This window comes from Polaromonas sp. Polasp52 (assembly GCF_059491565.1).
Map to the genome: position 1 here is coordinate 4,178,623 of NZ_CP168513.1, position 54,168 is coordinate 4,232,790.

The window sequence follows — 54,168 nt, forward strand, 5'->3', positions numbered from 1 at the left end:
CAGAATCGCGGGCCGCTTTCTCATGCCGGCGCCTTCCTTGGTCCGCACGCCGCGCAGGTAGTCCACGATGTCCGAGGTCACCGCATTGCTCATCTGCATATTGGTGTTGGTGCCCTTCAGGCTGTTGGCCGCCGTGGTGATGTTGGCATAGGTGAAGTCCAGGCCTTGCTTGGCCGCGTCGGTCCAGACGACGATGTTGCGCGAAGCCGGCGCGGGCAGCGTGGTGACGCCTGTAGGCTGGCCGTTGCCGTCGGTGGCGATGACCTGCCATGCCACACCGGCGCTGTCGCCGTTGGCGGTCAGGTTGACCATCTGCACATTGCCCCACCAGGTTCCGCTGGTGTAGTAAGGCACAAATTTCTTGGTGCCCGCGGTCAGTGTCACGGCGGACGCCGCCACACCGGCTTGCGAGAACTGCTGGCTCGCGATACTGCCGATGACGTTGCCCAGGTCGGTCGCGAATTGTTGTGCATCGGTCACCGTCAGAAAGTCGCCGCCGCCGTTGTGGGCCGCGTGGCGCATGTCGTCAATCGTTGTGACGGTGTTGAGCACGGGCGTGGCCCAGTTCAGGTTGCCGAGCTTGGCGCTGGCCACTTCGGCATTGGTCATCTGGCCCGGGGCGCCGAAGCTGACCATATAGCTGGTCATGTTCTGCCAGAACGGCGGGGCGGAGGGATCGCCGGTGCCGTTGTCATTCGCGAGGTCGCCGCGCAGGTCGGTGACCCAGTATTTCAGCGCGATGTCGGCCAGCGTGTCGGCGGTGCCGCTGGTACCGTTTGCCTTGTCCGATTTGCCGCGGTTGCGGATGTCGGTCTTGTCGCCTGGCTTGTACTGGTAGGTTTTGGTCGAGTCCAGCGCATGGGTGTATTTGGTTCCCAGTGTGCTGTCGACATCACCTACGCCCCCCGGCGCGGCATCGGTGTAAAAACCGTCGGTGATCAGCATGGAATAGGAGCGGCGGCAGGACAGGTGGCTGGCCGCGGTTTCACCGGCAGGCGGTGACCAGGGTTTGGATCCCCACGGCCCGCTGTTGGCATTGTTCTGGTAGTACTTGCCGACTCTATCAAGCGCGCCGCGCAGCGGCGTGCCGCCACTGGCAACGCGTGCGTCAAGCCAGGCGTAAAAGGCGGGTTTGGCGACGCCAAAATCCGTCATCGTATTGGGCGTACCGTTGATGTCGCCATAGGCCAGCCGAAAGTTGTCCGCCTGGCTCACGAAGGCTGCGGACAGGCCGGTCTTTGCCGAACTGATACGGTCTATGTGGTACTTACGCCAGTTCGCAATGTTCTGGCGTTCTTCGGCAAACGTGCAGGTGGCACCAGCGCAGTCCGTGCGGGTGCCGCCATGCGGCCCAAACGGGTTGGTGCTGCCGCTGCCGGCAGTATTGGAGCCATTGAGCTGGAACTTGCTCGTCGTGACTTTGTAGCTGTCGTAATTTCCGGTATTCGAGAGGGCGGCGGACGTGGTGAAGGTTGTCGGGTCGACGCCTGCTTTGGGCAGGAACATGGTCACGACCGAGGTGTTATCCACTGCGGCGTTCCCTTGAAGAACACCTCCGACATAACCTGGTGCATAGAGTTTTTTGGGGTTGTAAAACAGCAGGTTGTTGACGGGGGAGCTTTGCCGGGGGTCGCCGCTGCCAATGCAATCCACATGAAAGCCCGGGATGCTGGTGGATCCGGGGGACTCGGCGAGCAGCGCGGCGCTGACATGCTTGGCATAAACGCATTCCCAGTCCATGGAGCCCGAGGTATCCAGCACCAGCGCGATATTGGGCCTGACGTTCACGGTTTTGGACAGCAGCGGCTCTTGCGCGACGACCGCGAACGAGCTGTCCGCCGCGATCAGCGCGGCCGCGTAAAACGCGACGTTGCGCATAAAGGAAAATTTCATGGCCAGGCCTTTCATGCTCGCGTCGAGCATCATTTCATGGTTACTACAGATTGGAGCCACACCTCGGTGCCCCTGGGGGCGCTCCCGTCTTTCGCGCCGACTTCAGGGCCGAAGCCTCTGGCCGTCGTGACAAAAACTTTGGTGTCGGCGGGGGTCAGGTACTGCGCCATGCACTCGGGCTGGCGGGTGAAATAAACAGTGGCTCCGGCATCGCCGGCCGAGGTGAACGCGACCGTCTTGAGGTTGGCTGTCGGCGCCAGGGTGTCCCAGTTGGCCATGGTTTCCCAGCCGTATTTGGTGCCGGCGCCCACGGGGGCGGCCTCAGGCGCGAAGCCGGTGGCCGGGTTGGCGGCGTAAAGCTGCACCTGTTGTTCGCAAAAGCGTAGGGCGGTTTCAGCCGTTTGCCGGGCCAGCGCCTGCTGGCGGCTCTGGTTGGCTACCTGTTCGGTCGACGAGGCGCCGCGAATCGAGATGCTGGCCAGAACCGAAAGAATCATCAGCATGATGAGCGCCACAATCAGCACGACGCCCTGCTGCCTATGCAGCTTTGCGGTTTGGCGTGGTTCAGGGATTGACATAACCTACTCCGTGATTGCGCAGCAGCACCGTGGTGCGGTAGGCGCGGCGCATCCTGCCGTCGGTTATGTCGACATCAGTGCCGGCGCAGTTTTGATAGCTTGGCTTGGTGGCCGAGGTGCCCAGGTCTCCCAGCACGGCGTTCTCGCTCCTGACCACCACGCAGACCTGCGCTGCCACCACCTTGTTCCAGCGGTCCAGCATGGGCAGGGCCGTCAGGGCCGCATCCGTGGGATTGATGATGCCGGAGGCGCTCAGGTAGCCGCGCACGTTCTGGCTGTTGGGGACGGCGGGCTCGGCGACCGCGAAATTCACCGTTGCACTTTCAATGTTTTCGGCCAGCACCTGCGATTGCGCCAGGTTCCCGCTTCCGCGGCAGGTCAGCGTGTTGTTGGTGATGGAGATGCGCGACTGCATGGTGTAGTAGCCCCCCGCGCCCGCGGCCGCCACGCCGTTGCCTATGCAGTCCATGGGCAAGCCGCCGGCGGTGTTCTTTCCGGTATTGAGGTCTCCCTCGTAGGCCACGGCCAGGCCGAAGCCACCGCTCCCGGCGCAGGTCAGGGCGCTCATGTTGGCGACGGTGGCATCCGTGAAGCCCGTGTTGCAGGCGTAAAGGTTCCAGCCGCCCAGGCCCAGGTCATTCTTGACGCCGCCGGTGCGCGTGGGGTTGTACCCCGCCTGGCGCAGCTCCTGGGTAAAAACGCTGAGCGCCATCTGCGCGTCTTCGTTCATCTGGCCCTGGGCCTGCGCATTGCGGGTGGCTGTGCTGCCGGAGAGGTACATGACGACCAGCGCACCTATGATCACCATGCCCAATGTCATGGAGATCAGCAGCTCGATCAGGGTAAAGCCCGACTGCTGCCTTCCCGCAAGCCTTGCCGCGGGCATGCGGGGACACTGCCGCGGGCCGCGTTTTGCGGATGAGGTCATAACTGCACCTTCATGTAAAAGCAGCGCGGCAGCGTGGCCAGGGCCTTTGCGGTGGCTGAGCAATTGTCGGATGTCAATTCGGCGGACTGGTCGACACCGCTGACCTTTCGGGTGTTGTCCAGCACGCCGGCTTCTTCCCAGAGGATCCAGATGTTGGCCTGCGTTGCGCTGGCGCCGGGACGGGTGACCTCGACCCCGCCCTGGGGCAGCAGCGCGCGAACCCGGCTCTGGAAAGCCGTGAGGTCCGCGGCAGCCAGCAGCGCGGGGGTGGTGCAATTGGGAAAGGCGCAGGGCGCGAGAGCCGGTGGGTTGCCCGTGGTCATCATCGCCACGTCGTAATTGCCGCTTGAAAGACCGGTAGGGTTGAGCCTGATCACTTCCGCCAGTTCCGTGGCCAGGGCGCTTGCGATGGCGCGGTTGGCCGCGTTCTTTTGCGCCGCGACCGAGTAGGCCTGCATGCCGGCGAGCGCCAGCATGCCGAAGGACATGAGCAGTATGGAGATGAGGACCTCCAGCAGCGACGAGCCTTGCTGCCCGTGCCGTGAAGGAGCGGGTTTTCCGGTGAAGCCTAGCATGCGACATCCCCCGTCTGGACCTTGACCCGGCCCACTGCGTTCATGCACAGGGTGCGGGTGTAATAAGCGTTGGTGGCGTATGAGCCCGAGGCATGTACCAGCCACCGGCCTGACTGGCCGATGGCGCGGCCCGTGGCGTCATAAATGATGCCGTTTCCGGTGCTGACGGCCGTGGGGGTGGAAACGCCCACGGCGAAAAAGTCGCTGATGCCGGCCATGGGCTCCTGGGCGCGCAACACGATGTCGGTCGCGGCGTCGAAGCTGCCGTTGCTGTTGCTGTCAAGGAATACCACCCATCCCTGCATCCAGCCGCCGACGGTTGCACCGGTTCCGGTGGAGCATACGGGGCTCGCCGCAGTCGAGTCCGCGGTCCTGCAAATGGTCACGCTCTTTCCGCGCCGCATGGCCTCGCCGCGGGCGTAGCGCGTATCCGAGATGAATCCGTTGGTGGCCCGGGTGACGGATGAATTGGCGAGCAGGCCCAGGAAAGAAGGCGCCGCAAGCGTTGTCAGAATGCCGATGATGACAATGACAACCAGTACTTCAATCAGGGTGAAGCCGCGCTGGATGCGCCTTACCCGCCAGGGCGGTTGGAGGCGGTAAGTAGCACGGCCGGCGGTCGATAGATTTTCGAACATGCGCAATTGTGAGCATGCACCGGCGCTCCCGCCTCCTGTATTCGACGCCCGGTCAGCTTTGCGTGACGAACGGTCAGCGCCTTCTGCCGCCCGGGCTCCTAGCGCCTGACCTCGTCGACCAGGGTCTTGAACTCGTCGATGTCCTCAAAGCTGCGGTACACGCTGGCGAAACGCACATAGGCCACTTTGTCGAGCTTTTTGAGCTCGCGCATCACCAGCTCGCCGAGCCGGTTGGAGGCGACCTCGCGCACCCCCAGGCTCAGCAGCTTTTCTTCTATGCGTTCTATGGCCGAGTCGATCTGCTCGGTGCTGACCGGGCGCTTGCGCAGCGCCAGGTTCATGGAGCCCAGGATCTTGCTGCGCTTGTACTCGATGCGCCGGCCGTCCTTCTTGACGATGGACGGGAAGGTCACGTCGGGCCGCTCGTAAGTGGTGAAGCGCTTTTCGCACGCGCCGCACTGGCGGCGGCGGCGTATGAAGTCGGCGTCCTCGGCCACCCGGGTTTCGACAACCTGGGTTTCGAGGTGGCCGCAGAAAGGGCATTTCATGGGTGTTGACCTGAATTTAAAGACATCAATCGGTCCTTAGCTAGCCCCTGGAGATCGGCGCGAGATGCTATCAAAATCATAGTTCTCGCGCCTTCCACCGCGATCAGCGATAAACCGGAAAACGGCTCGTCAGGGCGTGAACCTTGGCGCGTACCGCTTCCAGGGTGGCCGCGTCACGCGGGTTGTCGAGCACGTCGGCGATCAGGTTGGCGGTGGCGCGGGCCTCCTCGTCCTTGAAGCCGCGGGTGGTCATGGCCGGGGTGCCGATGCGCACACCGCTGGTGACCATGGGTTTTTCCGGGTCGTTCGGGATGGCGTTCTTGTTGATCGTCATGTGGGCGCTGCCCAGCACGGCTTCGGCTTCCTTGCCGGTAATGCCCTTGGCGCGCAGGTCGACCAGCATCACGTGGCTTTCGGTGCGGCCGCTGACGATGCGCAGGCCGCGCTGCGTCAGGGTGTCGGCGACGATTTGCGCGTTCTTCACGACCTGCTGCTGGTAGGCCTTGAACTCGGGCGTCATGGCTTCCTTGAAGGCCACGGCCTTGGCCGCGATCACATGCATCAGCGGGCCGCCCTGCAGGCCGGGGAAGATGGCGCTGTTGATGGCTTTTTCGTGCTCGGCCTTCATCAGGATGATGCCGCCGCGCGGGCCGCGCAGGCTTTTGTGCGTGGTCGAGGTGACGATGTCCGCATGCGGCACCGGGTTCGGGTAGACGCCCGCGGCCACCAGGCCGGCGTAGTGGGCGATGTCGACCATGAAGATCGCGCCGACGGCCTTGGCCACCTTGGCGAAGCGCTCGAAGTCGATGCGCAGGCTGTAGGCCGAGGCGCCCGCGATGATCAGCTTGGGCTTGGTCTCATGGGCCTTGCGCTCCATCGCGTCGTAATCGATTTCTTCCTTGTCGTTCAGGCCGTAGGAGACGACGTTGAACCACTTGCCGCTCATGTTCAGTGCCATGCCGTGCGTCAGGTGGCCGCCTTCAGCCAGGCTCATGCCCATGATGGTGTCGCCGGGCTTGAGGAAGGCCAGGAACACGGCCTCGTTGGCCGAGGCGCCGCAATGCGCTTGCACGTTGGCGGCTTCGGCGCCGAAGATCGCCTTGATGCGGTCTATGGCGAGCTGCTCGGCCACGTCCACGTGCTCGCAGCCGCCGTAGTAGCGGCGGCCCGGATAGCCTTCGGCGTATTTGTTGGTGAGCTGCGAGCCCTGCGCGGCCATGACGGCGGGCGAGGCGTAGTTTTCGCTGGCGATCAGCTCGATGTGCTGCTCTTGCCGGGCGTTTTCAGCCTGGATGGCGGCGAAGATTTCGGGGTCGGTCTGTTCGACCAGGATGTTGCGGTGGTACATGGCAGTCCTTAAAGACGTGGTCCCTGCTATTCATATGAGAGAGGTACTCTCAATGAAACAAGGGCTGCCCAGGCGAACGGCTGAACGCTGAGGCCCAACGGCTGTCAGCGGTGCGCTTCCCAGTGGTGTCCCACGTCAGCTTCAATGGTTGCGAAAACCTTGAGCCTATCGCCAGTCGCGCACCCGGCTAGTGTAACTGAGGGCGCGTAAAACTCGCGGCGCATCGTCCCATGCCCGTGGCCCGGAAAGCAAAAAGCCGGGCGCTTGACACGGCCGGCTTTGCGGTACGGTAGGCGGACTGTCAGGCCGCGCCCCGGCGGGGATCAGGACTGGCTCAGCAGCGCCACCTTCTCAGGCGTCTTGCCTTCGGAGGCCGGCGCGTCGGACTTGCCGGGCAGGGAGGCCGGAACCGGGCGCGAGCTGCCGCCGGGTTCGGTAAAGAAGGGCGAGGGCTTGCCGCGCTTGGAGGCCGACGCCACCACGGCCAGCAGCCGGGCGTGTTCCCCCATCACCTTGCCGGCGTAGCCGCCGTCGTCTTCCATGTTGGCGGCGCCCACATAGTATTTGAGGCCGCCCTCGATGGAGCCGGCGCGGGCGATGCATTCCTGCAGCACCTTGACGCCGACGCGCAGGTTGGTGACCGGGTCGAAGGCCGCCAGCTTGCCGCCGAAGTTGTCGTATTTGTCGTGGTGCACCTTGGTCATGACCTGCATCAGGCCCTGGGCGCCCACCGGGCTTTGCGCGAACGGGTTGAAGCCGGACTCGATGGCCATGATGGCCAGGATCAGGGTCGGGTCGAGCTTGGCCTTCTGGCCGATGTCGAAGGCCTCGGCCACCAGCACGCTCAAGGGCTCCGGCGCCACGCCGTATTTCTTGCTGAGCCAGTAAGCCACCGCCGCCTGCTGGGCCGGCAGGTCCTTGGGATTGGAGGCCGTGGCGCGCTCGATGGCGGCCGGCTCGGTAAAGCCGATGGCCGCTTCCTGGCGCTGCTGCAGCCAGGTCATGAGCTTGAATTCACCGGCCTGACGCAAGTCGGGCCGGGCAGTCAGTGTGATCACCGCGAATACGACCGCCAGGCCCAGGAGGGCGAAGCTGTTGTGGGTGATCTCGAAAAAGCCCTGGGCGATGTCATCAGCAATGGTTAAAACACTGCTGCGTACACTTTTCAAGTGCGCCTCAAGGCCGAATTGTCCTAGCGCTGTCATAGCACTCCTTTCTACGCTTGCAGGCCCTTTGGGGGCCAAGCAGGCTTTGATTGGGTCGCCATCAAACCAAGGCATGCCTTGTGGGTGTTGACCCCTGTTTGACGTTGCCGGCTTCTTTGGGGAAGGGGGGCAGCGGAGATTCGGGTTGTCCCTAGGTTTCTGTGGGACTGGCGGGATTCTATGGGGTCGTTAAATAACCTGTCAATAATAACAAATCGTTTCTTTATATTGATTAAGCAAATAAAAACCTTGATTCTGGGCAGAACCCGCCTGAATCAAGGTAGTTACGGCCCCTTTTTGAGACCAAGCTCTAAGTTAGATTCGACGTGAAAAATACCGGATCAGCGGATCGCGGGTCCGGCTGTAGGCGGTTTCCGATGCCCGATGTGGGACGATTGGGGCGATTTCGGGATGCTGGCGGGGGTCCGAAGGCTGCGGCAATCACTCCGGTCCCGGTGATTGAAAAGATGGTCTTGCCTGCACGGTGCGGGAGGTTTAACCTGCAGTTGCCTGATTCATTTGGGCATCCAACCGGGTAACCAACCCCGGAAAAACTGGAAGCAATCACTTGCTTTCATCGCACTGGAGACGATTCATCTCTCCTTTGCGAAACCCGACGGCATGAGCATAAACGCCCGCCGTCAACCCCGGTCGGCTCAGCTGCCCGGGGTTTTTCTTTTGGATATTGCCCTTTCGGGGTGACCGTCTTTTTCAAATAAGTCATTGACCGATTGGCGCCAGCGTTAAAAACTCGACGCCTATGGCAATCAATGATCTGAAGAATAAATGGCGCGACATCGAATGGCGAAACACCGCAAAAACCCTGCCGGCACGGGCTGCCGGCGTGGCCCGCTCGCCGCTATGGCGGCGCCGCGCCGCCTGGGCACTGGGCGTGCTGCTGCTGGTCTGGGTGCTGGCCTATGCGGCCGTGCCGTCCATCCTGAAATCGCAACTGGAGAAGGTCGCCTCTGAAAAATTGGGCCGGCAGGTCACTGTGGGCGCGGTCGACTTCAAGCCCTGGTCGCTCGAACTCACGCTGAGCGACCTGGCCATCGCCAAGGCCGGAGTCGCCGGCGCTCCCCAGGCTTCCCCCCAGGAAGTGCCCCAGCTCGCCGTCAAGCGCATATATATAGATGCGGAACTGGAATCCCTGCTGCGGCTGGCGCCGGTGGCCGACGCCGTGCAGATCGACGAACCCGTGGCCTTTCTGGCCCACCAGGGCGAGGGGCGCTATGACATTGACGACATCCTGGAGCGCCTGAAGGCGCCCGCGGACCAGCCAGCCGGCGATCCGCCGCGTTTTGCGGTCTACAACATCGTGGTGAGCGGCGGGCGCATGGATTTTGCCGACCAGTCCGTCGGCAAGACCCATGAGCTGAGGGACCTTAACCTCTCCGTGCCTTTCCTGAGCAACCTCAAGTCCCAGCGCGAGATCAAGACCTCGCCGCACCTGGCCTTCAAGCTCAACGGCAGCAGCTTTGACACTGCCGCCGAAGGCACACCCTTTGCCCAGACCCACAAAACCGACGCCACCTTCACGCTGCGCGGCTTTGACCTGAACCCCTACCTGGCCTACTGGCCGGCAAGCCTGCCCTACAAACTGCAAAGTGCCGTGCTGCATGCCGACGCCAAAGTGGCGTTTGAGCAGACGCCGGCCACGCAGGTGCGAATCTCCGGCACGGTGACGGCGGAAAAAGTGCGCGTGCAGGCGGTGGGCCAGGTGCCTGCTACCCGCCCCGACATGCTTGCGTTTGAGCGGCTGCAGGTGACCATGGCCGACGTGCGACCGCTGGAGCAGTTCGTCAAGCTCGCGTCGGTCGAGTTGAGCGCGCCCGCGCTGTCCGTGGTCCGCGACCGGTCGGGGCGGCTCAACCTGTTGCCACCAGCCGCCGCGCCTGCTACAAAAAGTGAAGCAAGCAAGCCGGATGCCGCCAAGCCCGCCGCTGCGGCCAAGGCGCCGGCGACGACACCCTGGAAAGTGCAGGTGGCGCGTGTGGCGGTGCGTGCAGGCAGCGTGAACTGGCTGGACGAAACCCTGGCTTCGCCCGCCGACATCCGCTTGAGCGGCCTGGCGCTCAATGCCACGGCCATCGCCATGCCTTTTTCGGCCGGCGCCCCGCTGCAATTCGAGGGCTCGGTGGGGCTTGAGCCGCCTGCCACCCCCGCGCCTCCGTCCGTCAAGGCTGGGGCAAAGGGCGGCGCCAAACCCGCCGCGCCGCAAGCCCCTGCCATTCCGGCGCTGCTCACGTTCCAGGGCAGCGCCACCGACCAGGCCGCCCAACTGACGGCCAAGGTGGCCGCCTGGCCGCTGGGCATGGCCGCCAAATACGTGGGCCAGTTCCTGCTGCCGGCGCTGGGCGGCCAGCTCGACGCAGAGCTGGGCGTGAACTGGCAGGCGGCCAGCGGCGACAAGCCGCAAGTGCTGCAGCTCAGCGCGCCGCAGCTCGCGCTGAGCGAAGTGCAACTGGTGCAGGGCAAGGTCTCGCTGGTATCGGTCAAGCGCGTGGACCTGGCGCAGGTGGACATTGACGTGGCCGGCCAGAACTTCAAGGCCGCCAAACTGCTGCTGACCCAGCCCAAGGCCCTGGTGGAGCGGGGCAGCGACAAGCGCTGGATGTACGAGCGCTGGATGGTGAGCTCCGGCGCGGCAAGGCCTGCGCCCCCGCCCACCGATGCCGCCACGCGGGCAGGGGCGCCCACCTGGGCCGTGGCCATCAACGACGTGCAGCTTGAAGGCGGCGCCATGTCGTTTTCCGACAAGTCCGGCGCCAAGCCGGTGGCTTTTGAGGTGACCGCGGCCAAGGCCCAGCTGGGCGGGCTGCTGCTCGACGACAGGCCCGCATCCCGGGCCCAGGCCGCCAAGCCCATGCCGCTGACCGCCTCCCTGCGCCTGGCCTCCGGGCGTTTCGAGCCCGGCAAGCTGGATTTCAACGGCAGCCTGGGCCTGGCACCGCTCCAGGCGCAGGGCCGCTTGCTGGTCGACCGGCTGCCGGTACAGGCCTTTGAGCCTTACGTTGCCGACATCCTCAATATCGAACTGCTGCGCGCCGATGCCAGCTTCAAGGGGCGGGTAGCCTATCGCCAGACGCCGGCAGGGCCCCAGGCCCAGGTGTCGGGCGACGTGTCGCTGGAAGAGCTGCGCGCCAACACGCTGGCCCCCAGCGAAGACCTGCTGGCCTGGAAAGCGCTGAACCTGCGCGGCTTCCATGTGGCGCTGGAGCCGGCCAAGGCAACCCGCGTGGAGGTCAAGGAAACCGTGCTGACCGACTTTTTCGCGCGTGTGATCGTCATGCCCGACGGCCGCATCAACCTGCAGGACCTCGTCAAATCCGGGGAGCCGGCGGGAGCCGCAGAGACCGCCGCCGCAGCCGCTGCGCCGGCCTCCGCGCCCGCGGCCCCGCCCAGAACGGCGGTTGCCGAGGCGAAAGCCGCGCCGGCCGCAACAACCCCGCCGCCCATCGTGAGCTTCGGCCCCATCAGCCTGATCAACGGCAAGGTGCTGTTTTCCGACCGCTTCGTCAAGCCGAACTACTCGGCCGACCTCAGCGACCTGACCGGCAAGCTCAGCGCCTTTTCGTCGGTGGCGCCCGCGCCCGCGGGTGGCGCGGCGGCCGCCCCCAATATGGCCGACCTGGAGCTGCGCGGTCGCGCCGAGGGCACGGCCTCGCTCGAAATCCTGGGCAAGCTCAACCCCCTGGCCAAGCCGCTGGCGCTGGACATCAAGGGCAAGGTGCGCGACCTGGAGCTGCCGCCGCTGTCGCCGTACTCCGTCAAGTACTCGGGCTACGGCATCAACCGCGGCAAGCTCAGCGTCGACGTGAGCTACCTGGTGCAGCCCGACGGCAAGCTCACCGCCACCAACAAGGTGATCCTGAACCAGCTCAGCTTCGGCGAAAAGGTGCCGGGCTCCACCGCCAGCCTGCCGGTCAAGCTCGCCGTCGCGCTGCTGGCCGACCGCAACGGCGTGATCGACATCGACCTGCCCATCAGCGGCTCGCTCAACGACCCGCAGTTCAGCCTGGGCCCCATCATCGTCAAGGTCATCGTCAACGTGATCGTCAAGGCCATCACCGCGCCTTTCAGCCTGCTGGCCAACGCCTTCGGCGGCGGCGGCGAGGAGCTCAGCACCGTGGGCTTCGCGCCCGGCAGCGCCGAGCTGCGCCCCGAAGCCAAGGCCGGGCTGGACAAGGTTGCGAAGGCCCTGCTCGACAGGCCTTCGCTGCAGCTCACTGTGGTGGGCACCAGCAGCGTGGAGGCCGAGCGCGAGGGCTTCAAGCGCGAGCGGCTGGACGCGCTGGTGCGCGCCGAAAAACGCCGCATCACCGTGAAGGAGGGCGGCACCACCTCGGCCGTTGTCAGCATCAGCCCGGCCGAATACCCGGAGCTGCTCAAGGAAGTCTATAAACGCGCCGACATGCCCAAGCCGCGCAACCTGATAGGCCTGGCCAAGGACCTGCCCGTGCCCGAGATGGAAAAACTGCTGCTGGCCGACATCAAGGTCAATGACGACGCCATGCGCGAGCTTGCCGTGCAGCGCGGCGTGGCGGTGAAAGACTACCTCGCCTCGCGCGATCTGCCGCCCGAAAGGCTGTTCCTGGGCGCGGCCAAAGCCGTGCCGCCGGAGGCCAAATGGACACCCCGCGCGGAGCTGAATTTGGCGATGCCCTAAAAAAGGCGAAAATAGCACCAGCGCTTTATTGATAAAGCTTTTATGGGACCAGGGCCAATGCGCGCAACGCGGTTGCGCGGCGCGGCCTCCCATCCATTCCAATACCTGCTGCCGCTGCGCAAGAATCCCCTGACGAGGGAGCCCTTGCGGTCGGCGGCAACTATTTTTTTGACCTTGCGTTCCCATGTTTAAATCTTCAAAACCCGACACTCCCGCCGTGAAAACGCCATCCCCCAAGCAGGCCGAAGCCCATCCGCTGGACGGCCTGACCGGCGGCGCGTTTTCCGCGCCGACCTCCGGCGAGCGCGCCTCGCGTATCCGCAGCTGGCTGGCCACCGAGCCCACGGCCGAGCAGATGGCCGAGGTCTACAAGGACCTGTCCAACCGCGACAAGGGCGCGGCCAAGCCGCTGAAGGAAAAGCTCGACGAGATCAAACGCAGCAAGGGCCAGGAAGCCGTGGCCGCCGAATGGGCCGACAAAGCCCAGGCGCTGCTGGCCGTGCCCAAGCTCAACCTGGCCGACGCCCTGGCCTGGCAGCGCGACGCCGCCAAGGCCGGCGCTCCCCTGTCCAAGGAACCGCTGGCCGGCCTGAAGGCGCAGCTGGCCGAGCGCGTCAAGACGATTGAAGACCTGCAGCACCGCACCCAGGTGCAGCGCGAGGCCGCCGTGCTGATCGCGCAGCGCATCGAGGTGCTGTCCATCAAGCCCTGGCGCGAAGCCGAAGGCGCACTGGACACCCTGAAGGCCGACGTGGCCCACTGGCAGGGCCAGGCCGATGAACTCACGCACGACGCCAACTGGGCCAGCGTGGACGCCAAGTTCCCGCCGCTGCTTGACGCCTCGCGCGCCCAGCTGCTGGCCGTGTGGGAAGCCTTCCAGGGCGCGCTGGCACAGGCCGTCAAGGCCGCCGAAGACACGGCCGCGCCTTTGCCCGCCGTGCCCGTGTGGGCCGATGAACTGCGCGCCGCCCGAGGCCAGGCTCCCGCCGAGGGCGAGCAGCCCGCGCGCGCGCCCAAGGCCAAGATCGATCCGGCCGTGCTCAAGGAGATGCGCGAAAAGTCGTCCGCCGCCGTGCAGGCCGCGCTCGCCAAGCTCGAGCATGAGGTCACCGAAGGCCACGGCAAGTCCACCCCCAAGGTCGCGGCCGAGCTGCGCCAGGCGCTCAAGGAACACATCCGCAACATCGACAGCAAGCTCGAAGCCGCCGCGCATGCCGCGCTCACCGCGGCCGGCGAACTCGAAGGCTGGCAGCGCTGGCGCGCCGACCAGATTCGCGAAGAGCTGGTCGTGAAGGCCGAAGCGCTGGTGGCCAAGCCGCTGGGCGGGCGCAAGCAGCAGGAAGCCCTGCGCGCCATGCGTGAGCAGTGGAAGACCAGCGACCAGGGCGGCACGCCCAACCACGCGCTGTGGAAACGCTTTGACGACGCCTGCAACGAAGCCCACAAGGTCGTCGAGGCCTGGCTCGAGAAGGTCAAGGAGCAAAACGAAACCGTCAAGGCCGAGCGCAAGCTGCTGATCGACGAAGTCCTTGCCTGGGCAGAAGCCAACAAGGGCAATACCGACTGGAAGCACCACATCCGCAGCCTCAACGGTTTTGTCGAAAAATGGCGCGAGGCCGGCCACCTGGGTGAAAAGGCCTTTGCCGAAATTCAGCCCGTGTGGAAGGCCGCCATGGATACGGCCGACGCCGCGCTGACCGCCGCGCGCAGCGAAAGCATCGCCCGCCGCAAGGCCATGATTGAAGAAGCCGGCGTGCTGGGCGCCGAGCCGCAGCTGCGCATAGACGCCGTCAAGTCGCTGCAGCAGCGCTGGCAACATGAGGCGCAGGCCGTGCCCATAGAGCGCAAGCAGGAACAGAAGATGTGGGACGCTTTCCGCAAGCCCATAGACGACGCCTTCCAGCGCAAGACCGCCGAGCGCGAAAAAGCCGCCGCGGCCCTGGGTGAATACGACCGCATGGTGCTGGAAGCCTCCAAGGCCGTGGAAGCCGCCACCGCCAGCGGCGACGCCCAGAAGATCCATGCCGCCGCCAAGGCGCTGGAAGCCATTGTGCGCGGCCAGGTGCCCGTGGCTGCCGCCGCAGCGCCCGCAGCCGCAGCGCCAGCGCCCGAAGCCACCACGCCTTCCGTGGAGGCCACGCTGGCTGCCGTTGGCAGCGAGCCGGCCGCTCAGGCCGCCGAGCCTGCCGCCGACGCTGAAGCCGCCGCCGCCGCGGAATTCGCCGAAGCCGGCGAGCCGGCCAGCGCGCCCGCTGAACCGCCGCCCGCGCCCAAGCCCGCGCCCAAGCCCATCGTGGCAAGGCGCGGCGACGACCGCCCCGGCATGAAGAAAGCCGACCCCGTGGCCGCGGGGCGCGGCGGCAAGTTCGGCGACCGCAAGGACGCGCGTCCCGGCGGCAAGCCGGGCGGCCCGCGCCAGGGCACTGACAACAAATTCGAACCCTACCGCCCCGACCGCGACGCCCGCCCGGGCCGTGACGAGCGCGGCCCGCGCGGCAGCGAGCGCCCGGCCTTTGAAGAGCGCGGCCCGCGCCTGGGCGACGCCGCCTTCCGCGCCCAGCGCGAAGCCTTTGAGGCGGCCAACCAGGCCCTGAAAAAGCTCGCCGTGCAGGCGCACGGCGAGGTGCTCACGCACCTGCTCAGCGCCTGGGAAAAACGCGACCCGGCACAGTTGCCCAGCGCACAGGAGCTCGGCAAGGCCGTGCCGCCCGCGGTGCGCAACCGCTGGGTGCAGGCCGTCGGCACGCCTTCGGGCAAGGACGCCTCCGAAGCGCTGCTGCGCCTGGAAATCGCCGCCGACCTGCCCACACCGGCCGAGCACATCAGCGCGCGCCGCATGCTGCAGCTGCAGCTGCTGACCAAACGCAACGCACCCGCGCCGGCCGAAACCTGGGGCGAAGACACGGCCCAGGTGCTGGCGGCCGACTTTGACGCCGGCAATGCGCGGCGCGTGCAGAACGTGCTCAAGACGCTGCTCAAACGATGAGCGCTGCTGCCGCTGCTGAGGTTTTGCCCCAGGAGCGGCCGCAAACCTTGGGCGAGGAAATCGCCAACAGCGTGAGCCACGGCGTGGCGCTGCTTGCCGCGGTGGCGGCGGCGCCCTTTCTGGTGGTGGGCAGCATGCGGCAGGGCGATGCCATCGATATCGCGGGCGCCTCGGTGTTTGCCGCCAGCATGGTGTTGCTCTACTTCACGTCCATGCTGTATCACGCGCTGCCGGCGGTGCGCGCCGCGCGCGCCAAAAGCGTGTTCCAGGTGCTGGACCACGGCGCGATTTTTCTGCTGATCGCGGGAACCTACACGCCCTTCACGCTAGGCGTGTTGCGCGGACCCTGGGGCTGGACGCTGTTCGGCCTGGTCTGGGCCATGGCGCTGGCCGGCGTGGCGGTCAAAGCCGTCGCGGGCATACGCTACCCGCGCGTGTCCACGGCGCTGTACCTCGCGATGGGATGGATTGCCGTGATCGCCGTCAAGCCCATGCTGGAACTCATTCCAGGCTGGGGCCTGTTCTGGCTTGTGGCCGGCGGGCTTTTCTATACCCTGGGCGTGGGCTTTTTCGCCACCGATTCCAGGCTGCGTTACGGGCACTTCATCTGGCACCTGTTCGTGGCGGCGGGCACCGCCTGCCACTGCGTGGCCGTGCTGTATTACGCGGCCTAGGCCTTACCCGGGCTTGAACGCCTTCCCGCGCCGCTAGGACAGCAGCCGGATCAGCATATCCGGGTGAATGCCCCAGCCTGCCAGGCCGGCCAGGCCCATCATCACGCCAAAACCCGTGGGCACCAGCGCCAGGAAATAGAGCCACCAGAAATGGGTCAGCGCCGTGACGGCCAGCAGTGAAATGGCAATGGCCAGCAGGGCGTCGGCCAGGTCGAACTGGTCGTCGCGGAAATTCGCGGCGTCATAGTCTTTCTGGTCCTGCTCGGCCAGGGTTTTCAGCTCGTCTTTTTTTCTGGCCTGCTCGGCCGCCAGTTGCTCGTACTGCGCAATGGCCTTCTGGTAATTGGCTTGCTCCGACGCTGGCTGTGACGGGGCGGCCAGCCGCAGTTGCAGCAGCGTGCCTTTGGCGACTTCCTCGCGGATGTTGCGCGCCTGGTAGAAGTTCCAGTGGTCCAGCTTGTTGGCCTGCGCCTGCTGCATCGCCTGGACGATGTTGTCGTCCTTGACCTTGCAGATGCCCATGAAGGTGGCCAGCAAGGCAATCGTGATGGCTACAAACTGGTTGAGTTTGCGGAACTGCGCAAAGGATGCGTCGTCGGCGTCGTCGCCCTTGGCAACTTCAAGGGGATCTATATCCATGGGAAGGACCTGTTCGTGAAAAAGGGTTCGGGGGCAAGCGGGCTGCAATGGTACCCCGTGCCATCAGCCTGGCCTGGCGCCGCCGCAAGCTCAGCGGGCCGCTTCGATCAGGTGGGCAATTCCGTCATAGCCCAGCCGCCGCGCATGCTGCAGCGCGTTCAGGCCGTCGTGGTCTATCAATGCCGTGTTCGCGCCTGCCGCGAGCAGTCGCTGGACCACGGCCGTGTGCCCCTGCATGGCGGCCAGCATCAAAGGCGTGCGGCCCGCCGCATCGGCGGCATTGAGGGCCGCGCCTTGCTGGAGCAAACGCCCCACCTGCGGCAGGTCGCCCGCGCGGGCCGCGTTTTGCAACGCGCTTGCCAGTTTGGGTGTGCCGGGTGCTTCCGCGCGCGGGGAGGGCGCAGAAGCGCTGAGTTTTTCCCGTCGCTGCTCTGGTGCTGCGGCCTCGGCTGGCGCAGCGGCGGCGCGTGCCGCCGGCGCTGCCATGGCGGGGGCCGCGGCTGGCGCGGCGACCGGTGCGGCGTCCCGCATGGAAGAGGCCGCCTGCCCGCCCACCACCGCCTCGGCCGGGGGGGCAGGACGTGCGAGTTGCGAGCTTTCTTTGGCGGCGGTAACTTCCGGCGCGGGTGGCGGTGGAGCCGCCGGGGCGGGGGGCGGCGAAGGCGCGGGTGAAGGCGCAGGTGGGGGCGCCGCGCTTGCCTGGGGCGGCGGCGCGGCTTCGGTTTCGGCCTTGCGTGCCACCGAGCCTGTGACGGAGGGCTGGGGTGAGGGTTTTCCGGCGGAGGGTGCCGCGGGGGCTTTCAGGGGCGGCGGCTGGCCCGTCTTGGCGCTGCGGCTATCGGCCTGGGGTGTTTGTTGCGGTGCGGCGGCTGGCGCTGCCTCAGCTGCGGGTGGCGCGCTCGCACTGGGCTGGCCAAACGCCAGGTCTTTTTCTTCGTCGGTGCCGCGGTCGTATTGCAGCACCAGCAAGCCGGTCAAGCCGGCCAGCGCCAGCCCGGCCAGCGCGGAAATTTTCCAGCGCGACTGGTTGGCGGCGGTCGCTGTGGGTGCGCTGTCCGCCGTCGTGGAGGCTTTGTTTGCGGCGATCACCATCTGCGCGTGGGCGCGCACCGCCTCCCGCACATGGGCGCCGGGGCGGCGCGTGTCCTGCGCGCTGGCCTCGCGGTAGCGCTGCGTCAGCTCATCGCCGGGCGGGCTGCGGTCAGGCTCTGTCATGCAAACTCCTGTAGCTGCTGGCGCAGGCTGTTTCGCGCATAGCGCAAACGGCTTTTGGCGGTCTCGAAATTCACGCCGGTGGCGGCGGCGATCTCGTCCACGCTGAGGCCGGCTTCGGCCTGCAGCAAAAAGGCTTCGCGCTGTTCGCGCGGCAGGCGCTCGACCGCGGCGATCAGCGCCGCCGCCTGCTCGCTGGACTCGAGCCGGCGCAGCGGGCCGAAGCCGGAATCGGCCGCCAGCGTGTCGCCGATTCCCGGGCTGTCTTCGTCGCCGCCTGCGTCAAGGCTCACATGGTGGCGCGCGCTGCGAAAGTGGTCAACGAGCCGGTTGTGCGCCATGGTGAACAGCCAGGTCTTGAAGCGCGCCGACACCGTGTAGGTGGGCGCGCTGCGCGCCACGGCAAACCACACGTCCTGCAGCAGGTCGTCGGCCACCGCCTGCACCCGCACGCTGCGAAACACATAGCGCCACACGCCGAGCTCGTGGCGCGCATAGAGCGCATCGAAAGCCGCGATGTCGCCGGCTGCATAGCGCAGCATCAGCGATTCGTCGCTGTCTTCGGCTGCGTTGTCTGGCGTCGGGGCGCTGGGCATGCGCCAGATTATCACGGCGCAGTTGCACGCTTTCAGTATCGGCGCAGAGGAGGGTCGGGGACATAGGACGTGCTGCCCGATTGCGGAAAGGGATCGGGAATGGGGTGGTGCGCCACGGGTTCGCGGATCACGCCACTCGCAACCAGGTTCTCGCGGCTGTCATAACGGATGCGTATCACCTCGTTGGGCTGGGCTTGCAGGCGCGCGAAGCTGGTGTGCGAGACCACCGAGCTTTCGCGCGCGCCGTGGCCCGTGCCCAATTTGGGAGCCGGCAAGGGGGCGGCCTGCGGCTTTCTGAGCAGGCCGTCGGCGGAGGCTGATGCCTCCGCGCCGCCGAGGATGCGATCTGCCAGTGCGGATTTGCCGGCGGCCGCTGATTCCGCGGCGGGTGCTGCAGGGGCTGCGGGGGCGTCGGCCTCACGCTCGCTGCGGCGGGGGCTGGAATACACGGGTGCCTGTGCCACCGGCTCGGGCGGCTGTTCGCGAAACAGCGCCACGCCGATCACGCCGACATTGGCGGGCCGGCCGGTGCGGCCGGCATAAGAGTCCCCCAGCGCGGAAAACTCGAACGCGGCGACCTCGCTGCTGCTTTTGCGCCAGCCCGTCACCTGGTACTGCTGCCAGGGCGAAAACACATAGCCGGTCTGGTCCCAGGCGGCGGTTTCGCCGCTCAGCACATTGACGCCGTCGACGGCGGTTACGGCCAGCAGCCGCTCGCCAAGTTTGTTGCGCACGGCGATCGCGTATTTGGCGCCGTACTGGCCGGCCACCCAGTATTCGCCGCGGTGGTAGTACAGCGGCAGTGTGGCGCCGGTATTGCGGTCCACCACGGTGACGTCGGCCAGGCGGCCTATGGCATGGGCTGGCAGGGCCCAGGCGGACAGGGCCAGCAGGAGGGAGGCGGGGAGGATAAGGGGTTTCATGGGGGCTCCAGAAAGAGGGTGGAGCTCCCTGAAACGGGGCAACTGGGGAAAAGGGGTTAAGCGCGGCGCTCAATACCCCGGTTTCGGAGCTTTGAGGCCCTTGCGGCCCCTCACGCCTATTTGGCGGGAACGAAGAATTTGTCGAACAGCACCGTCAGCGCCGGGAATTCCCGGGTGAAACGTTCGCGGTTGACGAAATAGGCCTCGCAGGCCACGGCAAAAAACTCGGCCGGCGAGTTCGCGCCATAGTCGTCCAGCCACGGCGGCTCGGCGCCGAAGCGTTTGGCCATGGCGACTTTCTCGCAAAATTCATCAAAGGCCGGCTGCATCACCGAGTGCCATCCGCTCATGGCGCTGCGGGTGGACATGGGCGGGCAGCCGTCGGCCGCGCCGTCGCGCATGTCCATCTTGTGGACGAATTCGTGGATCACCACGTTGTGCCCATGTTCGGCCGCGCTGCCCGCGGCGGCTACGTCCTGCCAGCTCAGGGTGACGGGGCCGCCGTCCATGGCTTCGCCCAGCAGTTCTTCACTGTAGCGGTGCACCACGCCGGCCTGGTCGGTGACTTCGCGGCGCGCCAGCATGGCACCGGGATGCACCACGATGCCCTTGAAGTCGTCATACCAGCGCAGGCCCAGGTGCAGCACCGGCAGGCAGGCCTGCGCGGCGATCGCGACGGCCATCTCGTCGGTGACTTTCAGCCCCTGCGCGCCGGTGAACTCTTTTTGCTTGAGGAATTTCCCGGCCATCTCGTGCAACTGCTGCAGTTCGGCCACCGGACGGCGGGCCAGGAAGGGAAACTGCAGCAGGGTGTCCATCCACAGGGTATCGGGAATGGTCTTGGTGGGGGCGCTTTGGCGCCCCAGCGTTCTTAACCAGTTCAGCATGGGGTGGGTGTCTTGGTCGTGGGCAAGGCTTAAAGAGTGGAAAAAAGGGTCAGCACAGGGCGATGCGCTGCAGGCCGGCGGCGGACAGGCGCAGCACGTCTGCGCGCGGAACCGGGGCGGCCGGGTCCCAGTCGCTAAGCACCACCCGCGCCAGGCCCTCGCCCAGGTCGTGCATGGCCGGCTTGTGGGTGTGGCCGTGGATCAGGGTGGGGGCCTTCGCGGCGCGCAGCCATTGGCGCGCGGCTTCGGCATCGACGTCGGCGTAGGATGCGCCCGATTGCTTGCGCGCCTCGCTTTGCCGGCGCAGCGCGCGTGCGATCTCCTGGCGCTCGGCCAGCGGCTTGGCCAGGAAGGCGCGCTGCCATTCAGGGCTGCGCACCTGCTGGCGGAACGCCATGTAGTCGGTGTCGTCCAGGCACAGGGCGTCGCCGTGCGACAGCAGCCAGCGCCGGCCCGAGCCCGCGGGAAATTCCAGCACCGTCGGGTCGTGCAGCAAGGTGGTGTTGCACAGGTCCATCAAGGCCTGGCCTACCAGGAAGTCGCGGTTGCCGTGCATGAAAAAGAGCGCCAGCCGGCCGGCGGCTTCGCCCATGGCGCGCGCGCAGCGCGCGTCAAAACCAGCCGCGGGCGAGGACAAATCTTCGCCCACGGCATCGTCACCGACCCAGACTTCAAACAGGTCACCCAGGATGAAGACCGCGTCGGCGGGCGTGCTTTCAAGGTAATGCCGCCAGGCCTCGAAGGTGGCCGGCTCGCCGGCCTGCAGGTGCAGGTCGGAAATGAAATCGACCGTGCGCCAGGACGGCGGCGCCAAAAGCTCCGCGATCTCGGGGACGGCCTGGGGGGTGTTCACCGGCTGGGTGGGCGGGCTCAGTCCAGCGAGATGGCTCGCTGGATGATCACGTCTTCCATGGGCACGTCGTCGTGAAAGCCCTTGCGGCCGGTCTTGACGGCCTTGATCCTGTCGACCACGTCGGTGCCGGCAATCACCTTGCCGAACACGGCATAACCCCAGCCCGAAGCGCTGGGCGCGGTGTGGTTCAGGAAGCCGTTGTCGGCCACGTTGATGAAGAACTGCGAGCTGGCCGAGTGCGGCGCGTTGGTGCGCGCCATGGCGATGGTGTAGTTGTCGTTCTTCAGGCCGTTGTTGGCTTCGTTCTCGATTTCAGCGTCGGTGGGCTTTTGTTTCATGCCGGGCTCGAAGCCGCCGCCTTGCACCATGAAGCCGGGAATCACGCGGTGAAACACGGTGTTGGCGTAGTGGCCCTTGTTGACGTAGTTCAGGAAGTTGGCGACGGTCTTGGGCGCCTTGGCGGCATCCAGTTCCAGCGTGATGACGCCGTATTCGGCGATGTGGAGTTCGACTCTGGGCTTGCTCATGATGGTGTCCTGTAGGGGGAGGGCGGTTAATTGACGAGGGTTGCTGATTTGATGAGGACGGGCGTTTTGGGAGCGTCGCTCGGGAAGGGGCCGCCCGCGCCGGTCGGCACCGACTTGATTTTGTTGACCACGTCCATGCCGCTGACGACCTTGCCGAAGACGGTGTAGCCGTACAGCTGGGGCGCGTTGACGAGCTGGGCGCGCGGGGTGTTTTCATAGACACGGCCCTGGTATTCGAATCGGGGCACCGGGTCGCCGGGCGGGATGACGGTGGGGTCCAGGAAGTCGTTGTCCTTCACGTTGATGAAGAACTGCGCCGAGGCGGAGTTGGGGTCGTTGGTGCGCGCCATGGCCAGGGTGCCGACCACATTCCTCGGGCCGCCTTTGGCCAGCGCCTCACGGCCTTCATGCGGCACGGGCGGGCGGGTTTTCTTCTCGGCGTAGGTGGCGTCGTAGCCGCCGCCCTGCACCATGAAGTTGCTGATCACGCGGTGGAAAATCGTGCCGTCGTAGTGTTTGTCCTTGACGTATTGCAGGAAGTTCTCGACGGTCTTGGGGGCTTTGTCGGGATAGACCTCGACCACGAAGTCGCCCTCGCTGGTGGCGAATTTGACCTTGGGCGCGCTTTGCGCGAGCGCCGGGCCGGCCAGCAGGGCCAGGCTCGCGGCGGCGGCCAGCGCGAACGCCGCGCGGCGCAAGGGGGAATGGAGGGAATGCAGGAAAGAGGCCGCGGACATCGCCGGCCTGGGGTGAACTGCCATCAAATGGCTCCTTCGAAAAATATTTTCCACTGACTGCCCTGGCGGACCCAGTATTGGCGCTTGGTGCGGCCTGTCTTGGCGCCCTTGACCAGCTCGCCAAAGGTTACCACCATCGTGTCGGTGCTGTCGGTCCAGCGCAGGTAAGACACATCCTTGAGCTGGATACCGCGCCCGCCCAGCTGCTTGAGCTCGCTTTGCAGGGCCGGCGTCCATTCAGCCAGGGTCTTGCCGTAGCTCGTGAAGTCGGGGGTGTACCAGGCGGTGAGCTTGGCGATGTCGCCGCTGGACTTGGCGCTGTGCCAGCCCTGCAGCACGTTTTCAAAGGATTTGATGTCGGACGCCAGCGATTGCGGCGCCACCCATTTGAGGCTGTGCGCGATGACGACGGGCGTGCTGCGCACCTCGACGGTGCGAATGATGCGTTCCAGGTCGGGATTGGCCAGCACCACGCAGCCGTCGGTGGACAGCGGCGCCCGCGAAAACTGCGCCGGCGGCGTGCCGTGCAGCCAGATGCCGCCGCCGGTCTTGCCGCGCTTGACGTCGAGCTGGTTGGGGTAGTTGATGGGCAGCGCGCCCGAGCCGTAGAAGTCGCGCAGCGATTTGGGGTCCAGGTTGCTGGTGATGAAGTACACCCCCAGCGGCGTGCGCAGGTCGCCCTCGACGGATTTTTCAATGCCGGACTTGCCGACCGAGATGTAGTAATCGGCCACCAGCTTGATGCCGGTGGGCGTGTTCTCGAACAGGTAGAGGCGCGACCTGGAGGCGTCGACGGCGATCGCATGCTTGTTGCGCGGCGACAGCGCCAGGAACTGCGAGGGCACGGTGCCCGGCGCCGGGCGCTCGCGCAGCGCACGCAGCCTGAGCAGCGATTCCTGGCGCAGCTCGGCCAGCAGCGGGGCCGCGGCCTTGTTGGCGGTGATGTCGGGCACGTCGCCGGGCGCGCGCAGCGGGCGCGTGAAGCCGGCCAGCAGGTCGCCGTAGACCAGTTGCGCGAGCTGGAAATTGGGATGGTCCTTGACCAGGCTCTCGGCCTTGCGCAGCGCTTCGCGCGGGGCGGACTGGCCGATCAGCTTGTAGATTTCAATCAGGCGGGCTTCCGCCTCGCCGTCGCGTGCCGCGCGTTGCGGCGCGGCGGCGCTGCGCGCCACGACCTTGGCCGCGGTTTCAACACGCGCGGACGCAAGTGCCGGCACCAGGCAAGGTGCCACGAAAAAAAGGGCGGTGAGCACCTTTTTCATGCAAGTTTCCGAGGCAGGGTGCCGGCCGGCGAAGAGGGGCAGGGACGGGCTGGGTAAAACACGTGGGCCAGGTCAGCCGCCCGTGGATTCCTTGACGATCACCCAGCGGTCACCCACCTTGGCGAGGTCCAGGGTCTTGCGGCTGGAGATGTTCAGCGAATCGGCGCTGTAGTCCTGCTTGAAGCGGGCCGTGGCCTTGTTGCCCTGCACCGAAATCGACAGGTTGGAAAGTTTCACGCTGATTTTGGACTTGCCGACGATGCGCGCGCGGCGGTCTTCTTCCCAGGCCTTGCGGGCTTGCTTGCCGGGCGGCTCGAAGTTCTGCCCGTAGCTGCCGAGGTAGCCGCCCATGTCCTTGTCGGACCAGGCCTGGGCCCAGCCGCGCACGGCGGCCTCGACTTCCTTCTCGGCGCCGGTGGCCGCGGCGGGTGCGGCTGCAGGTGCCGGGGCGGTGGCGGCGGGCGCCGGCGTCGCGGCGGGTGCTGGGGCGGCGGGAGCAGCCGCAGGCGCGGGTGTGGGCTTGGCGGCCGGTGCCGGGGCTGCTGCCGGCGCGGCGGCCGTGACCTGGCCGGAAGCCTGGGCGCCGGCGGCGGGCTTGGCGGCGGCTTGCGGCTGGGCCTTGGCGTCGGCCGAGAACAGGTTGCGGATCAGGGCCAGCTTGGGCGGAACGGCCGCATTGCCGCCGTCCAACTGCAGTGCCTTGCTATAGGCCTGGCTGGCCAGGCGGGCATAGACGTCGCCCAGGTTTTCGTGCGCGGTGGCATAGCTGGGGTTGGTGCGTATGGCCATTTCCAGCGCGGCGCGGGCCTTGTCGAACTGGCTCTGGCCGGCGTACAGCACGGCCATGTTGTTGTAGGGCTCGGGCAGCTCGGGGTAGTCTTCGGTGATCTTGGTGAAGGTGGCGATGGCCTCGTTGGCCTTGCCGGTCTCGGTCTGGATCACGCCCTTGAAGAAACGCATTTGCGGGTCGCGCGGCTTGCTGGCGAGGTATTGGTCGACCTTGGCCATCGCCTCGGCGAACTGGCCGGCGCGCATCAGGCGGCTGACATCGGCATAGTCGTCGGCATGGGCCGCGGACATCGACAGGGCGGCGGCAGCCACCAGCAGGCGCAGGACGGCTGACAGGGGTTTGCGTTTAAAAAAGTTTTGCGTGGGCATAAGAACTTCTCGCTATTGTTTTGGGTCCCCTGGGGCTGGTTGAGGGCCGTGGGTCGAAAGTTGCCATAAACAGCCCGGCTTTTCAGGTGGCCAGAGGGGCCGCTGAATGTTGTCCATCGGGCTGGATATACTGGCCGATTGTAGCTGAGGGGGTATAGTCCATGGCCGCCCGGATTCCGTACTTTTCCGTTTTGTCGCAGGTTTTTGCGCGTATGCCAACCGGCCCTTGTCCGCCCCCGGTGTCCGTGAGATAAACCTTTCTGTTCCCCCTGTCCAATTGATAGTCGGTTTTCGACCGATGTCTCCCGCCGCCCCAATTTTCATGAGCCTTCGCATTTACAACACGCTGTCGCGTGCCGTGGAAGAATTTTCCCCCCTGGAGCCCGGCCATGTTCGCATGTATGTGTGCGGCATGACGATTTACGACCTGTGCCATATCGGCCATGCGCGCATGATGATGGCCTTCGACGTGGTCCAGCGCTGGTTCAAGGCCAGCGGCCTGCGCGTGACCTATGTGCGCAACATCACCGACATCGACGACAAGATCATCAAGCGGGCGGTCGAGCGCGGCATCAGCATCCGGGCGCTGACCGACGAGATGATCCAGGCCATGCACCAGGACATAGGCGCGCTGGGCATGGAGCCGCCCTCGCTGGAGCCGCGCGCCACCGAGTACGTGCCGCAGATGCTGGGCCTGATCGCCACCCTCGAGGGCAAGGGCCTGGCCTATAAGGGCTCGACCGGCGACATGAACTATGCGGTGCGCAAGTTCCCCGGCTACGGCAAGCTCTCGGGCAAGTCCCTGGACGAGCTGCGCGCCGGCGAGCGCGTGGCGGTGCTGGACGGCAAGGACGATCCGCTGGACTTCGTGCTCTGGAAGAGCGCCAAGCCCACCGAGCCCGAAGACGCCAAGTGGGACAGCGACTACGGCCCGGGCCGCCCTGGCTGGCACATCGAGTGCTCGGCCATGAGCTGCCAGACATTGGGCGAGACCTTCGACCTGCACGGCGGCGGCGCCGACCTGCAGTTTCCGCACCATGAAAACGAGATCGCCCAGAGCGAAGGCGCGAGCGGCAAGCCGCTGGCCCGCTTCTGGGTGCACAACGGTTTTGTGCGGGTGGACAACGAAAAAATGTCCAAGTCGCTGGGCAATTTTTTCACCATCCGCGACGTGCTCACGCGCTACGACGCCGAGACCATCCGCTTCTTCCTGGTGCGCACGCACTACCGCAGCGCCCTCAACTACAGCGACGCCCACCTGGACGATGCCCGCAGCGCGCTCAAGCGCCTGTACACCGCGCTGGACGGGATCGCGGCGGACACCGTCGCCATCGACTGGGCGCAGCCCTTCGCCGCCCGCTTCAAGGCGGCCATGGACGAGGACTTCGGCACGCCCGAGGCGGTGGCCGTGCTGTTCGATCTGGCCGGGGAAGTCAACAAGACGCGCTCGCCCGCGCTGGCGGGCCTGCTCAAAAGCCTGGGCGGCTGCCTGGGCCTGCTGCAGGGCGAGCCCGGCGCCTACCTGCAGGCCGGCGCCGGCCTGGACGAGGCCAGCATCCAGGGCCTGATCGCCCAGCGCGCCGCCGCCAAGGCCGCGAAAAACTTCGCCGAGGCCGACCGCATCCGGCAGGACCTGCTGGCCCAGGGCATTGTGCTCAAGGACTCCGCCGCGGGCACGACCTGGGAGGTCCAGTCGTGAGCCTTGCCCGACCGGTCGGCCCCCAGCCGCCGCTGAACCCGCAGACCCTGCGCAAGGCGCCATGAAACAGGTCGTCAAAAGCGGCCCGGCCAGCGCCGAACTGGCCGACGTGCCGGGCCCGGTCGCCGCGGCCCCCGCCTACTGGGCCGAGGCCTGCAAGCACCTGGTCAAGAAGGACCGCGTGATGAAGCGCCTGATCCCGCAGTTCGGCGACGCCCACCTGCAGGCCCGCGGCGACGCCTTCAGCACGCTGGCGCGCAGCATCGTGGGGCAGCAGATCTCGGTCAAGGCCGCGCAGACCGTGTGGCACCGCTTCGAGGCCCTGCCCAAAAAGATGACGCCGGCCAATGTGCTCAGGCTCAAGGTCGACGACATGCGGGCCGCCGGCCTGAGCGCGCGCAAGGTCGAATACCTGGTGGACCTGGCCATCAACTTCGACGCCGGCACGGTGCACGTGAAGGACTGGCAGTCCATGGACGACGAGGCCATCATCGCCGAGCTGGTCGCCATTCGCGGCATAGGGCGCTGGACGGCCGAGATGTTTTTGATCTTTTACCTGATGCGCCCCAATGTCCTGCCGCTGGACGACATAGGCCTGATCAGCGGCATCAGCCAGAACTATTTTTCCGGCGAATCGGTCAGCCGCAGCGACGCGCGCGAGGTGGCCGCCGCCTGGGCGCCGTACTGCAGCGTCGCAACTTGGTATATTTGGCGCTCGCTGGATCCCTTGCCGGTCCTGGGTGCCCCTGGCGGCACCGAGCAAGATCTAAGTTTGAAGAAGCCCTGAGGAGCAATACATGGCGAAGAAAACCTTCCTTGATTTCGAGCAGCCGATCGCGGAACTCGAAGGAAAAATTGAAGAACTGCGCTACGTCCAGACCGAGTCGGCCGTCGATATCTCCGAAGAGATCGACCAGCTGGCCAAAAAAAGCCAGCAACTCACCAAAGACATCTACAGCGACCTGACGCCCTGGCAGATCACCAAGATCGCCCGCCACGCCGAGCGTCCCTACACGCTGGACTACATCAACGAAATCTTCACCGATTTCGTCGAGCTGCACGGCGACAGGCACTTCGCCGACGACCTGTCCATCGTCGGCGGCCTGGCCCGCTTCAACGGCACCGCCTGCATGGTGCTGGGCCACCAGAAGGGCCGGGACACCAAGGAGCGCGGCCTGCGCAACTTCGGCATGAGCAAGCCCGAGGGCTACCGCAAGGCGCTGCGCCTGATGAAGACCGCCGAGAAGTTCAAGCTGCCGGTATTCACCTTCGTCGACACGCCCGGCGCCTATCCCGGCATTGACGCCGAGGAGCGCGGCCAGTCCGAGGCCATAGGCCGCAACATCTTCGAGATGGCGCAGCTTGAAGTGCCCATCATCACCACCATCATCGGCGAGGGCGGCTCCGGCGGCGCGCTGGCCATCTCGGTGGCCGACCAGGTGGTGATGCTGCAATATTCGATTTACTCCGTCATCAGCCCTGAGGGCTGCGCCTCCATCCTCTGGAAGACCTCCGACAAGGCCCAGGAGGCGGCCGAAGCCCTGGGCATCACCGCGCACCGCCTCAAGGCCCTGGGCGTGATCGACAAGATCGTCAACGAGCCCGTGGGCGGCGCCCACCGCGACCACAAGCAGATGGCGGCCTTCCTCAAGCGCGCCCTCAACGACGCCTTCCGCCAGGTCAGCGACCTGAAGGTCAAGGAGTTGCTGGACCGCCGCTATGAACGCCTGCAAAGTTATGGCCGCTTTACCGACACCAAGGCCGACGCTAAATAAACCGCCGGCCGCCTGCGCGCCGGGCACGGCGTGAGCGGCCCTAACCCGGCGCTGGCGGCGCTGGAATCCCTTGATCCCGTTTTACCTGTGGGCGTGGCCTACAGCGGCGGCGCCGACTCCACGGCGCTGCTGCTGGCCGCCGCGCAGCGCTGGCCGGGGCAGGTGACGGCGCTGCACATCCACCACGGCCTGCAGGCTGCCGCCGACGACTTCGCGCGGGTTTGCGACGTCACCTGCGCGCGCCTGAAGGTGCCGCTTCAGGTGCTGCGCGTGCAGGCCGGCAACGCGGCGGGCCAGAGCCCCGAGGATGCGGCGCGGCTGGCGCGCTATGCCGCGCTGGCGCAGGCCGCCACCGAAAAAGGCCTGGGCGCGGTGCTGCTGGGCCAGCATGCCGACGACCAGGTCGAGACCCTGCTGCTGGCGCTGAGCCGCGGCGCGGGCCTGCCGGGCCTGGCCTCCATGGCCGCGCGCTTTGAGCGCGGCGGCGTGCTGTTCCTGCGGCCGCTGCTGCAAGTCCCCGCGGCGGCCCTGCGTGCCTGGCTGCTGGAGCAGCAGATCCCCTTTGTCGACGACCCGACCAACAGCGATGAGCGCTACACCCGCAACCGCATACGCGCCCGCCTGCTGCCGGCCCTGGCCGAATCCTTTCCGCAGTTTCGCGAAACCTTCGCGCGCAGCGCCCAGCACGCGGCCCAGGCGCAGGCCCTGCTGGCCGAGGTGGCCCGTGAAGACCTGGCCCGTGTCGGCACGCCACCCGCCATCACAGCCCTGCAGGCGCTTTCCGCGCCGCGCCAGGCCAATGTGCTGCGCCACTGGCTGCTGGAATCGCATGGGGCCACGCCCAGCGCCGCGCAGCTCGAGCAGCTGCTGTCGCAGATCGCCGCCTGCACCACCCGCGGCCACCGCATCCACCTCAAGGTGGCAACCGGCCATGTCACGCGGGCCGGGGCGGCCCTGCGCTACGAAGCCGCGGCGGATAAGCCGGCTTAAGCAGGAAGTAGTCCTCGGTATAATTGAAGGCTTTGCTGGCGTCGCAGCATCGCCAAAAGCCTCTCAATGAGCGCTTTTTGCCGGTAACAGCCCGCAAAAAATTCGCAACAACTTCTGATTGACATCCTGCAATGGCATTGATCGTTCATAAATATGGCGGCACGTCGATGGGCTCGACCGAGCGCATCCGCAACGTGGCCAAACGCGTGGCCAAGTGGGCGCGGGCCGGCCACCAGATGGTCGTCGTCCCCAGCGCCATGAGCGGCGAAACCAACCGCCTGCTGGGCCTGGCCAAGGAACTGGCGCCCGCCAAGGCCGGCGACGCCTACAGCCGCGAACTCGACGCCCTGGCCGCCACCGGCGAACAGGCCTCCAGCGCGCTGCTGGCCATTGCGCTGCAGGCCGAAGGCATGCAGGCCGTGAGCTACGCCGGCTGGCAGGTCACCATCAAGACCAACAACGCCTACACCAAGGCCCGCATCGAGTCCATCGACGACGAGCGCGTGCGCGCCGACCTGGACGCCGGCAAGGTCGTCATCATCACGGGATTCCAGGGCGTGGACGAGGGCGGCAACGTCACCACGCTGGGCCGCGGCGGCTCCGACACCTCGGCGGTCGCCATCGCCGCGGCGCTCAAGGCGCATGAATGCCTGATCTACACCGACGTCGACGGCGTCTACACCACCGACCCGCGTGTGGTGCCCGAGGCGCGCCGCCTGCACACCGTGAGCTTCGAGGAGATGCTCGAGATGGCCTCCATGGGCTCCAAGGTGCTGCAGATCCGCTCGGTGGAATTCGCCGGCAAGTACCGGGTGCCGCTGCGCGTGCTGTCCAGCTTCACCGAATGGGACATCGACATCAACGAAGAAGCCAAGTCAGGCACTTTGATCAGCTTTGAGGAAGACGAAAACATGGAACAAGCCATCGTATCGGGCATCGCTTTCAACCGCGATGAAGCCAAAATCTCCGTGCTCGGCGTGCCCGACACCCCCGGCATCGCCTACCAGATCCTGGGCGCCGTGGCCGACGCCAACATCGAAGTCGACGTCATCATCCAGAACATCAGCAAGGACGGCAAGACCGACTTCAGCTTCACCGTCCACCGCAACGACTACTCCAAGGCCGTCGACCTGCTCAAGACCCAGGTCGTCCCCAAGCTGGGCGCCCAGGAAGTCACCGGCGACGCCAAGATCTGCAAGGTCAGCATCGTCGGCATCGGCATGCGCAGCCACGTGGGCATCGCCAGCAAGATGTTCCGCGTGCTGAGCGAGGAGGGCATCAACATCCAGATGATCTCCACCAGCGAAATCAAGACCTCCGTGGTCATCGACGAGAAGTACATGGAGCTCGCCGTGCGCGCCCTGCACAAGGCTTTTGACCTGGACCAGCCGTCCACCTGAAAATGGTCCGCAAGTCGTGAGATAATCGATTTATTGGAAACGTGACCGAGTGGCCGAAGGTGCTCCCCTGCTAAGGGAGTATGGGGTGTAGAGCCTCATCGAGGGTTCGAATCCCTCCGTTTCCGCCAAGATGACCCCTGTAGGCTTTTTGCTTGCAGGGGTTTTTCTTTGGGCGCTGGCAATCCATCCGTCTCCGGTGGGAATGCGTCAAGCATTGCCCGCATCGTGGCTTTGGCTTGAGCCTCGTACTCATCCGTGGGGTCTAGGGAGTCTTCAAAGTATTCGAAGATTGTCCGCAAGCGGTCTACGCCGGCTATTTCCGCTATCTGGATTCGTTTTTTAAGCCCGCACGCACGCTTGCCTTTCTTGATGTCACTCAGGTTTTGAGGGGTGACATCGATGAGTTTTGCGAGTGCCGTCTGGCTTCCCGCGACCTCTGCTGCTCGTTCAATGGTGTCGGCTAACGGCATTTTTCGCTTCTCCATGGTTGATTTGTACACGCAATAGCGTGTATATTTCGTTTTACACGCTGAAACGTGTATTTACCCCTTTGCATGGGTAATTATCGATCAACTCATTGGAAGGCACTCCATGAAATCTGTTCCTCTCTCTCCAAATTGCCATCTTTGCGGGAAGCCGAAAAAGGTCTTTTCTGGCAAGTTGTCCGGTAAGCCGTACTACCTCCCGCATTCCGGCTCTGATTGCACTCCCCCTGCTGAAAACGATGAGGCCCGCCGGGTGCCTCCGGCCGCTGATTCTGGGCAGGGGGTGTGCATCCCTCGGTACAGCCTGACTTACGCTGATGGGCTTAGCGGCTATCCGGCCTGCATTGGCGGTGACTTCCCCCTGGTGGTGCAGACAGGCCTCATAGCCGCTGACGCGGTTGTGTTGGTCCGTTCGCTGCTCGGACGCGGTATTTCTCCCATCACCGTGACGGCCCTGCCATGAGCGCTGCCCAGCTTTCAAATCTCGACTGCACTCGCCGCCGCGTCGTGAAAAAAGGCTGCGTGGTGCAGTTTCCTGGTGGCGCTACGGCGCGTGTTGTGCGTGTGCGTCTTGGGTCGATGTGGTTTGACCTCGGCGCTCGGACGGGCCCGTCTGAGTCTTGGTTGCCATGCAGTCAGGTCAAGGTGCTGAGTGACTGAGTCCGGCCTTAAGCCTTCGCGTGAAGGTTTCGGGCCGGGTTCCGGCGCTACATCAACCATCGACTAAAGGAATTTCATCATGACCGTTTTTTCATCGACCGTTCGCATTCTCACCGTGGAAAGCGAAGAACGCACCACCGCCAAGGGCAACAAGTTTCCGCACTTCGCCGCACGTTCCATCTTGCTGGCCGACGACGGGGAAACCGTCATCACGGTGGGCGCACTCCGCACCCGCGATGAGGCCTTGCAAAAGAAGTGCGTGCCCGGCACCTTTCGCGCCACCTTCGCGCTGCAGGTTCCCGACTGGGGCGACAACAAGGGCGACATCTGCGCCGTGCTTACCGACCTCACGCCCATTCCTGCTTCGCAGGTTCGTCGTCCAGCCGCTGCTTCGACCTGACCATGCAGCCCGAAGTCTTGATTGAACTCGTCAAGGTGTTGTTGCTCCTGTCGCTGGTGGCGGGGGCCTGCGGGGCCTTCGTGGCTTCGTTGGTGGGGGATGTAGTGCGGGAGCTTGTTGAGCTCGTGCTGCGTCGTTTACGTCCGCCCAGCCCTGCGCAATTGCAGGTGATGGCTCGTGTCATGCGCACCCGTGCTGCCCAGTTGGAGATTCAAGCAGAGAAACAGCTCGCTCTTGCGAAGAAGTGACTCCAGCCTGTAGGCCCGCATCGCTGTGAAGCGCCCGGGTCTATGGGGTGTAGTTCCGAACCTCGGACCACCTTTCAAGGAGTAAGACGTATGTTGAAAATCAAGCATCTGTGGGCCGTCATAACCGGCTTCATTCTGTCCCTGAGCGTGGGCCTGGCGCACGCCGTGGACAGCGAGCTGGTGACCTCGGCCAAGGCCGGCATTGACCAGGCCAAGGGCGACACCATGTCGGTCGGCGGCACGCTGCTGATCCTGTTCGCGGCGCTGTTCGGCCTCTACATGCTGATCGGCATGTTGAAGAAACGCTGATGGCTGCAGGCTTCAATCATGAGGGGGTCTGTTACCTCAGCGTAGGCGAAGCCTTGAACGTCCGCTGCAGCACTGTCTCGACCGTCCTAGCTGACGGCACCGTGATGAGCTGCAGCGGCGTTTCTAACCTCACTGCCATCGGCGGTGATCTCTCCTACCAAAGAACCTCACCTACGGGCGCCGTCACCGTTCAGCTCGTGCCCGTGGTCCCTCTGCCATGTGACAAACCGACCTGGGGCGATACCTACATGCCGCTCATAGGCTATTGCACGCTGATGGTGGTCACGCTTCTTGGCTTAAAGATTTTGATCGGCATGTTTCAACATGACAACCTTCCATCATGACAATCGATTTGGTCGTCTTCGCCTTCTTGCTGTTGGTGGTCTACTGGTTTTTCTGTCACTGATCGCCTGCGGCTCTGCGCGTGCTGGGTGGATCGCGGGTGGTACTCCTTGCTTAGCTACTGTGGCTGAGGTGGCTGCGATTAATGTTGTACCTAGAAACGGAATTTCGGGCGGGTATATCTGGGTAGTCACGCTGACCTACGCGAATGAAAGCACGGGCGTGTTTGGGGGTACCTACACGACCCAGCCTGTCGGGGGTGGCCCGGTGAACCCGTCGCAAGCGTGGAGTGCACAAGCGACGCCTTGCACCATCGACACCTGCACTGCCGGCCCAGCAGGCTTTCATCGCGGCGTTGTTGCCGGCGAAAAGGTCAACCCCTTCAATACCTGCTATCAGAACTGCGTGACCTCCGCAGTCCCGCGGCTGGACCTCGGTCTGTCCGTTACCTCGGGAAATCCGGTGCAGACCTACGCGACCTGGGAATTGGTCCGCAAAGCCCAGCAGTGCGACTCGGCTACTTCGACACTGCCCAGCTTGCCATCGTCCGGCACCACGCCTACGCCGCCGACACCGGAGCCAGAGTGCCCTGCAGGCCAGAGGCGCGTTTATTTCGCATCGGGTGTGCCTACCTGCGCACCCATTCCCGAAGATCGCTTCTGTCCCGTGGGCTACACCTACGGCACCATCAACGGTAAGGACACCTGCATTAGCCAGAGTAACGGCCCGCCAACCTCAAGCAGCCCGACCACGACCGACAAAACGCCGACCACAGAGTCCAAAGAGTCCACCACGACCACGACGAACCCGGACGGCTCCACCACGACGACAAAAACTGTTAGTGACGGTCGAGGCGGCGGCTCGGTCACGACCACCACGACAAGCGCCGACGGCAAAACCATCGAGTCCGTCACCAAAAAGATGGGAGATGACCCGGACGGCAAGTGCGAACCCGGCACGCTCGGCTGCATGAAACCTGGCACACCCAGCGGCAATGGGCCCGCAAAGTCTGAGCGCACCGTCACGCTCGGCGGTACAGGCCTTAGTGGCTTCTCTAGCGAGTGCCCTGCGGATAGGACCATTGATACCCAGTTTGGAACGCTGCACGTCAGCTTCTCGGCTATGTGCAGTGTTGCGCCGAACATCAAGCCGTTGATTCTGCTTGCTGCTGCTCTTATCGCAATGTCAATCGTCGTTAGCTCTTTGAAGTCATAACCATGGATTTAACAAGTTGGCTCTACAACATGGTGTCACCACTGGTGGCCCGTGTTCTCGCAAGCATGGGCTTGAGCATGATCAGCATCAAGGGCGTCGATGTCGCCTTTGACCAGGTCAGGGGCTACATGCAAACAGCGGTGAACAGTTTCCCCGCTGACCTCTTGAAGCTCGGGGGCCTATACGGCATTGACCTGGGCTTTCAGTGGATCCTCGGCGCCGTGGCGTTCAGCCTCACCATGTGGGCGCTCAAATCGTCGTTCTCGTTCTTCGGGTCGTCGTCATGATTCTCATCATCACGGGCGCACCCGGTAGCTGCAAGTCCCTCTACACCGTTACGGAACTGATGCACAAGCGCTTCGCTGGGCGCGAGTTCCTCGTAAACGGCATCCCCGGTTTGTTGGTACCGCATCAGCTGATCAGCGATGCGGACGTGGAACTCTGGCACAAAGGCGGGTGCCCGGTCGAACAGCCGACTACGTTTGATGAGGCTGGTAACGCCATCCAATCGCCTCCGCTGCCGTCTTTCGATGTCAAAAACAAAGTCATCTTCATCGATGAAATTCAGCGGCTCGCTCGGCCGCGTCCAGCGTCGCAGAAGCCGCCCGACTGGATAGCCGCCCTCGAAGTGCACCGGCACTATGGCGTGGACTTCGTCGTCATCACGCAGCACCCCCAACTGATCGATGTGAACATTCGGCGGCTCTGCGGTCAGCACATTCATATGCGCCGCATGTGGGGCCGCGCTCGGGCCATCACCTACACCTGGGACCACTGTGGTTCACCTGAGAGCCCTAAGACGGCGCAAATCGGCACCTGGGGCTACAAAAAGTGGGGGTACAAGCTCTACAAAAGCGCTGAGGCGCACACCAAGTCCGGCATCAAAATGCCGCCACTGGTGTACATGCTGGGCGCGTGTCTCATAGCGCTACCCATATCGCTGTTTTTCAGCAGCAATAGGTTGCTAGCGCGCTTTACCGGTTCTGACGCTCCTGCAGCTTCTGCTGCCGCGCCTGCAGGCAAATCGGGCGCTGCCGGCCTGGTGGGCGTGCCAGTAGCGCCAGGCTCAACAGTCGCGGTGGCCGCGCCGCGTATCCGGGATTTGCATGACCCGGGCGATAGGCCCATGTATGACGAAAAGCGCGAAATCGTCGCGGTGCCGCGCGTGGCCGGATGCCTTCGCACGGCAAAGCTTGGGTGCACCTGCTACACGCAAAACGCTACGCCTGTGCCTATGCCTAAGGACATGTGCGAAGACCGGCTAGCAGTGCCTAAATTCGACCCCTATGCGGCCATGTGGCCCACGGGCAGGGGTGCACCCTCGTTCCCGCTCTCAGCCGTCCCAGAGCCGCCTGCAGAGTCGGCCCAGCTGAGCGGTAGCGGCTACGGCCTACGTGATGGCGCCGTGATCGCGGCCATGAACAACCCGAAGGGCAAAGCCAATGCGCCCGGCGTCCGCTGAGTCACTTCCTGATAGACCGGTATTCGTGGGGGTGCCCTTTAGGGGGGAGGAGAAGCCTCCCCGGGGTATGGGGTGCAACCCCATGGTGACTGCCTGCATGGGCAGAGCGTCGGCTATCGGACGCCGCCCGGAAGGCCGCAGGCCCGGGCGGCGCGGAGCGCCGCTTAATTTATCTATTAGGGATAAGTGAACCAAGAGGTTCTTCCGGAAATAAAAAGGCCCGGCACTGCGTCAACAGTCCGGGCCAGATCAGCAAAAAGAAATGAGGCTTGCCGATGGAAAGTATCGTAAATCACAAAGGGTATTGGTGCAAGGTGCAGCAGCAGGGCTGGAAGGTCCGCACGTGGAGTTCCGCCGCTACCGGCCAAACTGAAACCATCGTCTACCCCCGGAAGATTTACGTCCCGATGGTGGACATAGACGACCCTTCGTGCTTGGTGCAAGAGGTAGACCAGTCCGGGACCGTGCTCGATGAGGAGCGTAAAGCCAGGGCGCGGGAAATGGCGCGATCACGTGAGCGCTCAAGGGCGAAGACAAAGTGCCGGCATCGCATCAAGAGTCATGATCTGTCGCAGATGCTGACGGGCACCTACAAAGAGAACATGACCGACTTTGACAGGGTGCATAAGGACTTCAAGGCGTGGAACAGGCTCATGTCCAAGTACATCAAGAATTTCCGCGCTGTGTGGGCTTTTGAGGAGCAGGAGCGGGGCGCTTGGCATTGGCATGCTGCTATTGACAAGCTGCCGCCCTATATCCGGGTTGGTGGTCATCCCGTGCGCTCCTACGCCTTCGTGCGGCAGATGTGGCTACGCGTCGTCGGTGAGTTCGAGGGGAAGCCTAACGGCACCGTGAACGTTGATGGCCATAACAAAACCAAAGTCGGCACGCCGGCCAAGTGGACGAAAAAGCAGAGCCTGGCACAGATCGCTGCCTATGTCTCGAAGTACCTAACCAAAGATCACGGTGAGGGCATGTCGGGTCGCAATATGTGGGGCTCCTCTCAGCATCTCGACGGCGATAAGCCAACCACAATTGTGATTTCTTGGAATGAGCCTTTATATCGGGTTATTGACCTCTGTTTGGCGAATGGGGTGCCTGAGGGTCACCGAATCGTGAATCACCGCCTCGGGCGCTTTGGTGATTTTTGGCTTTTATATACAGAGCCGTGTTGATAGATTTTTCTCCTAACTATTTAGGGAATATCAATGCTCATTGGATATGCGCGTGTCTCGACGAAAGACCAAGAAACAGACTTGCAGCTTGATGCGCTTGCGCGTGCTGGTGTCACGCAAATTTTTGAGGAGAAGGCTAGCTCTGTAGGAGCACGGCCTCAATTGCGCCGTTGCCTCGCGGCTCTGCGCCCTGGCGATGTTTTTGTGATTTACAAGCTCGACAGAGTTGCGCGTTCGCTGCCTGACTTGCTTTCGATCTTGGCCGATATAAAAGCCGCTGGTGCGCTGGTTAAAAGCCTCACTGAACCGCTGGATACGACCACCGCCATGGGCTCGTTTGTCATTCAGATTCTGGGCGCTGTTGCGGAGCTTGAGCGAGGCATTATTCGTGAGAGGTCTATTGCGGGTCAGCTTGCAGCGCGTGATCGTGGCAATCTTCCTGGCCGTCCTCGATCCTTGTCGCCTGATGACGAGGCGGAGGCTGTACGCTTGTACCTTACGGACCGGCACACCATAGCTGGATTAGCTCAGCGATACGATGTGTCTGATTCTGTGATTAAGCGAGCTTTGTATAGAGTAAAAAAACCCGGGCATTCGAGTTTGAAATAGAGCCAAAGGAGATGGTATGGGCGGACTTCAGGTGTTATTGCTATGGGTCTGTATGGCGGCGGCCATTGGGCTAATTGCTGGTTTTGATGCGGTCGTTATCTGGACTGATACCCACAGCGGCTTTGCTTCTTGGGTGCAAGCGATCGGGAGCGTACTTGCCATCGCGTTGGGTATTTGGGTTGTAAATAAGCAGCATGTTCTTGAGTTACTTAGGGGCCGTGACGCGGAGCGGAAGGAGCTTTTCGCGGCCAGACAGGGGGCTCTTCAGTTGATAAGCGCGGTGTGTGGCATTGCCGAAAAAATAAAAGCTCACTGTGACGCTGTTCCCCCGGGGCCTCCTCATCAGGGGGATGGGGCTGCCAACCTCTTTAGTTTGGCTACATTGATTGCGGAACTGGAGACGGCGGTTAACGCTGTTTCGCGGGTCGATCATTTGCGTTTCGATACGCATCAGATTATTGAGGCTCTACTGGTAACGGAATCGTCAGGTCGAGTATTGCTGGTTCAAGCGCGTAACGCACATGAGAGGATGCTTCACGTCAACGTGCCTCGCTGGGACACGCTATCTCCACTCGCTGAGATTGTGATCGCGGCCGTTCGCTCGAGAGGGGATAAGATTTACGCCTCTAACAGGAGGCTGGCGGAAGGTGAGTGACTCTGTAGGTGGGCTATCGGCAGTTACTGCTCAGTCGCCAAAGAAGTGGAGCAGTGTATCTGCGAGTGTTACCTAGTTGTAAAACAGGAATACGATCATCTACTGCCAGCTTAAGATTCAGAAAGGTTTCTATGATTCCAAGCACAGAATGGCGCCGGACCTTCGTCACGGCCATCCAGCAATTTACTGTCGGCGAAGTCGTTAAATTCCGGGTGACTGACTGGGCGATCAAGGCTCAAGCAAAGCATGGGCATCGCAACCCCGTCGAAGTGGCGCATGAAGAGTGGACCAGCGGAAAACGGCCGCCTTCGAACTGAAACAGTGCGCGTCCCCTCCTGGGTGCGCTCTGCCGCATTACACACAGCTCTGCATGCCGCAACCTCGGTTGCGATTCTCTTTGCGTTGTATCTTGTTTACCTTGACTACCATTGGCTGCCTATCGTCATTGTTCTTGTGGTGTTTGTCTTAAATGGTTTTCTAATATTTCGGCAATGGAAGCGAAGGACACTCGCTGATAGAAGGTCCGAGCACCGCCGCCCGGACTAACTCATATCTGAGGTCCATCGTCTGGATCTTCCGGCGCATCATCATGCGCGGGGTCAAACCCGTTGGTCAGCGCGCGATTGAGCCGCGCAGCGCTACGCTTCATCAGTTGTTCCGTGTCCAGGACGGCCTTGGCGCCTGGTGGTTTGCACAACCATCGTTCTCTGGAGTAGTCGAATTTCGCCTTGAAGGAATTGCGGAATTGGTGCGCTGTGGTGCCCTCGACGGTCATGCCAAGGCTGTTCATTGCAATGACGGTGGGATTCAGCAATGCCGGCAGCAGCTCGTTGCGGGTGCCTGGCTCCAACAGCAGGGCCTGCAGGTCTGTGCGTGGGCCGTCTGGCCACCGCTTCCGAATGATAAGTTCACCCCGCCTGGGGCCGGCGCGTAGCGCTTCCACCGGGTCGCCACCCTTTCCGCCGAGAACGTAGACATCGAAGATCACTGTGTAAATATACAGTATTTCGACTTATTTATATCCCCCAATTAGAGGGGGCGTGATCAACGCCAACCAAAGACACTATGAAATTGGTTTCGCACTTACCGTGATGTAATACGCCAGTTGGTGCATATTGCCCGACCAGCGGGGTTGCTGTCCCCCCGGGTACTGTCAAAATTGATGTAACGGGCCCTGTTACTGCTTCGTCCTTTGGAGAACGAGTGTCATTCTCATTTATGTTTATCTCGGGTGAACTGGGTGGCTGATAAAAGGCCGGTGGCGAGGCCATCAAATATGTTGATGGGCATGGCTCAGCGTGTTGCGCCGCGTATCGGTGAGGGCCAACCAGTTCAATTGCTTAGGGTCACTAAGAGTTCGGATAACAAAACTGTTTCCTTCGGCGCTGATTTTTCCAAGGCACCGGTGCCGACACGCCGTTATGCGGCAGATATCTGTGATGTCATCGAGAGTCGCAATGACGTTGTTATCGTGTTTGGTCAGGAGTCCGTCTATAACGGAGAAGTCGATTCGGTACTGCAACTGCGAATGAATCCTACATCCGCGCGTGCTTTTTTGGAGTCGATGGATACGAAGTCTGGTAGTACCTTTGAAGACACAGTGGGTCGACTCAATGTGCCGGATGAGGCGCTGACGCCGATTAAGGCTAGGCCATCGAAAGAAGCGAAGGCTGTAGTGAGTTTCGCGTCCGTAGCCATGTCTGGCTTTGATAGTTGTATTGATTTTTATTCTGCGTCGCCGTTTGCAATGGCGCACCTGCAGGATAACGGTGAATTGTTTGTTGAGCCCATCGCCCGTGTGGATCTGCACAGCGCCCTATTTGTCAGCCTTGTAAAGAGGTTGAGGGAAATTGTTCCGAAGCTGCAGCAGTTGAAAGAGGAGAGGAATAATGAGTGACCTTAAAAACTTTGATGACTATCTGATCGATTCTTGGGTCGAGGAAGGCTGTCTGTGGAGTCGCTTTGAAGGTGTCATCAAAGACATGTCGTCCACGATAAAGTCAGCTGTGGCACCTGCCGCCGCTGCCGTCACTCTCGGCGCGGTGGTGTTTGCGGCACCAGCTGTGGTGTGGGGCAACAGTGCAACATCGCTACAGGCAGTGTCGCCAGTCAAATCTGCCAAGGCTGATTACTCCCAGGAAACGCACGCATCTAGTGATGTGGGCGCGTCGAACGATTTGTCTGTAAAAGAGGTTGCCAAACTGTCTGGCGATCTCCGTGATGTCTTGGCTCGGATGCGGGCCGGTGACGTGTCTCACATTTCACCGGCATCTTTGGCACTGGCGGAAAAAGCGGTGATCAGCTTGGCCTCCGGCGAAGAACGTGCGGCCCACGCTGAACCTCGGTTGACAAGAAATAAATTCCGCATCGTTTAATCAACGATGCACCCTCCTAGTTGCGGGCAGTGGGAATATACCCAGCATCGTAAATCTAAGACTGTCCTTCCAGCGCGTTGTGACGTTGTCTACTTCTCGGCCAAAGCAAGGAGCGAGCTCGTTGACTCCTTTCTGAAGGACACTAGACCAGCTCATCGCCAACTCTTTTCCGGGCTGACACCGCCTGGTCAAGACTATCTGGCTGGCAATTACCGTGGATCGAATTCATTGTGCCTGCAGTATCGGATAGCCTTGGTTGGCTACACCGATGTTGCGGGCGTCTATCACGAGATACACCGTGGTCACGAACCGCATCTGGTTGAAGATGCGATGGCTGCAATGCATGATGAGATTGCCGTGGCCATTGGGGAACTGGAACAGGCCAAAAGTCTAATACCTGGGCTCTTAAGTGAGGCTCAGTACCTTCATTTCGTGAGTGAGGTTCTTGCGATATATCTTGAAAAAATATTCTCAATCCATCCGTACGCCAATGGCAATGGTCATGTAGGTCGAATGCTGGTGGCCATGATCCTGCTGAAGCTGCAAAAACGGCCGCGGAAATGGACGTTGGATAAGCGACCGCCATATGACGATGCCGTCCAAAAGCATCGCGAGGGTGATAGGCAGCCATTGATTGACCTTATTTTGAAGGCCATAGCTGGCTGAAAAACTGGCATTCAGTCTTCTCCAGCAACTCGCAGCGTACTCGATGAGAGCAATCGGTGTAAAAAAACCGGCAGTTGCCGGTTTTCAGATGTCCTATTTGCCTTGATCGGCGGTAAGTAGCGCATCGAGGGTTCGAATTCCTCCGTTTCCGCCAGTATAAAAAGCCGCCTTCGGGCGGCTTTTTTGCGTCTGCCAAAAACTCATCACTGCACCAACGAAGCCGCAAGCTGCCCCACCTGTGCCAGCGCGGCATCACGCTCCGCAGCCGGCCGTTGTGTACCGGTAAGGTAAGCCGCCACCAGCAAAGGCGCGCGCCCACCAGGCGGCCAGACCAGTCCCACGTCGTTGGTGGAGCCGCGGGCCCCGCTTCCTGTCTTGTCGCCGACACGCCAGCCCGGCGGCAGCAACGCGCGCAGGCGGCGGTCGCCGGTGGTGTTGGCTTGCAGCCATTGGACTAGCAACTGGCGCGAGGCATCGGACAGCGCCGAGCCCAGCGTGAGTTTGTGCACCGTCGCCAGCATGGCGTCCGGCGTCGTGGTGTCGCGCACGTCGCCTGGCGCCGATTCATTGAGTTCGGGTTCCGTGCGGTCCAGCCTTGTCATGGTGTCGCCCAGGCCGCGCAGGTAGGCCGTGAGCCCGGCCGGGCCGCCGAAGCTGGCCAGCATCAGGTTGGCGGCCGCGTTGTCGCTGACGATGATGGAGGCCTCGCACAGCGCCGCCATGGGCAGGCCTTGCGGGCCTATGTGCTGCTGGGTCGTGGGCGAGTGGGGCAGGATGTCGCCTGCCGCGATGGGGATTCTTCGGTCCAACTGCTCCTGGCCGCTATCGACGCGGTGCAGCACCAGGGCGGCCGCCAGCAGCTTGAAGGTGCTGCACATCGGAAAGCGTTCGCCGGCGCGGTAGCCGTATTTCGCGCCGCTGCCGGTGTCGAGAATGGAAACGCCCAGCCGGCCGCCGCTGGTTTTCTCGATGGCCGCCAGGCGCCGGCTGATGGACGCCGGATCTGGCCTGTCACCGGAACCCAATGATTTCTGGGTGTAGCTGAACAGCCCACCCGCGACCACCAGCCCACCCAGGGCACCTGAAAATTGCCGTCTTTGCATGTGTTTTCCTCTGAAGTTGTTGAACAAGGCCGTGACGATAACAAGGGCCTGGCGATCCAACAAACGGCAATAATCAAGGCTATCCATAAGTAAATCTGGGGCTTAACGCTTATGCACCTTCCTCTCAATGCCTTGCGCGCCTTTGAGGTCTCGGCCCGGCACCTGAGCTTCACGCGGGCGGCCGACGAGCTCAACGTGACGCAAACCGCCATCAGCCAGCATGTGAAGAACCTTGAGGAGCGCATGGGCGTGCCGCTGTTTCGCCGACTGCCGCGCGGGCTGGCGCTGACCGATGAAGGGCTGGCCCTGTTGCCGGTGCTGGCCGAGTCTTTCGGCCGCATGGGCTCGGTGCTGGAGCAGTTCAAGGACGGGCAATTCCGCGAAGTGCTGACGGTGGGCGCCGTCGGCACCTTCGCCGTGGGCTGGCTGATTCCGCGCCTGCGGGATTTCCAGCGTGCCCATCCCTTTATCGACTTTCGGCTCTTCACCAACAACAACCGCGTCGACCTGGCCGGCGAGGGCCTGGACTATGCGATCCGCTTCGGCGACGGCGCCTGGCACGGCACCGAGGCCGAGCCCCTGCTGGTGTCGCCGCTGTCGGCCATGTGTTCGCCTGCGCTGGCCCGGGGCCTGCGCGAACCCGCCGACCTGGCCCGCGAACTGCTGCTGCGCTCCTACCGGGCCGATGAATGGGCGCGCTGGTTTGCCGCGGCCGGGGTGGCCTGCCCGCTGGTGCGGGGTGTGGTGTTTGATTCTTCGCTGACCATGGCCGAGGCGGCCGCGCAGGGCGCTGGTGTGGCGCTGCTGCCGGTGAACATGTTCGCGCGTGAATTGCAGGGCGGGCGCCTGGTGCGGCCGTTCGCGGTGGAAATCGAAACCGGCGGCTACTGGCTGACCCGGCTCAAATCGCGGCGGGCGACGGCCGGCATGCGCATCTTCAGGGACTGGTTGCTGGCCGCGGCGGCCGCTGCGTGATTCGCGAACGCACTGACAGCTTCACCACTGCGTGGAGCCCGCGGCCCGCTCGACTTCCTCGAGCGCGTAGCGGGTGAACTCGTCGATCTCGTTGGACTTGTCGAACACCGCATCGGCCCCTATGGCCAGGCAGCGTTCGCGCACGGCGGGCGTGGCGTAGTTGGTCAGGACGATGACCTTTTGCCGCAAATCCCTCTCGCGGCAATTCATCACCACGCCCAGGCCGCTGCCCTCGAGCAAAAACAGGTCGACGATGGCGAGGTCCCAGGAGGCCTTGTTTTCGTTCAGCCACTGGACCGCTTCGCTTTCCTTGCTGGCCCAGCCCACGATGCGCGCGCGAGCCAGTTCCTCCAGTGATTCCGCGAGGCTGTCGCGGATGACGGGGCTGTCTTCAACCAGGTAGATTCTGAGGCGCATGCAGCTTGGGGTAACGGGGATTCGGGTCCGGTGGAATATGCCGAAGTTTACTGAGCGAACGCGTATTTCCGACTTGGGAAAAACGTGGACGGACGATTATGAAACAAAGCGTGAAAAAATCCCCTGGGCCGAGCGACCTTCGCGCCTTGGGGCCCGTTCGCCATAATTCGCGGTGTTCCACGCCGAAACAGATTACGGACCCCCATCATGCGCCTGCGCCACATCGAAGTCTTCAACGCCGTCATGCTGACCGGCAGCGTGAGCGGGGCCGCTCGCCTGATCAACGTCACGCAGCCGGCCGTGAGCCGCATCCTGCAGCACGCGGAACTGCAGCTGGGCTTCGCGCTGTTCCAGCGCAGCAAGGGCCGGCTGACGCCGACCTCCGAAGCGCTGACGCTGTACCCGCACATCGAGCGCCTGTTCGCCCAGCTCGACGAAGTGCAGCGCCTGGCCGCCAACCTCAAGACCGGCGGCAGCGCGGGGGAGCTGCGCATCCTCACGGTGCTGGCGCTCAGTTATGAAATCCTGCCGCACGCCCTCAAGCTGTTTCGCGTCAAGCATGCCGACGTGGCCATCACCTTGCAGGCCCTGCATTCGCCGCAAATCGTTTCGGCTTTGGCCTTGCAGGAGGCCGATGTCGGCTTCCTCTTCAGCCCGGTCGCGCATTCGGCGCTCGCGCAGGAGCACCTGGCCGACGGCCGCATGGTGTGCGTGGCGCCCAAGGGCATGCTGGCCTCGCGCCTGGTCAAGCGCGGCAGTGTCACGCTGGCCGACCTGAGCAAGTCGCCGGTGGTCGGGCTGGACGCGCTGGACCCGGTGGGCCGCAGCCTCAACCAGGCCTGCCGCGAAGCCGGCGTGGGCCTGGAGTTCCCCATCACGGTGCAGACCTACCACTCGGCGCTGGCGCTGGCCCACCACGGGCTGGGCATCGCCGTGATAGACACCTGCACCGCGGCCTCGGCCGACCCGGCGCGCGTGGACGTGCTGGAGCTGGAGCCGCTGATCCCCGTGCCCATCAAGGCCTTGTTTCCGGCCGGCAAGCCCGGCTCGGTGGTGGTCAGGGCCTTTGTGCGCTGCTTCCAGCAGGCCTTGACGCATAGGGCCTGAGAGCGCCGGTCACCTCGCGATCATGCGGCTGATACGCTGCGCCGAACCGAAGGCCAGGGTAAAGCCCAGCGCGCCGTGGCCGGTGTTGAAAAACAGGTTGTCCGGCCCTTTGGCGTGGCGGCCTATCACCGGCAGGCCGGTGGGTGTGGCCGGGCGCATGCCGGCCCAGGGGTGCAGGTTCTCAAAGCGGCTGCAGCCCGGGAAAACCGTCTCGGTCGAGGCTTGCAGCGAGGCGATCTGCGCCGGGTCCACGGCCGTGTCGTAGCCCGAGAGTTCGGCCATGCCGGCCACGCGCAGGCGCGAGCCTATGCGGGCGAACACCACCTTGCGCGCGCTGTCGGTCACGCTGACCGAGGGCGCCGCATGGGCTCCCGGGGCGACGTCCACCGTGATGCTGTAGCCCTTGAGCGGATAGACCGGCAAATGCAGGCCCAGGCCTTGCGCCATCAGGGCCGAGTCCGCGCCCAGCGCCATGACAAAACGCTCGGCTTCGATGTGGCCTTGCGGCGTGGCCACCGCCGCGAGGGACTTGCCGCGCTGCACCAGTTGCTCGATGGGCGTGCCCAGCAGAAAGCGCACGCCCAGCCGGCGCAGCACCACCCCCAGCGCGTCGCAGGTTTTCTGGCAGTCGGCGGCGCATTCGCCCGGTGTGTAAATGGCGCCGGCGATCTGCCCATGGCGGCTTTTGAGTGCGGGCTCTATCTCCACGCAGCGGTCGGCGTCGACGGCTTCCTGGTTGCTGCCCAGTTCGCGCTGCAGCAGCATCTGGCGCTGCGCGGCCGCGAAAGCGGCTTCGTCGGAATACAGCACCAGCTTGCCGGTGGCGGAAAAATCGTTGTCGAGTTTTTCCTCGGCCATCATGGCGTCGAAGGACTGGCGGCTCAGCGCCGCCAGCGACAGCAGCTGGCCCGTGGTGTCGCGAGAGGTCTTGCTGTTGCAGGCTGCCAGGAAGCGCAGGCCCCACAGCCACTGCCGCGTGTCCAGGCGCGGGCGCAGCTTGAGCGGCGAGGAGGGCGACAGCAGCAGCTTGGGCAGTTGCCGCCAGATGGCCGGGTCGGCCAGCGGCTGGACGTAGGAGTAGCTCAGCTGGGCGCCGTTGCCGCCGCTGGCGCCGCTGCCGGGGCTGGCGCGGTCCACCACGGTGACTTCATGGCCGGCGCGGCGCAAGCTGTAGGCGGTCGCGAGGCCCACGATTCCCGCACCGAGCACGCACACATGCATAAAAACCCTTGTTGTTTCTCGAATGGACGCGACTGTACGCAAGGCGCGCGGGTTTGAACAATGCTGAATTCGCCCACGGCCATGACCTTTGGTTATGCCCCGGGCCCCATGGCGGTGCGCTTGGGTAAACCATGAGTTTTTGTCATGGGTTTGACGCGAAAATGAATGACACGCCGGGCGCCGCAGTTCCTACACTAGCGATGCCAGTTTCACCCGGTTACCGAAACTACCAACCCATTGCCCCCGAAAGGACACGCATGAAATTCACTACCCTCATGAGCGCCGTGCTGCTGACAGCCGGCCTGGCCGCCAACGCGGGCGCGCAAACCGTGCCGACGCTGAAAAAGGTCGCCGACAGCAACAAGATCACGGTGTCCTACCGGGAAGCATCGGTGCCTTTCAGCTACCTGATCGGCTCCAAGACCTCCGTGGGTTTTTCCGCGGAACTGACCGAAGCCATCATTGACGACGTGCGCAAGAAGGTGAAAAAGCCCAACCTCGAAGTCGCCTACATGCCCGTGACCTCGCAGAACCGCATCCCGCTGCTGGTCAACGGCACTTACGACCTTGAGTGCGGCTCGACCACCAACAACTCCGCGCGCGGCAAGGACGTGGCCTTTGCCATCAACCACTTCTACACCGGCACCCGCCTGCTGGTCAAAAAATCGTCCGGCATCAAGAACTACGCCGACCTGGCCAAAAAGACGGTGGCCAGCACCACCGGCACCACCAATGCGCAGGTGATCCGCAAGTACAGCGCCGACAAGAAGCTGGACATGCAGCTGATCCTGGGCAAGGACCATGACGACTCGCTGCTACTCGTCGAAAGCGACCGCGCGCTGGCCTTCGCCATGGACGACATCCTGCTGTTCGGCCTGATGGCCAATTCCAAGAACCCGGCCTCGCTGGAAGTTGTCGGCGACTCGCTGCAGGTCGAGCCCTATGCCTGCATGCTGCGCAAGGACGACCCCGAGTTCAAGAAGCTGGTCGACGGCACCATCACCCGCCTGATCAAGTCCGGCGAGTTCACCAAGATGTACGCCAAGTGGTTCACCTCGCCGATCCCGCCCAAGGGCGTGAACCTGAACCTGCCCATGAGCGAGGAGCTCAAGGCCAACCTGAAGGCGCTGAGCGACAAGCCGGCGCTGTAAGCCCGCCGGGGAGCGCCGGCGCGCCGCTCCCCGCTGATGGCTTCGGCCATCCCGCTGCCGCCCTCGGTGAGGACGGCAGTTCTTCCCCCCAACAACACGATACGGCCAAGCCACCAGGCACAGGCGGCCGGCGTGCGCCTGGATTTTGCTGTCCGGGCCCACTGACACTGAAAGGCATGACATGAACAGACCCCGCGTGGTCGGCATCCTGGGCGGCATGGGGCCTGCCGCGGGCGCGGATTTTGCGCGCCTGTTTGTCCAGGCTTGCGCGGACCACATGCGCGCGCTGGACATTCCGGTCTCGGATCAGGGCTTTCCCGAGCACTGGCTGGCCCAGGTGCCGGTGCCCGACCGCAGCACGGCGCTGGAGTTGCCCGGGCCGGGCGGCCACCAGCCGCTGGACCCCATGCTGCAGGCCATGGGCAAACTGGCGGCGCTGGGCGCCACCACGGTCGCGGTGGCCTGCAACACGGCCCATGCCTGGCACGGCCAGCTGCAGGAGCGTTTTCCGCAGCTCGAAGTGCTGCACGTGGCGCGCGAGGTGGCGCAGACGTTGGCCGCGCGCGGCGTGCGCGAAGTGGGCCTGCTGGCCACCGAAGGTACATACCGCGCCGGCCTGTACGACCAGGCGCTGCGCCAGGCCGGCCTGCAATGCCTCACACCCACGGCCGGCGAACGCGAACGCCTGATGCGCGGCATTTACGAGGGCGTGAAAGTGGGCGACATGGACCTGGCGCGTGAATGCTTCACCAGTGTGGCCGAGGCGCTGGCCGCGCGGCATGGGCTTTCCACGCTGATACTGGGCTGCACCGAGATACCGCTGGCGCTCAGCGCGGTGCCCGGCATGGAGGCGCTGGACCTGGTGGACCCGGCGGCGCTGCTGGCGCAGGCTTTGGCCCAGCGGGCCTACGCGGCTTGAGCGGCTCTTAGTCCGCGGAGGCGCTCCAGCGGCTATTCCAGGCCTTGTCCAGCGTGCGGCGGTCGCGCTTGGTGGGGCGGCCGTGTTCCTGGGCGCCGGCCGGGTCGCTGTTCAGGCGGCGCTGCTCGGCGGCCTCGGCCTTCAGGCGCAGGCTTTCTTCGGTTTCTTCATAAAGCTGCTGGGCCACCGGGGCTGAGCCACGCTGGCTGCTGATGCCGCGTACCACCACGGTGCGGTTGACCTGGCCCTGGCGCAGCGACACGGTGTCGCCGGACTTGACCTCGCGCGCGGGCTTGGCTTCGGCGCCGTTGACCTTGACCCGGCCCTTGTCGATTTCCTCGACCGCGAGCGCGCGGGTTTTGTAAAAGCGGGCCGCCCACAGCCATTTGTCGATGCGCAATTTATCCATTGGCGGCTATTTTGAACCAAGACCCAACGCCCCTGCCGGGCGCGTGGGCGCTTCAGGCCGTAGGGAGGCGGACTACCGCGTCCAGCCCCGTGACCTGGCCGTGCACGACGCGGTTTTCCAGGGTGATGCTGCCGTGCATGGTTTCGACGATCTCGCGGCAGATGGCCAGCCCCAGGCCGGAACCGTGGCGCACATCGCCCGCCGAAAACGGCTCGTAGAGCCGAGCCGACAGCTCGGCCGACACGCCGGGCCCGCTGTCACTCAAGGTCATCGCCACAAAGCTGGCGTCGCGCACGATGCGCACGGCCAGCGGGCCGCCGGCCGGCGTGTGCTTGATGGCGTTGTGCAGCAGGTTGCGCGTGAGCTCGCCCAGCATCCATTCATGCGACCTGACCTGGGCCGGCACGGTTTCAATCTCAAAGTCGATGTCTTTTTCGGCGATCAGCGGCGAGAGGTCCAGCGCCACCGAACGCACCACCTGCGCCAGGTCTATGGCCTGCAGGTCGGCCTGCTGGCGCAGCTGCTCCACCTTGGCCAGGGCCAGCATCTGGTTGGCCAGCACGGTGGCGCGGTCCACGGTCTGGTTGATCTCGCCGAGCGCGTCGCGCGCTTCCATGTCGCCGCGCAGCGCCGACTGCACCTGCACCTTGAGCACCGCCAGCGGCGTGCGCAGCTGGTGGGCCGCATCGCGCACAAAACGTTTCTGGTTGTCCAGCAGGTGCTGCAACCGGCCCATGACCTGGTTGGTGGCCTCGATCAGCGGCAGCAGCTCGCGCGGCGCGTCGGGGGCGGCGATGGCCGTCAGGTCGCCCTCGGGGCGGGCCTTGAGTTCGGCGCTCAAGCGGCGCACAGGCCGGGTGGCGCGCTGCACCACGACCACCGCGACCAGGGCGATCACCGCGAGCAGGACGGCCTGGCGCCACAGCGTGTCAAACAGGATCTTGCGCGCCAGTGTCTTGCGCAGCTCCAGGGTCTCGGCCACCTGCACCACGGCCATGGCCCGGCCCTTGCCGCTGGCCACGGGCTGCAGCAGCACGGCGACGCGAACCGGGTCCTCGAGGAACACGTCGTCGTAAAAATCCACCAGCGCCGAATACGGCGGGCGTACGGGAATCTCGCCGCGCCAGAAGGGCAGCTGCGCAAAGCCCGAGACCAGCTCCCCCTTGAGGCTGGAGACGCGGTAGAACAAACGGCTCTGGTTGTCGGCCTCGAAGGCCTCCAGCGCGGCATAGGGCACGGTCACGCGCAGTTCGGACTGTTCGTCGTAGCCGGTCACGTCCAACTGCTCGCCTATGGACTTGGCCGAGGCCAGCAGGGTGCGGTCATAGGCGGTGTTGACCGCGGCCAGCGCCTGGCGGTACAGGCTGGCGGTGTTCACGATGATCAGCAGGCCGACGGGAAGCAGGATGCCGGTCAGCAGATAGCGCCGTAGCGAGATGGCCCCCACGCTTTTCACTTCGTGTAATTCGCGAGGCCCTGCAGGCCGCGGCTCGCGAGACGCTTTGCCTCCGTCGCCCGTCCAAGCTTGCGCAGGCAAGCTTGGAGCCGCGGGCTCCGGCCCCTCGGGGGCTAATCTTCCTTGGGGCGGCCCGGCGGAAGATTCGACGGCCCGCTGGCTTGTGGTTTCGGGCGGCACAGGCTCCCGATCGCTCATGCATCCACTTTCAGCAGGTAGCCCAGGCCGCGCAAGGTGACCAGGGTGACGCCGGTCTGGGCCAGCTTTTTGCGCAGGCGGTAGACCACCACCTCCACGGCCTCGTACTGCACGTCGGTCTCGCCGGGAAACACCAGTTCGAAGAGGCGCTCCTTGGACACGGCGTGGCCCAGTTTGCCTATCAGGGTCTGCAGCAGGGCCAGCTCGCGCGGCGTGAGCTCCAGCACCTGGTCGCGGTGGTAAATGGCGCCGCTTTCCCTGTCGTAGCGCAGGTGGCCGACGAACTGGGGCGCGGCGCCGGGCTCCGCGCCGGCCGCGGGGCGGCGGCGGCTCAGGGCGCGCAGCCGCGCCTCGAGTTCGTCCAGGTCAAAGGGCTTGGGCAGGTAGTCGTCGGCGCCGGTGTTCAGGCCGACGATGCGGTCGCCCACGGTGCCGCGGGCCGTGAGGATCAGCACCGGGGTCGTCAGGCCCTGGCCGCGCGCCTGCGCCAGCACCTGCAGGCCGTCCAGGCCGGGCAGGGTCAGGTCCAGCACCACCACGTCGGGTTGCGTGGCCTTCCACTGCGCCAGGGCCTGGCGGCCGTCGGTGCAGCCGAAAACCTCCATGCCGCGCCGCCCCAGGGCGCGCTGCAGCGCCGCCTGCATGGAGGCGTCATCCTCCACCAGCAGCAGTTTGACCGTGGACATCACCGTGGGCATCATGGGTTAGGGCCTGGAAACACCGTGTTAACAGGCCCTAGACATTAGCACTTTCCCCAGTCCCGCCGGACAGCCGTTTGACAGCCAGGGGGTGCATGATAGGCAGGTTATCAGCCATCCGGGCGCCCCGGGCGCCCATCCACAGGAGACATTCCCATGCGTCGCGATACCTTTCTGAAATCCCTGGCGGCCCTGGCCGCGACCGGTGCCTTGCCCCTGTCGGCCTCGGCTGCCGCCAACATCAAGATGTTGATTCCGGCCAATCCCGGCGGCGGCTGGGACACCACGGGCCGCGCCCTGGGCAAGGCCATGACCGACTCCAAGGTCGCCGACACGGTGACCTACGACAACAAGGGCGGCGCCGCCGGTGCGCTGGGCCTGGCCCAGTTCGTCAACGGCTCCAAGGGCGATCCCAACGCGCTGATGGTGATGGGCGCCGTGATGCTGGGTGGCCTGATCACCGGCAAGCCGCCGGTGAGCCTGTCGCAGGCCACGCCGATTGCGCGCCTCTCAAGCGAATACAACGTGTTCGTGCTGCCCGCCAATTCGCCCTTCAAGACCATGAAGGATGTGGTCGACCAGCTCAAGAAGGATCCCGGCAGCGTGAAGTGGGGGGGCGGTTCGCGCGGCTCCACCGAGCACATCGCCGCGGCCATGATCGCGCAAAAGGTCGGCGCCGATCCTTCCAAGATCAATTACGTCGCCTTCCGCGGCGGCGGTGAGGCCACGGCGGCCATCCTGGGCGGCAACGTCACGGTGGGCGGCAGCGGTTACAGCGAGTTCGCCGAGTACATCAAGGCCGGCAAGATGCGCGCCATCGCCGTGACCTCCGGCAAGCGCCTGCCGGGCGTGGACGTGCCCACGCTCAAGGAGCAGGGCATAGACGTCGAAATCGGCAACTGGCGCGGTGTCTACGGTGCCCCCGGCATCACGGCTGAGCAGCGCAAGGCCCTGACCGACCTGGTGCTGGCCGCGCTGAAATCGCCGGCCTGGGCCGAAGCCGTGAAGAAGAACGACTGGACGCCCGCCGTGCTGTCGGGCGATGCTTTTGCCAAGTTCGTCGATGACGACTTCGCCGCACTGCGCGCCACCATGGTCAAGTCCGGCATGGTCTGACGCTTCACGCCTTCACGCCTTTGCGCGTGTAAGCAAGCATGTAACAGTGCAAGGGCGCCACGCCGTCCCGGGTTCAGATTTGATGAAAATTTGACGAAAGGGCGGCGTGCCGCCAGACTGTCCACGTCCGTCCCACGTCTTTCGGGAACTATAACGATGACAACAACAACTTCGGATCCCGCGGCCGTCTGGCCGCAAACCCTGGTCGGCGCCGGCGTGCTGCTGACCGGCCTGGCGCTGGCCTTCGGCGCGATCAGCATCTCCTCCGAGGCCGGCTACGGCGGCGTCGGCCCCAACTTCCTGCCCTGGCTGGTCTCCGTCGGCCTCACGGTCTGCGGCGCCTGGATCATCTGGGAAGCGCGCAGCGGCGGCTTTCGCGAGCTGGACCCTCCCTCCGGTGCCGCGCAGGCCTACTGGCCCGGTTTTGCCTGGGTCTCGGCGGGGCTGCTGCTCAATGCCGCGCTGATCACCACCATAGGCTTCATCCTGAGCTGCACGCTGTGCTACCTGCTGGCGGTGCAAGGCCTGCGCCGCGCGAGCGGCCAGACGGGCGTCAATGCGCCGCGCGCCTGGGTTACCGACTTCGTGGTGGGGCTCCTGATCTCCGCGCCGGTGTTCTGGATGTTCACCAAATTCCTGGCGATCAACCTGCCGGGCCTGACGAACACGGGGTGGATCTGACATGGACATCTTTAATGCCCTGATGGCGGGTTTCGCCACGGCGATCACGCCGGTCAACCTGATCTGGTGCCTGGTGGGCTGTGCCCTGGGCACGGCCGTGGGCGTGCTGCCCGGCATAGGCCCGGCGGTGGCGGTGGCCATGCTGCTGCCCATCACCGCCAAGGTCGACATCACCGCCTCGATGATTTTTTTCTCGGGCATCTACTACGGCGCCATGTACGGCGGCTCCACGACCTCCATCCTGCTGAACACGCCCGGCGAAACCGCCAGCATGGTGACGGCCATGGAGGGCAACAAGATGGCCAAGAGCGGGCGCGCCGGCGCCGCGCTGGCCACGGCGGCGATAGGCTCGTTTGTGGCGGGCACCATCGCCACCGTCATCGTCACGCTGTTCGCCCCCTTTGTGGCGGAGTTCGCCGTCAAGCTGGGCCCGCCCGAGTATTTCCTGCTGATGCTGCTGGCTTTCACCACGGTGAGCGCCGTGCTGGGCAAAAGCACCTTGCGCGGCATGACGGCGCTGCTGGTCGGCCTGGCTGCCGGCTGCGTCGGCCTGGACCAGATCTCGGGCCAGGGCCGCTACACCGGCGGCATCCCGGAGCTGCTGGACGGCATTGAAATCGTGTTGGTGGCCGTGGGCCTGTTCGCGGTGGCGGAAGTGCTTTACGCCGTGCTCTATGAGGGCAAAACGGTGGAAGACCAGAACAAGCTCAGCCGCGTGCACATGACCAAGGCCGACTGGAAGCGTTCGATTCCCGCCTGGCTGCGCGGCACCGCGATCGGCACGCCTTTCGGCTGCATTCCGGCCGGCGGCACCGAGATACCGACCTTCTTGAGCTACGCGACGGAAAAGAAACTGGCGAGTCCCGAAATCAGGGCCGAGTTCGGCACCAAGGGCGCCATCGAAGGCGTGGCGGGCCCCGAGGCGGCCAACAACGCCACGGTGACGGCGGCGCTGATCCCGCTGCTCACGCTGGGCATCCCGACCTCGAACACCACGGCCATCCTGCTGGGCGCTTTCCAGAACTACGGCATCCAGCCCGGCCCGCAGCTGTTCACCACCTCCGCCGCGCTGGTGTGGGCGCTGATCGCCTCGCTGTACATCGGCAACGTCATGCTGCTGGTGCTCAACCTGCCCATGGTGGGCCTGTGGGTCAAGCTGCTGAAAATCCCCAAGCCGCAGCTCTATGCCGGCATCCTGATCTTCGCGACGGTGGGCGCCTACGGCATGCGCCAGAGCGCGTTTGACTTATTCCTGCTGTACGCTATTGGATTGCTGGGCGTGCTGATGCGCCGGTACGACTTCCCCACCGCGCCCGTGGTGGTCGGCATGATCCTGGGCCCTCTGGCGGAGGCGCAGCTGCGCAACGCCGTGTCGATAGGCGAGGGCAGCGCCATGGTGTTTTTCCAGCGTCCCAT

General features: G+C 64.3%; 55 protein-coding genes, 1 tRNA gene, 1 pseudogene and 1 riboswitch (2 of these 58 cut by a window edge). Of the genes and pseudogenes, 30 read left to right on the plus strand and 27 right to left on the minus strand.

The window, feature by feature from the left end:
* The 9 genes and pseudogenes from ACEN9P_RS19610 to ACEN9P_RS19650 all read right to left on the minus strand — a co-directional run.
* Positions 1 to 1,893, minus strand: partial view of a pilus assembly protein gene (locus ACEN9P_RS19610; protein ID WP_495620223.1) — the 5' portion only. 1,806 nt of this gene lie to the left of the window's left edge; only the first 1,893 of its 3,699 coding nucleotides appear in the window; it begins with the start codon at positions 1,891 to 1,893; its stop codon lies beyond the left edge, outside the window.
* 29 nt (positions 1,894 to 1,922) lie between these two features.
* Entirely contained in the window at positions 1,923 to 2,471 is a 549-nt protein-coding gene (locus ACEN9P_RS19615; RefSeq protein WP_495620224.1) for a pilus assembly PilX family protein, read from the minus strand.
* Positions 2,458 to 3,039: a PilW family protein gene (locus ACEN9P_RS19620; RefSeq protein ID WP_495622201.1), complete on the minus strand. Its 582-nt coding sequence runs from the start codon at positions 3,037 to 3,039 to the stop codon at positions 2,458 to 2,460. The genes ACEN9P_RS19615 and ACEN9P_RS19620 overlap by 14 nt, the downstream gene beginning before the upstream one ends.
* Before the next feature lie 252 nt (positions 3,040 to 3,291).
* Positions 3,292 to 3,399: pseudogene (locus tag ACEN9P_RS19625) on the minus strand (prepilin-type N-terminal cleavage/methylation domain-containing protein); the annotation flags it as partial.
* Positions 3,396 to 3,974, minus strand: a complete 579-nt coding sequence (gene pilV / locus ACEN9P_RS19630; protein WP_495620225.1) for a type IV pilus modification protein PilV — start codon at positions 3,972 to 3,974, stop codon at positions 3,396 to 3,398. The gene pilV and the pseudogene ACEN9P_RS19625, both read right to left, overlap by 4 nt.
* Positions 3,968 to 4,612, minus strand: coding sequence for a GspH/FimT family pseudopilin (locus ACEN9P_RS19635; protein WP_495620226.1), 645 nt, complete (start codon positions 4,610 to 4,612; stop codon positions 3,968 to 3,970). The genes pilV and ACEN9P_RS19635 overlap by 7 nt, the downstream gene beginning before the upstream one ends.
* Positions 4,613 to 4,710: 98 nt before the next feature.
* Entirely contained in the window at positions 4,711 to 5,160 is a 450-nt protein-coding gene (nrdR, locus tag ACEN9P_RS19640; protein ID WP_007872661.1) for a transcriptional regulator NrdR, read from the minus strand.
* A gap of 103 nt (positions 5,161 to 5,263) precedes the next feature.
* Positions 5,264 to 6,508, minus strand: a complete 1,245-nt coding sequence (gene glyA, locus ACEN9P_RS19645; RefSeq protein WP_495620227.1) for a serine hydroxymethyltransferase — start codon at positions 6,506 to 6,508, stop codon at positions 5,264 to 5,266.
* 59 nt (positions 6,509 to 6,567) lie between these two features.
* Positions 6,568 to 6,697: riboswitch (ZMP/ZTP riboswitch) on the minus strand.
* A 134-nt stretch (positions 6,698 to 6,831) separates the two neighbouring features.
* Positions 6,832 to 7,713, minus strand: coding sequence for a lytic transglycosylase domain-containing protein (locus tag ACEN9P_RS19650; protein ID WP_495620228.1), 882 nt, complete (start codon positions 7,711 to 7,713; stop codon positions 6,832 to 6,834).
* Between the two features lie 760 nt (positions 7,714 to 8,473).
* On the opposite strand from ACEN9P_RS19650, the gene ACEN9P_RS19655 reads away from it, so the two are divergent.
* The 3 genes from ACEN9P_RS19655 to trhA all read left to right on the plus strand — a co-directional run bounded on the left by ACEN9P_RS19655 (position 8,474) and on the right by trhA (position 16,042).
* Positions 8,474 to 12,382, plus strand: coding sequence for a DUF748 domain-containing protein (locus tag ACEN9P_RS19655; RefSeq protein ID WP_495620229.1), 3,909 nt, complete (start codon positions 8,474 to 8,476; stop codon positions 12,380 to 12,382).
* A gap of 184 nt (positions 12,383 to 12,566) precedes the next feature.
* Entirely contained in the window at positions 12,567 to 15,368 is a 2,802-nt protein-coding gene (locus ACEN9P_RS19660; RefSeq protein WP_477664042.1) for a DUF349 domain-containing protein, read from the plus strand.
* Positions 15,365 to 16,042, plus strand: a complete 678-nt coding sequence (gene trhA / locus ACEN9P_RS19665) for a PAQR family membrane homeostasis protein TrhA (RefSeq protein WP_477664043.1) — start codon at positions 15,365 to 15,367, stop codon at positions 16,040 to 16,042. The genes ACEN9P_RS19660 and trhA overlap by 4 nt, the downstream gene beginning before the upstream one ends.
* 33 nt (positions 16,043 to 16,075) lie before the next feature.
* Here trhA and ACEN9P_RS19670 read toward each other — a convergent pair whose 3' ends face one another.
* From ACEN9P_RS19670 to ACEN9P_RS19715, 10 genes are all read right to left on the minus strand, one after another.
* Positions 16,076 to 16,681 carry a DUF4337 domain-containing protein gene (locus tag ACEN9P_RS19670; protein WP_477664044.1) on the minus strand — a complete coding sequence of 202 codons (606 nt, stop codon included), beginning with the start codon at positions 16,679 to 16,681 and terminating at the stop codon, positions 16,076 to 16,078.
* Between the two features lie 90 nt (positions 16,682 to 16,771).
* Entirely contained in the window at positions 16,772 to 17,896 is a 1,125-nt protein-coding gene (locus ACEN9P_RS19675; RefSeq protein WP_495620230.1) for an ankyrin repeat domain-containing protein, read from the minus strand.
* Positions 17,893 to 18,489, minus strand: a complete 597-nt coding sequence (locus ACEN9P_RS19680; RefSeq protein WP_477716188.1) for a sigma-70 family RNA polymerase sigma factor — start codon at positions 18,487 to 18,489, stop codon at positions 17,893 to 17,895. Before ACEN9P_RS19680 ends, ACEN9P_RS19675 begins: the two co-directional genes overlap by 4 nt.
* Positions 18,490 to 18,521: 32 nt before the next feature.
* The gene (locus ACEN9P_RS19685) at positions 18,522 to 19,412 is read right to left on the minus strand and encodes a hypothetical protein (protein WP_495620231.1); all 891 of its coding nucleotides are present in this window, start codon (positions 19,410 to 19,412) and stop codon (positions 18,522 to 18,524) included.
* A 116-nt stretch (positions 19,413 to 19,528) separates the two neighbouring features.
* Positions 19,529 to 20,299, minus strand: coding sequence for a M90 family metallopeptidase (locus ACEN9P_RS19690; RefSeq protein ID WP_495620232.1), 771 nt, complete (start codon positions 20,297 to 20,299; stop codon positions 19,529 to 19,531).
* 49 nt (positions 20,300 to 20,348) lie between these two features.
* On the minus strand, positions 20,349 to 21,152 hold the full coding sequence (locus ACEN9P_RS19695; protein WP_477664049.1) for a UDP-2,3-diacylglucosamine diphosphatase: 804 nt from the start codon (positions 21,150 to 21,152) through the stop codon (positions 20,349 to 20,351).
* Between the two features lie 17 nt (positions 21,153 to 21,169).
* The gene (locus tag ACEN9P_RS19700) at positions 21,170 to 21,679 is read right to left on the minus strand and encodes a peptidylprolyl isomerase (protein ID WP_007873399.1); all 510 of its coding nucleotides are present in this window, start codon (positions 21,677 to 21,679) and stop codon (positions 21,170 to 21,172) included.
* Positions 21,680 to 21,705: 26 nt separating this feature from the next.
* A complete protein-coding gene (locus ACEN9P_RS19705) occupies positions 21,706 to 22,416 on the minus strand; it encodes a peptidylprolyl isomerase (protein WP_495622202.1) in 711 nt (236 codons plus the stop codon).
* Between the two features lie 23 nt (positions 22,417 to 22,439).
* Positions 22,440 to 23,678: a L,D-transpeptidase family protein gene (locus ACEN9P_RS19710; protein ID WP_495620233.1), complete on the minus strand. Its 1,239-nt coding sequence runs from the start codon at positions 23,676 to 23,678 to the stop codon at positions 22,440 to 22,442.
* A gap of 72 nt (positions 23,679 to 23,750) precedes the next feature.
* Positions 23,751 to 24,836 carry a L,D-transpeptidase Cds6 family protein gene (locus ACEN9P_RS19715; RefSeq protein WP_477700990.1) on the minus strand — a complete coding sequence of 362 codons (1,086 nt, stop codon included), beginning with the start codon at positions 24,834 to 24,836 and terminating at the stop codon, positions 23,751 to 23,753.
* Between the two features lie 322 nt (positions 24,837 to 25,158).
* Between ACEN9P_RS19715 and cysS the strand changes: the two genes are divergently transcribed.
* The 6 genes from cysS to ACEN9P_RS19745 all read left to right on the plus strand — a co-directional run bounded on the left by cysS (position 25,159) and on the right by ACEN9P_RS19745 (position 30,828).
* Positions 25,159 to 26,535 (plus strand): cysteine--tRNA ligase, encoded by a 1,377-nt coding sequence (gene cysS, locus ACEN9P_RS19720; RefSeq protein WP_495620234.1) that lies wholly within the window; start codon positions 25,159 to 25,161, stop codon positions 26,533 to 26,535.
* Between the two features lie 61 nt (positions 26,536 to 26,596).
* Entirely contained in the window at positions 26,597 to 27,322 is a 726-nt protein-coding gene (locus tag ACEN9P_RS19725) for a DNA-3-methyladenine glycosylase family protein (RefSeq protein WP_007870432.1), read from the plus strand.
* A 10-nt stretch (positions 27,323 to 27,332) separates the two neighbouring features.
* Positions 27,333 to 28,310, plus strand: coding sequence for an acetyl-CoA carboxylase carboxyltransferase subunit alpha (locus ACEN9P_RS19730; protein ID WP_007870434.1), 978 nt, complete (start codon positions 27,333 to 27,335; stop codon positions 28,308 to 28,310).
* Between the two features lie 30 nt (positions 28,311 to 28,340).
* On the plus strand, positions 28,341 to 29,300 hold the full coding sequence (gene tilS / locus ACEN9P_RS19735; protein ID WP_495620235.1) for a tRNA lysidine(34) synthetase TilS: 960 nt from the start codon (positions 28,341 to 28,343) through the stop codon (positions 29,298 to 29,300).
* A gap of 131 nt (positions 29,301 to 29,431) precedes the next feature.
* Positions 29,432 to 30,700 (plus strand): aspartate kinase, encoded by a 1,269-nt coding sequence (locus ACEN9P_RS19740; protein WP_074575367.1) that lies wholly within the window; start codon positions 29,432 to 29,434, stop codon positions 30,698 to 30,700.
* A gap of 35 nt (positions 30,701 to 30,735) precedes the next feature.
* A tRNA-Ser gene (locus ACEN9P_RS19745) sits at positions 30,736 to 30,828 on the plus strand.
* Here ACEN9P_RS19745 and ACEN9P_RS19750 read toward each other — a convergent pair.
* A complete protein-coding gene (locus ACEN9P_RS19750; RefSeq protein ID WP_495620236.1) occupies positions 30,796 to 31,185 on the minus strand; it encodes a hypothetical protein in 390 nt (129 codons plus the stop codon). The genes ACEN9P_RS19745 and ACEN9P_RS19750 overlap by 33 nt on opposite strands.
* Before the next feature lie 739 nt (positions 31,186 to 31,924).
* Between ACEN9P_RS19750 and ACEN9P_RS19755 the strand changes: the two genes are divergently transcribed.
* From ACEN9P_RS19755 to ACEN9P_RS19805, 11 genes are all read left to right on the plus strand, one after another.
* Positions 31,925 to 32,245 (plus strand): hypothetical protein, encoded by a 321-nt coding sequence (locus tag ACEN9P_RS19755; RefSeq protein WP_495620237.1) that lies wholly within the window; start codon positions 31,925 to 31,927, stop codon positions 32,243 to 32,245.
* Positions 32,246 to 32,247: 2 nt separating this feature from the next.
* Positions 32,248 to 32,493: a hypothetical protein gene (locus ACEN9P_RS19760; RefSeq protein WP_495620238.1), complete on the plus strand. Its 246-nt coding sequence runs from the start codon at positions 32,248 to 32,250 to the stop codon at positions 32,491 to 32,493.
* A 90-nt stretch (positions 32,494 to 32,583) separates the two neighbouring features.
* A complete protein-coding gene (locus tag ACEN9P_RS19765; protein ID WP_495620239.1) occupies positions 32,584 to 32,802 on the plus strand; it encodes a major capsid protein in 219 nt (72 codons plus the stop codon).
* Positions 32,802 to 33,146, plus strand: a complete 345-nt coding sequence (locus ACEN9P_RS19770) for a hypothetical protein (RefSeq protein ID WP_495620240.1) — start codon at positions 32,802 to 32,804, stop codon at positions 33,144 to 33,146. The genes ACEN9P_RS19765 and ACEN9P_RS19770 overlap by 1 nt, the downstream gene beginning before the upstream one ends.
* Entirely contained in the window at positions 33,127 to 34,359 is a 1,233-nt protein-coding gene (locus ACEN9P_RS19775; protein WP_495620241.1) for a virulence factor TspB C-terminal domain-related protein, read from the plus strand. Before ACEN9P_RS19770 ends, ACEN9P_RS19775 begins: the two co-directional genes overlap by 20 nt.
* Before the next feature lie 2 nt (positions 34,360 to 34,361).
* Positions 34,362 to 34,646 (plus strand): DUF2523 family protein, encoded by a 285-nt coding sequence (locus ACEN9P_RS19780; RefSeq protein WP_495620242.1) that lies wholly within the window; start codon positions 34,362 to 34,364, stop codon positions 34,644 to 34,646.
* The gene (locus tag ACEN9P_RS19785; protein WP_495620243.1) at positions 34,643 to 35,821 is read left to right on the plus strand and encodes a zonular occludens toxin domain-containing protein; all 1,179 of its coding nucleotides are present in this window, start codon (positions 34,643 to 34,645) and stop codon (positions 35,819 to 35,821) included. The genes ACEN9P_RS19780 and ACEN9P_RS19785 overlap by 4 nt, the downstream gene beginning before the upstream one ends.
* 275 nt (positions 35,822 to 36,096) lie before the next feature.
* Positions 36,097 to 36,996, plus strand: coding sequence for a rolling circle replication-associated protein (locus ACEN9P_RS19790; protein ID WP_495620244.1), 900 nt, complete (start codon positions 36,097 to 36,099; stop codon positions 36,994 to 36,996).
* 33 nt (positions 36,997 to 37,029) lie between these two features.
* Positions 37,030 to 37,605, plus strand: a complete 576-nt coding sequence (locus tag ACEN9P_RS19795; RefSeq protein WP_495620245.1) for a recombinase family protein — start codon at positions 37,030 to 37,032, stop codon at positions 37,603 to 37,605.
* 16 nt (positions 37,606 to 37,621) lie between these two features.
* Positions 37,622 to 38,260: a hypothetical protein gene (locus ACEN9P_RS19800; protein ID WP_495620246.1), complete on the plus strand. Its 639-nt coding sequence runs from the start codon at positions 37,622 to 37,624 to the stop codon at positions 38,258 to 38,260.
* Positions 38,261 to 38,391: 131 nt separating this feature from the next.
* Positions 38,392 to 38,577 carry a hypothetical protein gene (locus ACEN9P_RS19805; protein WP_495620247.1) on the plus strand — a complete coding sequence of 62 codons (186 nt, stop codon included), beginning with the start codon at positions 38,392 to 38,394 and terminating at the stop codon, positions 38,575 to 38,577.
* 230 nt (positions 38,578 to 38,807) lie between these two features.
* Here ACEN9P_RS19805 and ACEN9P_RS19810 read toward each other — a convergent pair whose 3' ends face one another.
* On the minus strand, positions 38,808 to 39,248 hold the full coding sequence (locus ACEN9P_RS19810; RefSeq protein ID WP_495620248.1) for a hypothetical protein: 441 nt from the start codon (positions 39,246 to 39,248) through the stop codon (positions 38,808 to 38,810).
* 288 nt (positions 39,249 to 39,536) lie between these two features.
* Between ACEN9P_RS19810 and ACEN9P_RS19815 the strand changes: the two genes are divergently transcribed.
* The 3 genes from ACEN9P_RS19815 (at position 39,537) to ACEN9P_RS19825 (ending at position 41,301) form a co-directional block, all read left to right on the plus strand.
* The gene (locus ACEN9P_RS19815; RefSeq protein ID WP_495620249.1) at positions 39,537 to 40,157 is read left to right on the plus strand and encodes a hypothetical protein; all 621 of its coding nucleotides are present in this window, start codon (positions 39,537 to 39,539) and stop codon (positions 40,155 to 40,157) included.
* On the plus strand, positions 40,150 to 40,635 hold the full coding sequence (locus ACEN9P_RS19820) for a hypothetical protein (RefSeq protein WP_495620250.1): 486 nt from the start codon (positions 40,150 to 40,152) through the stop codon (positions 40,633 to 40,635). Before ACEN9P_RS19815 ends, ACEN9P_RS19820 begins: the two co-directional genes overlap by 8 nt.
* Before the next feature lie 252 nt (positions 40,636 to 40,887).
* Entirely contained in the window at positions 40,888 to 41,301 is a 414-nt protein-coding gene (locus ACEN9P_RS19825; protein WP_495620251.1) for a Fic family protein, read from the plus strand.
* 203 nt (positions 41,302 to 41,504) lie between these two features.
* On the opposite strand, the gene bla is transcribed toward ACEN9P_RS19825, so the two are convergent.
* Positions 41,505 to 42,404, minus strand: coding sequence for a class A beta-lactamase (bla, locus tag ACEN9P_RS19830; RefSeq protein WP_495620252.1), 900 nt, complete (start codon positions 42,402 to 42,404; stop codon positions 41,505 to 41,507).
* Positions 42,405 to 42,515: 111 nt separating this feature from the next.
* Between bla and ACEN9P_RS19835 the strand changes: the two genes are divergently transcribed.
* Positions 42,516 to 43,379, plus strand: a complete 864-nt coding sequence (locus ACEN9P_RS19835; protein WP_477715906.1) for a LysR substrate-binding domain-containing protein — start codon at positions 42,516 to 42,518, stop codon at positions 43,377 to 43,379.
* A gap of 21 nt (positions 43,380 to 43,400) precedes the next feature.
* Here the strand turns inward: ACEN9P_RS19835 and ACEN9P_RS19840 are convergent, their stop codons facing one another.
* Complete coding sequence (locus ACEN9P_RS19840) at positions 43,401 to 43,796, minus strand: response regulator (RefSeq protein ID WP_074575365.1); 396 nt, start codon at positions 43,794 to 43,796, stop codon at positions 43,401 to 43,403.
* A gap of 207 nt (positions 43,797 to 44,003) precedes the next feature.
* On the opposite strand from ACEN9P_RS19840, the gene ACEN9P_RS19845 reads away from it, so the two are divergent.
* A complete protein-coding gene (locus tag ACEN9P_RS19845) occupies positions 44,004 to 44,903 on the plus strand; it encodes a LysR family transcriptional regulator (protein WP_477664637.1) in 900 nt (299 codons plus the stop codon).
* A gap of 9 nt (positions 44,904 to 44,912) precedes the next feature.
* Here ACEN9P_RS19845 and ACEN9P_RS19850 read toward each other — a convergent pair whose 3' ends face one another.
* Positions 44,913 to 46,124 carry a D-amino acid dehydrogenase gene (locus ACEN9P_RS19850; RefSeq protein ID WP_495620253.1) on the minus strand — a complete coding sequence of 404 codons (1,212 nt, stop codon included), beginning with the start codon at positions 46,122 to 46,124 and terminating at the stop codon, positions 44,913 to 44,915.
* A gap of 257 nt (positions 46,125 to 46,381) precedes the next feature.
* Here ACEN9P_RS19850 and ACEN9P_RS19855 point away from each other — a divergent pair, with 257 nt between their 5' ends.
* Both ACEN9P_RS19855 and ACEN9P_RS19860 read left to right on the plus strand, forming a co-directional pair.
* Entirely contained in the window at positions 46,382 to 47,275 is an 894-nt protein-coding gene (locus ACEN9P_RS19855) for a transporter substrate-binding domain-containing protein (RefSeq protein ID WP_007870531.1), read from the plus strand.
* Positions 47,276 to 47,456: 181 nt separating this feature from the next.
* On the plus strand, positions 47,457 to 48,194 hold the full coding sequence (locus tag ACEN9P_RS19860; protein ID WP_495620254.1) for an aspartate/glutamate racemase family protein: 738 nt from the start codon (positions 47,457 to 47,459) through the stop codon (positions 48,192 to 48,194).
* A 7-nt stretch (positions 48,195 to 48,201) separates the two neighbouring features.
* Here the strand turns inward: ACEN9P_RS19860 and ACEN9P_RS19865 are convergent, their stop codons facing one another.
* From ACEN9P_RS19865 to ACEN9P_RS19875, 3 genes are all read right to left on the minus strand, one after another.
* Entirely contained in the window at positions 48,202 to 48,603 is a 402-nt protein-coding gene (locus ACEN9P_RS19865) for an RNA-binding S4 domain-containing protein (protein ID WP_495620255.1), read from the minus strand.
* 52 nt (positions 48,604 to 48,655) lie between these two features.
* Complete coding sequence (locus ACEN9P_RS19870) at positions 48,656 to 50,059, minus strand: sensor histidine kinase (protein WP_495620256.1); 1,404 nt, start codon at positions 50,057 to 50,059, stop codon at positions 48,656 to 48,658.
* A gap of 194 nt (positions 50,060 to 50,253) precedes the next feature.
* Positions 50,254 to 50,958: a response regulator transcription factor gene (locus ACEN9P_RS19875; protein ID WP_495620257.1), complete on the minus strand. Its 705-nt coding sequence runs from the start codon at positions 50,956 to 50,958 to the stop codon at positions 50,254 to 50,256.
* A 153-nt stretch (positions 50,959 to 51,111) separates the two neighbouring features.
* Here ACEN9P_RS19875 and ACEN9P_RS19880 point away from each other — a divergent pair, with 153 nt between their 5' ends.
* From ACEN9P_RS19880 to ACEN9P_RS19890, 3 genes are all read left to right on the plus strand, one after another.
* Positions 51,112 to 52,071, plus strand: coding sequence for a Bug family tripartite tricarboxylate transporter substrate binding protein (locus ACEN9P_RS19880; RefSeq protein WP_413328371.1), 960 nt, complete (start codon positions 51,112 to 51,114; stop codon positions 52,069 to 52,071).
* A gap of 156 nt (positions 52,072 to 52,227) precedes the next feature.
* Positions 52,228 to 52,752: a tripartite tricarboxylate transporter TctB family protein gene (locus ACEN9P_RS19885; RefSeq protein ID WP_495620258.1), complete on the plus strand. Its 525-nt coding sequence runs from the start codon at positions 52,228 to 52,230 to the stop codon at positions 52,750 to 52,752.
* Between the two features lies 1 nt (position 52,753).
* Positions 52,754 to 54,168, plus strand: the 5' portion of a protein-coding gene (locus ACEN9P_RS19890) for a tripartite tricarboxylate transporter permease (RefSeq protein ID WP_495620259.1). 88 nt of this gene lie beyond the right edge of the window; only the first 1,415 of its 1,503 coding nucleotides appear in the window; its start codon is at positions 52,754 to 52,756; its stop codon lies beyond the right edge, outside the window.

Excerpts from the sequence above, each read along its gene's own strand:
- ACEN9P_RS19860 (WP_495620254.1), top strand. The coding sequence starts at position 47,457 with ATGAACAGACCCCGCGTGGTCGGCATCCTGGGCGGCATGGGGCCTGCC.
- ACEN9P_RS19705 (WP_495622202.1), bottom strand. The coding sequence starts at position 22,416 with ATGTCCGCGGCCTCTTTCCTGCATTCCCTCCATTCCCCCTTGCGCCGC.
- trhA (WP_477664043.1), top strand. The coding sequence starts at position 15,365 with ATGAGCGCTGCTGCCGCTGCTGAGGTTTTGCCCCAGGAGCGGCCGCAA.
- ACEN9P_RS19655 (WP_495620229.1), top strand. The coding sequence starts at position 8,474 with ATGGCAATCAATGATCTGAAGAATAAATGGCGCGACATCGAATGGCGA.
- ACEN9P_RS19885 (WP_495620258.1), top strand. The coding sequence starts at position 52,228 with ATGACAACAACAACTTCGGATCCCGCGGCCGTCTGGCCGCAAACCCTG.
- ACEN9P_RS19820 (WP_495620250.1), top strand. The coding sequence starts at position 40,150 with ATGAGTGACCTTAAAAACTTTGATGACTATCTGATCGATTCTTGGGTC.
- ACEN9P_RS19835 (WP_477715906.1), top strand. The coding sequence starts at position 42,516 with ATGCACCTTCCTCTCAATGCCTTGCGCGCCTTTGAGGTCTCGGCCCGG.
- ACEN9P_RS19785 (WP_495620243.1), top strand. The coding sequence starts at position 34,643 with ATGATTCTCATCATCACGGGCGCACCCGGTAGCTGCAAGTCCCTCTAC.
- ACEN9P_RS19680 (WP_477716188.1), bottom strand. The coding sequence starts at position 18,489 with ATGCCCAGCGCCCCGACGCCAGACAACGCAGCCGAAGACAGCGACGAA.
- ACEN9P_RS19615 (WP_495620224.1), bottom strand. The coding sequence starts at position 2,471 with ATGTCAATCCCTGAACCACGCCAAACCGCAAAGCTGCATAGGCAGCAG.
- ACEN9P_RS19690 (WP_495620232.1), bottom strand. The coding sequence starts at position 20,299 with ATGCTGAACTGGTTAAGAACGCTGGGGCGCCAAAGCGCCCCCACCAAG.
- ACEN9P_RS19740 (WP_074575367.1), top strand. The coding sequence starts at position 29,432 with ATGGCATTGATCGTTCATAAATATGGCGGCACGTCGATGGGCTCGACC.
- ACEN9P_RS19855 (WP_007870531.1), top strand. The coding sequence starts at position 46,382 with ATGAAATTCACTACCCTCATGAGCGCCGTGCTGCTGACAGCCGGCCTG.
- bla (WP_495620252.1), bottom strand. The coding sequence starts at position 42,404 with ATGCAAAGACGGCAATTTTCAGGTGCCCTGGGTGGGCTGGTGGTCGCG.
- pilV (WP_495620225.1), bottom strand. The coding sequence starts at position 3,974 with ATGCTAGGCTTCACCGGAAAACCCGCTCCTTCACGGCACGGGCAGCAA.
- ACEN9P_RS19875 (WP_495620257.1), bottom strand. The coding sequence starts at position 50,958 with ATGATGCCCACGGTGATGTCCACGGTCAAACTGCTGCTGGTGGAGGAT.
- ACEN9P_RS19715 (WP_477700990.1), bottom strand. The coding sequence starts at position 24,836 with ATGCCCACGCAAAACTTTTTTAAACGCAAACCCCTGTCAGCCGTCCTG.
- ACEN9P_RS19730 (WP_007870434.1), top strand. The coding sequence starts at position 27,333 with ATGGCGAAGAAAACCTTCCTTGATTTCGAGCAGCCGATCGCGGAACTC.
- nrdR (WP_007872661.1), bottom strand. The coding sequence starts at position 5,160 with ATGAAATGCCCTTTCTGCGGCCACCTCGAAACCCAGGTTGTCGAAACC.
- ACEN9P_RS19685 (WP_495620231.1), bottom strand. The coding sequence starts at position 19,412 with ATGAAACCCCTTATCCTCCCCGCCTCCCTCCTGCTGGCCCTGTCCGCC.
- ACEN9P_RS19840 (WP_074575365.1), bottom strand. The coding sequence starts at position 43,796 with ATGCGCCTCAGAATCTACCTGGTTGAAGACAGCCCCGTCATCCGCGAC.
- ACEN9P_RS19670 (WP_477664044.1), bottom strand. The coding sequence starts at position 16,681 with ATGGATATAGATCCCCTTGAAGTTGCCAAGGGCGACGACGCCGACGAC.
- ACEN9P_RS19865 (WP_495620255.1), bottom strand. The coding sequence starts at position 48,603 with ATGGATAAATTGCGCATCGACAAATGGCTGTGGGCGGCCCGCTTTTAC.
- ACEN9P_RS19795 (WP_495620245.1), top strand. The coding sequence starts at position 37,030 with ATGCTCATTGGATATGCGCGTGTCTCGACGAAAGACCAAGAAACAGAC.
- glyA (WP_495620227.1), bottom strand. The coding sequence starts at position 6,508 with ATGTACCACCGCAACATCCTGGTCGAACAGACCGACCCCGAAATCTTC.
- ACEN9P_RS19815 (WP_495620249.1), top strand. The coding sequence starts at position 39,537 with ATGTTGATGGGCATGGCTCAGCGTGTTGCGCCGCGTATCGGTGAGGGC.
- ACEN9P_RS19770 (WP_495620240.1), top strand. The coding sequence starts at position 32,802 with ATGGCTGCAGGCTTCAATCATGAGGGGGTCTGTTACCTCAGCGTAGGC.
- ACEN9P_RS19760 (WP_495620238.1), top strand. The coding sequence starts at position 32,248 with ATGCAGCCCGAAGTCTTGATTGAACTCGTCAAGGTGTTGTTGCTCCTG.
- ACEN9P_RS19800 (WP_495620246.1), top strand. The coding sequence starts at position 37,622 with ATGGGCGGACTTCAGGTGTTATTGCTATGGGTCTGTATGGCGGCGGCC.
- ACEN9P_RS19675 (WP_495620230.1), bottom strand. The coding sequence starts at position 17,896 with ATGACAGAGCCTGACCGCAGCCCGCCCGGCGATGAGCTGACGCAGCGC.
- ACEN9P_RS19765 (WP_495620239.1), top strand. The coding sequence starts at position 32,584 with ATGTTGAAAATCAAGCATCTGTGGGCCGTCATAACCGGCTTCATTCTG.
- ACEN9P_RS19805 (WP_495620247.1), top strand. The coding sequence starts at position 38,392 with ATGATTCCAAGCACAGAATGGCGCCGGACCTTCGTCACGGCCATCCAG.
- ACEN9P_RS19710 (WP_495620233.1), bottom strand. The coding sequence starts at position 23,678 with ATGAAAAAGGTGCTCACCGCCCTTTTTTTCGTGGCACCTTGCCTGGTG.
- ACEN9P_RS19880 (WP_413328371.1), top strand. The coding sequence starts at position 51,112 with ATGCGTCGCGATACCTTTCTGAAATCCCTGGCGGCCCTGGCCGCGACC.
- ACEN9P_RS19775 (WP_495620241.1), top strand. The coding sequence starts at position 33,127 with ATGACAACCTTCCATCATGACAATCGATTTGGTCGTCTTCGCCTTCTT.
- ACEN9P_RS19845 (WP_477664637.1), top strand. The coding sequence starts at position 44,004 with ATGCGCCTGCGCCACATCGAAGTCTTCAACGCCGTCATGCTGACCGGC.
- ACEN9P_RS19650 (WP_495620228.1), bottom strand. The coding sequence starts at position 7,713 with ATGACAGCGCTAGGACAATTCGGCCTTGAGGCGCACTTGAAAAGTGTA.
- ACEN9P_RS19700 (WP_007873399.1), bottom strand. The coding sequence starts at position 21,679 with ATGAGCAAGCCCAGAGTCGAACTCCACATCGCCGAATACGGCGTCATC.
- ACEN9P_RS19790 (WP_495620244.1), top strand. The coding sequence starts at position 36,097 with ATGGAAAGTATCGTAAATCACAAAGGGTATTGGTGCAAGGTGCAGCAG.
- ACEN9P_RS19635 (WP_495620226.1), bottom strand. The coding sequence starts at position 4,612 with ATGTTCGAAAATCTATCGACCGCCGGCCGTGCTACTTACCGCCTCCAA.
- ACEN9P_RS19755 (WP_495620237.1), top strand. The coding sequence starts at position 31,925 with ATGACCGTTTTTTCATCGACCGTTCGCATTCTCACCGTGGAAAGCGAA.
- ACEN9P_RS19780 (WP_495620242.1), top strand. The coding sequence starts at position 34,362 with ATGGATTTAACAAGTTGGCTCTACAACATGGTGTCACCACTGGTGGCC.
- ACEN9P_RS19750 (WP_495620236.1), bottom strand. The coding sequence starts at position 31,185 with ATGGAGAAGCGAAAAATGCCGTTAGCCGACACCATTGAACGAGCAGCA.
- ACEN9P_RS19725 (WP_007870432.1), top strand. The coding sequence starts at position 26,597 with ATGAAACAGGTCGTCAAAAGCGGCCCGGCCAGCGCCGAACTGGCCGAC.
- cysS (WP_495620234.1), top strand. The coding sequence starts at position 25,159 with ATGAGCCTTCGCATTTACAACACGCTGTCGCGTGCCGTGGAAGAATTT.
- ACEN9P_RS19660 (WP_477664042.1), top strand. The coding sequence starts at position 12,567 with ATGTTTAAATCTTCAAAACCCGACACTCCCGCCGTGAAAACGCCATCC.
- ACEN9P_RS19850 (WP_495620253.1), bottom strand. The coding sequence starts at position 46,124 with ATGCATGTGTGCGTGCTCGGTGCGGGAATCGTGGGCCTCGCGACCGCC.
- ACEN9P_RS19620 (WP_495622201.1), bottom strand. The coding sequence starts at position 3,039 with ATGAGCGCCCTGACCTGCGCCGGGAGCGGTGGCTTCGGCCTGGCCGTG.